General features: G+C 68.3%; 60 protein-coding genes, 1 tRNA gene and 1 pseudogene (1 of these 62 cut by a window edge). 29 read left to right on the top strand and 33 right to left on the bottom strand.

The genetic code is table 11. The features are described from left to right. The coding region (locus KBZ33_RS07415; RefSeq protein WP_254951854.1) for a DUF4912 domain-containing protein at positions 1–326 on the bottom strand (326 nt) is incomplete at its 3' end. Between the two features lie 446 nt (positions 327–772). Then, positions 773–1267: a cupin domain-containing protein gene (locus KBZ33_RS07420; protein WP_254951855.1), complete on the bottom strand. Its 495-nt coding sequence runs from the start codon at positions 1265–1267 to the stop codon at positions 773–775. A gap of 80 nt (positions 1268–1347) precedes the next feature. On the opposite strand from KBZ33_RS07420, the gene KBZ33_RS07425 reads away from it, so the two are divergent. Then, positions 1348–1836 (top strand): LexA family transcriptional regulator, encoded by a 489-nt coding sequence (locus tag KBZ33_RS07425; protein WP_254951857.1) that lies wholly within the window; start codon positions 1348–1350, stop codon positions 1834–1836. A 6-nt stretch (positions 1837–1842) separates the two neighbouring features. On the opposite strand, the gene KBZ33_RS07430 is transcribed toward KBZ33_RS07425, so the two are convergent. Beyond that, positions 1843–2046: a hypothetical protein gene (locus KBZ33_RS07430; protein WP_254951858.1), complete on the bottom strand. Its 204-nt coding sequence runs from the start codon at positions 2044–2046 to the stop codon at positions 1843–1845. A 138-nt stretch (positions 2047–2184) separates the two neighbouring features. Here KBZ33_RS07430 and KBZ33_RS07435 point away from each other — a divergent pair, with 138 nt between their 5' ends. Continuing rightward, positions 2185–2463 carry a hypothetical protein gene (locus tag KBZ33_RS07435; protein WP_254951859.1) on the top strand — a complete coding sequence of 93 codons (279 nt, stop codon included), beginning with the start codon at positions 2185–2187 and terminating at the stop codon, positions 2461–2463. 14 nt (positions 2464–2477) lie between these two features. Here KBZ33_RS07435 and folP read toward each other — a convergent pair whose 3' ends face one another. The 3 genes from folP to KBZ33_RS07450 form a co-directional block, all read right to left on the bottom strand. Further along, positions 2478–3278, bottom strand: a complete 801-nt coding sequence (gene folP, locus KBZ33_RS07440; protein WP_254952065.1) for a dihydropteroate synthase — start codon at positions 3276–3278, stop codon at positions 2478–2480. Between the two features lie 88 nt (positions 3279–3366). Further along, positions 3367–4128, bottom strand: a complete 762-nt coding sequence (gene tpiA / locus KBZ33_RS07445) for a triose-phosphate isomerase (protein ID WP_254951860.1) — start codon at positions 4126–4128, stop codon at positions 3367–3369. 10 nt (positions 4129–4138) lie between these two features. Then, on the bottom strand, positions 4139–4357 hold the full coding sequence (locus KBZ33_RS07450; protein WP_254951861.1) for an RNA-binding S4 domain-containing protein: 219 nt from the start codon (positions 4355–4357) through the stop codon (positions 4139–4141). 39 nt (positions 4358–4396) lie between these two features. Between KBZ33_RS07450 and KBZ33_RS07455 the strand changes: the two genes are divergently transcribed. Further along, positions 4397–6136: an ABC transporter ATP-binding protein gene (locus KBZ33_RS07455; RefSeq protein WP_254951863.1), complete on the top strand. Its 1740-nt coding sequence runs from the start codon at positions 4397–4399 to the stop codon at positions 6134–6136. 40 nt (positions 6137–6176) lie between these two features. After that, on the top strand, positions 6177–6398 hold the full coding sequence (locus KBZ33_RS07460) for a DUF6447 family protein (protein WP_254951865.1): 222 nt from the start codon (positions 6177–6179) through the stop codon (positions 6396–6398). A gap of 19 nt (positions 6399–6417) precedes the next feature. On the opposite strand, the gene KBZ33_RS21795 is transcribed toward KBZ33_RS07460, so the two are convergent. From KBZ33_RS21795 to carB, 4 genes and pseudogenes are all read right to left on the bottom strand, one after another. Continuing rightward, positions 6418–6609 carry an ABC transporter substrate binding protein gene (locus KBZ33_RS21795; protein WP_396108145.1) on the bottom strand — a complete coding sequence of 64 codons (192 nt, stop codon included), beginning with the start codon at positions 6607–6609 and terminating at the stop codon, positions 6418–6420. A gap of 212 nt (positions 6610–6821) precedes the next feature. Further along, a pseudogene (locus tag KBZ33_RS07465) lies at positions 6822–7769 on the bottom strand (hypothetical protein); the annotation flags it as partial. Between the two features lie 32 nt (positions 7770–7801). After that, positions 7802–8479 (bottom strand): DUF3386 domain-containing protein, encoded by a 678-nt coding sequence (locus KBZ33_RS07470; RefSeq protein ID WP_254951868.1) that lies wholly within the window; start codon positions 8477–8479, stop codon positions 7802–7804. Positions 8480–8501: 22 nt separating this feature from the next. Next, entirely contained in the window at positions 8502–11825 is a 3324-nt protein-coding gene (gene carB / locus KBZ33_RS07475; RefSeq protein WP_254951870.1) for a carbamoyl-phosphate synthase large subunit, read from the bottom strand. A gap of 122 nt (positions 11826–11947) precedes the next feature. Between carB and KBZ33_RS07480 the strand changes: the two genes are divergently transcribed. From KBZ33_RS07480 to KBZ33_RS07505, 6 genes are all read left to right on the top strand, one after another. Beyond that, the gene (locus KBZ33_RS07480) at positions 11948–12583 is read left to right on the top strand and encodes a DUF3318 domain-containing protein (protein WP_254951871.1); all 636 of its coding nucleotides are present in this window, start codon (positions 11948–11950) and stop codon (positions 12581–12583) included. Continuing rightward, the gene (gene rsfS / locus KBZ33_RS07485) at positions 12576–12962 is read left to right on the top strand and encodes a ribosome silencing factor (RefSeq protein WP_254951872.1); all 387 of its coding nucleotides are present in this window, start codon (positions 12576–12578) and stop codon (positions 12960–12962) included. Before KBZ33_RS07480 ends, rsfS begins: the two co-directional genes overlap by 8 nt. Positions 12963–12973: 11 nt before the next feature. After that, positions 12974–13492 carry a CGLD27 family protein gene (locus tag KBZ33_RS07490; RefSeq protein ID WP_254951874.1) on the top strand — a complete coding sequence of 173 codons (519 nt, stop codon included), beginning with the start codon at positions 12974–12976 and terminating at the stop codon, positions 13490–13492. 31 nt (positions 13493–13523) lie between these two features. After that, positions 13524–14507: an asparaginase gene (locus KBZ33_RS07495; protein WP_254951876.1), complete on the top strand. Its 984-nt coding sequence runs from the start codon at positions 13524–13526 to the stop codon at positions 14505–14507. A 65-nt stretch (positions 14508–14572) separates the two neighbouring features. Next, positions 14573–14649, top strand: a tRNA-Met gene (locus tag KBZ33_RS07500). A 182-nt stretch (positions 14650–14831) separates the two neighbouring features. Then, positions 14832–16502: a GMC oxidoreductase gene (locus tag KBZ33_RS07505; RefSeq protein ID WP_254952067.1), complete on the top strand. Its 1671-nt coding sequence runs from the start codon at positions 14832–14834 to the stop codon at positions 16500–16502. A gap of 156 nt (positions 16503–16658) precedes the next feature. On the opposite strand, the gene KBZ33_RS07510 is transcribed toward KBZ33_RS07505, so the two are convergent. Both KBZ33_RS07510 and KBZ33_RS07515 read right to left on the bottom strand, forming a co-directional pair. Further along, positions 16659–16892, bottom strand: a complete 234-nt coding sequence (locus KBZ33_RS07510) for a DUF2811 domain-containing protein (protein ID WP_254951878.1) — start codon at positions 16890–16892, stop codon at positions 16659–16661. Positions 16893–17282: 390 nt separating this feature from the next. Next, positions 17283–18398: a sirohydrochlorin chelatase gene (locus KBZ33_RS07515; RefSeq protein WP_254951880.1), complete on the bottom strand. Its 1116-nt coding sequence runs from the start codon at positions 18396–18398 to the stop codon at positions 17283–17285. An 84-nt stretch (positions 18399–18482) separates the two neighbouring features. Between KBZ33_RS07515 and KBZ33_RS07520 the strand changes: the two genes are divergently transcribed. Then, positions 18483–19133, top strand: a complete 651-nt coding sequence (locus KBZ33_RS07520) for a ParB-like protein (RefSeq protein WP_254951882.1) — start codon at positions 18483–18485, stop codon at positions 19131–19133. Positions 19134–19152: 19 nt separating this feature from the next. On the opposite strand, the gene KBZ33_RS07525 is transcribed toward KBZ33_RS07520, so the two are convergent. Next, the gene (locus tag KBZ33_RS07525) at positions 19153–20460 is read right to left on the bottom strand and encodes a Rieske 2Fe-2S domain-containing protein (protein WP_254951884.1); all 1308 of its coding nucleotides are present in this window, start codon (positions 20458–20460) and stop codon (positions 19153–19155) included. A 128-nt stretch (positions 20461–20588) separates the two neighbouring features. Between KBZ33_RS07525 and KBZ33_RS07530 the strand changes: the two genes are divergently transcribed. The 3 genes from KBZ33_RS07530 to KBZ33_RS07540 are packed head-to-tail and all read left to right on the top strand — an operon-like array spanning position 20589 to position 25993. After that, a complete protein-coding gene (locus tag KBZ33_RS07530; protein ID WP_254951885.1) occupies positions 20589–22670 on the top strand; it encodes a cation:proton antiporter in 2082 nt (693 codons plus the stop codon). Positions 22671–22724: 54 nt separating this feature from the next. Next, entirely contained in the window at positions 22725–23171 is a 447-nt protein-coding gene (locus KBZ33_RS07535; protein WP_254951886.1) for a universal stress protein, read from the top strand. Continuing rightward, complete coding sequence (locus KBZ33_RS07540; RefSeq protein ID WP_254951887.1) at positions 23168–25993, top strand: bifunctional acetate--CoA ligase family protein/GNAT family N-acetyltransferase; 2826 nt, start codon at positions 23168–23170, stop codon at positions 25991–25993. Before KBZ33_RS07535 ends, KBZ33_RS07540 begins: the two co-directional genes overlap by 4 nt. Here the strand turns inward: KBZ33_RS07540 and KBZ33_RS07545 are convergent. Continuing rightward, entirely contained in the window at positions 25941–26120 is a 180-nt protein-coding gene (locus KBZ33_RS07545) for a Nif11 family protein (protein ID WP_254951888.1), read from the bottom strand. The genes KBZ33_RS07540 and KBZ33_RS07545 overlap by 53 nt on opposite strands. A gap of 204 nt (positions 26121–26324) precedes the next feature. On the opposite strand from KBZ33_RS07545, the gene KBZ33_RS07550 reads away from it, so the two are divergent. Further along, positions 26325–26777, top strand: coding sequence for a hypothetical protein (locus KBZ33_RS07550; protein ID WP_254951890.1), 453 nt, complete (start codon positions 26325–26327; stop codon positions 26775–26777). A 9-nt stretch (positions 26778–26786) separates the two neighbouring features. Here KBZ33_RS07550 and KBZ33_RS07555 read toward each other — a convergent pair whose 3' ends face one another. Both KBZ33_RS07555 and KBZ33_RS07560 read right to left on the bottom strand, forming a co-directional pair. Next, positions 26787–27791: a hypothetical protein gene (locus KBZ33_RS07555; RefSeq protein ID WP_254951892.1), complete on the bottom strand. Its 1005-nt coding sequence runs from the start codon at positions 27789–27791 to the stop codon at positions 26787–26789. Next, positions 27788–28354: a hypothetical protein gene (locus KBZ33_RS07560; protein WP_254951894.1), complete on the bottom strand. Its 567-nt coding sequence runs from the start codon at positions 28352–28354 to the stop codon at positions 27788–27790. The genes KBZ33_RS07555 and KBZ33_RS07560 overlap by 4 nt, the downstream gene beginning before the upstream one ends. A gap of 219 nt (positions 28355–28573) precedes the next feature. Between KBZ33_RS07560 and KBZ33_RS07565 the strand changes: the two genes are divergently transcribed. Together KBZ33_RS07565 and KBZ33_RS07570 are read left to right on the top strand one after the other, a co-directional pair. Next, positions 28574–28948 carry a hypothetical protein gene (locus KBZ33_RS07565; RefSeq protein ID WP_254951895.1) on the top strand — a complete coding sequence of 125 codons (375 nt, stop codon included), beginning with the start codon at positions 28574–28576 and terminating at the stop codon, positions 28946–28948. Positions 28949–28951: 3 nt separating this feature from the next. Beyond that, positions 28952–29845 (top strand): transglutaminase family protein, encoded by an 894-nt coding sequence (locus KBZ33_RS07570; RefSeq protein ID WP_254951897.1) that lies wholly within the window; start codon positions 28952–28954, stop codon positions 29843–29845. Here the strand turns inward: KBZ33_RS07570 and KBZ33_RS07575 are convergent. From KBZ33_RS07575 to KBZ33_RS07605, 7 genes are all read right to left on the bottom strand, one after another. Beyond that, complete coding sequence (locus tag KBZ33_RS07575) at positions 29824–30036, bottom strand: hypothetical protein (RefSeq protein WP_216909839.1); 213 nt, start codon at positions 30034–30036, stop codon at positions 29824–29826. The genes KBZ33_RS07570 and KBZ33_RS07575 overlap by 22 nt on opposite strands. 177 nt (positions 30037–30213) lie before the next feature. Continuing rightward, positions 30214–30570 carry an RNA-binding protein gene (locus tag KBZ33_RS07580; RefSeq protein ID WP_254951901.1) on the bottom strand — a complete coding sequence of 119 codons (357 nt, stop codon included), beginning with the start codon at positions 30568–30570 and terminating at the stop codon, positions 30214–30216. 427 nt (positions 30571–30997) lie between these two features. Further along, on the bottom strand, positions 30998–31324 hold the full coding sequence (locus tag KBZ33_RS07585; protein ID WP_254951903.1) for a hypothetical protein: 327 nt from the start codon (positions 31322–31324) through the stop codon (positions 30998–31000). A gap of 25 nt (positions 31325–31349) precedes the next feature. After that, the gene (locus KBZ33_RS07590) at positions 31350–32084 is read right to left on the bottom strand and encodes a fatty acid desaturase (protein WP_254951905.1); all 735 of its coding nucleotides are present in this window, start codon (positions 32082–32084) and stop codon (positions 31350–31352) included. Between the two features lie 92 nt (positions 32085–32176). Beyond that, a complete protein-coding gene (locus KBZ33_RS07595) occupies positions 32177–33133 on the bottom strand; it encodes an orange carotenoid-binding protein (RefSeq protein ID WP_254951907.1) in 957 nt (318 codons plus the stop codon). A gap of 190 nt (positions 33134–33323) precedes the next feature. Further along, positions 33324–34091 carry a phycobilisome rod-core linker polypeptide gene (locus tag KBZ33_RS07600; RefSeq protein ID WP_254951909.1) on the bottom strand — a complete coding sequence of 256 codons (768 nt, stop codon included), beginning with the start codon at positions 34089–34091 and terminating at the stop codon, positions 33324–33326. A 608-nt stretch (positions 34092–34699) separates the two neighbouring features. Then, the gene (locus tag KBZ33_RS07605) at positions 34700–35527 is read right to left on the bottom strand and encodes a transglutaminase family protein (protein WP_254951912.1); all 828 of its coding nucleotides are present in this window, start codon (positions 35525–35527) and stop codon (positions 34700–34702) included. 158 nt (positions 35528–35685) lie between these two features. On the opposite strand from KBZ33_RS07605, the gene KBZ33_RS07610 reads away from it, so the two are divergent. From KBZ33_RS07610 to KBZ33_RS07630, 5 genes are read left to right on the top strand one after another with little or no spacing between them, the layout of a single operon-like run. Continuing rightward, positions 35686–35946, top strand: a complete 261-nt coding sequence (locus tag KBZ33_RS07610; RefSeq protein ID WP_254951914.1) for a galactose oxidase — start codon at positions 35686–35688, stop codon at positions 35944–35946. A gap of 55 nt (positions 35947–36001) precedes the next feature. Further along, positions 36002–36985 carry an ATP-binding cassette domain-containing protein gene (locus KBZ33_RS07615; RefSeq protein ID WP_261362318.1) on the top strand — a complete coding sequence of 328 codons (984 nt, stop codon included), beginning with the start codon at positions 36002–36004 and terminating at the stop codon, positions 36983–36985. Then, on the top strand, positions 36982–37794 hold the full coding sequence (locus tag KBZ33_RS07620) for an ABC-2 family transporter protein (RefSeq protein ID WP_254951916.1): 813 nt from the start codon (positions 36982–36984) through the stop codon (positions 37792–37794). Before KBZ33_RS07615 ends, KBZ33_RS07620 begins: the two co-directional genes overlap by 4 nt. Further along, positions 37794–38582, top strand: coding sequence for an ABC transporter permease (locus KBZ33_RS07625; protein WP_254951918.1), 789 nt, complete (start codon positions 37794–37796; stop codon positions 38580–38582). Before KBZ33_RS07620 ends, KBZ33_RS07625 begins: the two co-directional genes overlap by 1 nt. Beyond that, a complete protein-coding gene (locus KBZ33_RS07630) occupies positions 38583–39458 on the top strand; it encodes a PfkB family carbohydrate kinase (RefSeq protein WP_254951920.1) in 876 nt (291 codons plus the stop codon). Here the strand turns inward: KBZ33_RS07630 and KBZ33_RS07635 are convergent. Continuing rightward, on the bottom strand, positions 39445–39837 hold the full coding sequence (locus KBZ33_RS07635) for a VOC family protein (protein WP_254951922.1): 393 nt from the start codon (positions 39835–39837) through the stop codon (positions 39445–39447). The genes KBZ33_RS07630 and KBZ33_RS07635 overlap by 14 nt on opposite strands. 66 nt (positions 39838–39903) lie before the next feature. Here KBZ33_RS07635 and KBZ33_RS07640 point away from each other — a divergent pair, with 66 nt between their 5' ends. From KBZ33_RS07640 to KBZ33_RS07650, 3 genes are all read left to right on the top strand, one after another. Then, the gene (locus KBZ33_RS07640; protein WP_254951924.1) at positions 39904–40557 is read left to right on the top strand and encodes a class I SAM-dependent methyltransferase; all 654 of its coding nucleotides are present in this window, start codon (positions 39904–39906) and stop codon (positions 40555–40557) included. A 10-nt stretch (positions 40558–40567) separates the two neighbouring features. After that, the gene (locus KBZ33_RS07645) at positions 40568–41161 is read left to right on the top strand and encodes a pyridoxamine 5'-phosphate oxidase (RefSeq protein ID WP_254951926.1); all 594 of its coding nucleotides are present in this window, start codon (positions 40568–40570) and stop codon (positions 41159–41161) included. Positions 41162–41232: 71 nt separating this feature from the next. Beyond that, on the top strand, positions 41233–41445 hold the full coding sequence (locus tag KBZ33_RS07650; protein WP_254951928.1) for a hypothetical protein: 213 nt from the start codon (positions 41233–41235) through the stop codon (positions 41443–41445). 10 nt (positions 41446–41455) lie between these two features. Here KBZ33_RS07650 and KBZ33_RS07655 read toward each other — a convergent pair whose 3' ends face one another. From KBZ33_RS07655 to KBZ33_RS07665, 3 genes are all read right to left on the bottom strand, one after another. Next, positions 41456–42229, bottom strand: a complete 774-nt coding sequence (locus KBZ33_RS07655) for a hypothetical protein (protein WP_254951930.1) — start codon at positions 42227–42229, stop codon at positions 41456–41458. Positions 42230–42311: 82 nt separating this feature from the next. Further along, on the bottom strand, positions 42312–42455 hold the full coding sequence (locus KBZ33_RS07660; RefSeq protein WP_254951932.1) for a chlorophyll a/b-binding protein: 144 nt from the start codon (positions 42453–42455) through the stop codon (positions 42312–42314). A gap of 63 nt (positions 42456–42518) precedes the next feature. Then, positions 42519–42779 (bottom strand): hypothetical protein, encoded by a 261-nt coding sequence (locus tag KBZ33_RS07665; RefSeq protein WP_254951934.1) that lies wholly within the window; start codon positions 42777–42779, stop codon positions 42519–42521. A gap of 349 nt (positions 42780–43128) precedes the next feature. On the opposite strand from KBZ33_RS07665, the gene KBZ33_RS07670 reads away from it, so the two are divergent. From KBZ33_RS07670 to KBZ33_RS07680, 3 genes are read left to right on the top strand one after another with little or no spacing between them, the layout of a single operon-like run. Continuing rightward, positions 43129–44748: an FAD-binding domain-containing protein gene (locus tag KBZ33_RS07670; RefSeq protein ID WP_254951935.1), complete on the top strand. Its 1620-nt coding sequence runs from the start codon at positions 43129–43131 to the stop codon at positions 44746–44748. 32 nt (positions 44749–44780) lie between these two features. After that, on the top strand, positions 44781–45449 hold the full coding sequence (locus tag KBZ33_RS07675) for a DoxX family protein (protein WP_254951937.1): 669 nt from the start codon (positions 44781–44783) through the stop codon (positions 45447–45449). Between the two features lie 55 nt (positions 45450–45504). Then, positions 45505–46047 (top strand): hypothetical protein, encoded by a 543-nt coding sequence (locus tag KBZ33_RS07680; RefSeq protein ID WP_255011619.1) that lies wholly within the window; start codon positions 45505–45507, stop codon positions 46045–46047. Positions 46048–46057: 10 nt separating this feature from the next. Here the strand turns inward: KBZ33_RS07680 and KBZ33_RS07685 are convergent, their stop codons facing one another. From KBZ33_RS07685 to KBZ33_RS21800, 4 genes are all read right to left on the bottom strand, one after another. Next, on the bottom strand, positions 46058–46852 hold the full coding sequence (locus tag KBZ33_RS07685; protein ID WP_254951941.1) for a hypothetical protein: 795 nt from the start codon (positions 46850–46852) through the stop codon (positions 46058–46060). 427 nt (positions 46853–47279) lie between these two features. Then, positions 47280–47723: a cupredoxin domain-containing protein gene (locus tag KBZ33_RS07690; RefSeq protein WP_254951943.1), complete on the bottom strand. Its 444-nt coding sequence runs from the start codon at positions 47721–47723 to the stop codon at positions 47280–47282. Then, positions 47720–49822, bottom strand: coding sequence for a copper-translocating P-type ATPase (locus KBZ33_RS07695; RefSeq protein WP_254951944.1), 2103 nt, complete (start codon positions 49820–49822; stop codon positions 47720–47722). The genes KBZ33_RS07690 and KBZ33_RS07695 overlap by 4 nt, the downstream gene beginning before the upstream one ends. Before the next feature lie 97 nt (positions 49823–49919). Next, positions 49920–50222: a high light inducible protein gene (locus KBZ33_RS21800; RefSeq protein WP_396108160.1), complete on the bottom strand. Its 303-nt coding sequence runs from the start codon at positions 50220–50222 to the stop codon at positions 49920–49922. Between the two features lie 339 nt (positions 50223–50561). Here KBZ33_RS21800 and KBZ33_RS07705 point away from each other — a divergent pair, with 339 nt between their 5' ends. Beyond that, on the top strand, positions 50562–52763 hold the full coding sequence (locus tag KBZ33_RS07705) for a glycoside hydrolase family 3 C-terminal domain-containing protein (RefSeq protein ID WP_254951946.1): 2202 nt from the start codon (positions 50562–50564) through the stop codon (positions 52761–52763). Positions 52764–52779: 16 nt separating this feature from the next. Here KBZ33_RS07705 and KBZ33_RS07710 read toward each other — a convergent pair whose 3' ends face one another. After that, positions 52780–53295, bottom strand: a complete 516-nt coding sequence (locus tag KBZ33_RS07710) for a hypothetical protein (RefSeq protein WP_254951948.1) — start codon at positions 53293–53295, stop codon at positions 52780–52782. Next, positions 53265–53989: the 3' portion of a glycosyltransferase family 2 protein gene (locus KBZ33_RS07715; protein WP_254951950.1), read on the bottom strand. The gene runs 367 nt beyond the window's last position; 725 of the gene's 1092 nt are visible here — the last part of the coding sequence; its start codon lies off the right edge, out of view; its stop codon occupies positions 53265–53267. Before KBZ33_RS07715 ends, KBZ33_RS07710 begins: the two co-directional genes overlap by 31 nt.

Below are 53989 nucleotides of genomic sequence, written 5' to 3' on the forward strand. Positions count from 1 at the left end.
TGGAGGGCGCCTGTGCGGTCGTCCTCGGAGATGTCCCAGAAGACGTAGGCCCACTGGGGATCACGGGGCAGGAAGACGACGCGGGTCTCGGCGGCGGGCCGGGGGGCCGGGGCCATGTCGGCCTCGAGGGCCGCCACCGTCCTCCCCGCCTGTACTGGAGATTCGGCCGGGATTGCGCCCGCCTCGCCCGAGCGATCGGCGATGGACTCGACGAGGGCGTCCCTGTCCTGAGAGCTGTAGCGCTGAATGCCCAGGGTCCTGGCCAGCTCGCGCAACTGGCGCATGCTGAGGTCGGCCAGGTTCGCGAACGGATTGGTCCTGGCCATGGTAATTCAAAAATGTTACATCTTAATAATCGCTGAGAGGATCAGGGTGGGATCACTCCTGTCAGCAGATGCCGATAACCCCAAAGCGGCCATGATCGCCTGGCCGCAGCAGCACGGGGCCCCGCGTGAGGTCGGCCCCACGGCGCTGCGGCGGCCGGCTCGGGCGCTCCGGAACACTGGCCAGCAGGGCCGACACCGTCAGCAGGGACCCCAGCAGCAGCCAGAGGCCCCAGCGCCGTCGCGGGCCAGGGCGTTGCCACGCCCTGGCCCGCGACGGCGCGTGCCGCTGGCGACCCGACGGGCCCTGCCGATCCCCAGCGGTTCGCCACAGCGGGCGCAGACCATGCGACCCGCCAGGCTGCGGTCGGCGCGCACAGCCCAACTGCCGCACTTCGGACAGCCCATCCCTCTCCCGATCCATCACCCCTCCATGGTGGCGGAACGGCCTAGAGCCATGCCGGATCGGCGCCGGCCGGCCGCTCGGCCGGAGGGAGATCGGCCATCAGCCGGAAATCCTCGAACGCGAAACCCGGCCCCACGCAGCAGTGCAGCAGGCTCCATCGCCCCCGGCTGCGGGCCGCCTGCCACCAGCCCGCCGGCACGACCTGCAGGGGGCTCGGCTCCGGATCACCGGTCGCCTCAACGGCGAGGGGAGCAAGGAGCAGCCGTTCGGCTGCGCCTCCCTGCGGCGGCAGCCGCCAGAGGTCCAGGGGGTCACCACCGGCGTGGTGCCACACCTCATCGCCCCCCTCAACCCGATGCCAGCGGCTGCACTGCCCCTCCGTCAGCAGGAAGGCGATCACCGTGAGTCCGGCACGCTGCTTGCCGTCGTCACTGCGGCACACCTGGCTGGCGGAACGGTGCAGCTCCCGGTACCAGCCCCCCTCTGGATGGGGCTGCAGGGCGAAGCGGGCGATCAACGCCTCCGGACGGGAAGCCATGGCCTGACGGCAGGGGGTCGTTGCCGATGATCCCGCGGCAACGGCCACCCGGAGTAGAACATCCGTACTGCTGCGGGCCGATGCTTCCCCTCCCTCCCCAGGTACCACTGCCCCCGCGCCAGGGAGCCGCGGCGCTCCTGTGTCTCCTGGCCTCCGAAGCCGTCAGCGCCGGCTTCCCCAGCCCCGCCGACGACTACGTGGAGGCCCGCATCGATCTCAACGTGGAACTGATCCCCCGGCCGCTGTCCACCTTCTTCATGCGCGTCAGCGGCGATGCCATGCGGGGGGACGGCATCGTCGACGGCGACCTGCTGGTGATCGACCGCAGCGTCGATCCCCGTCCCGGCATGGTGGTGGTGGCGGTCCACGGCGGCGCCTTCCTGCTGCGCCGCCTGGCCCGCCGCGGCACCGGCCTGTGGCTGGTGGCCAGCGACGGCACCAGTCCGCCCCTGGTGCTGATCAGCGACGAAGGCAGCGATCGCGAAGGCCGTGGTGATGGCGCGGACCTCTGGGGCGTCGTGATCCACGCCGTGCATCACCTGGCGGGCGCCCCCTCCAGACGTCGCTGACCGGGCTCACGGATCGGCGCGGTGGGGCAGGGCGCGGGAATCGCTGGGAAGGGCGGGAGGCGACATCAGCAGACCGCGCCGGCGCAGCTCACGCCGGAATTCACCGGCCAATCCGTCCGCCATCCAGAGCTTGCGCAGATGGCCGAAGATCACCATGCAACGCAGGGCGATGGTGGCGCAGACAAGCACCTGCAGGCAGAGTTTCAGCACGGTGGAAGCAGCTGCAGCGCTGTGCTGAACCCAGCCTAGGGGCGTTGGCGGCGAGCGGCCGCAGCGGGACGGCGGCAAAACGCCGTCCAGGCGTCATGCTGGGGGCGATGAGCGGCAACGCCGCCCCAGCCTGCTTCGATGATCGAGCCTCTGCCGGAGCTGAGCACCGCCGAACTGGAGACCCTCCTGGCCGCCCTCGATCCGTTGCTGGATGGCTTCGGCGAAGGCGGCTCCTGCCTCGACGATGCCAGCGCCTTCCTGGAACGGCTGGGCATCAGCCAGAGCGATGGCGCGGAGACCACCTCGCCGCTGCTCCAGTGGCTGGAAAGCTGGCGGGCCGCCGGCGGCAACCGGGCTACCCTGCGGCTGATGGTGCAGACCATGCTGAGCGAGCGGCAGGAGGCTCTGCCGGACTGATCGGCCGGATGGGATCAGGGGCGGCAGAGGGCATCGGCCATGCGGGCCGTCTGCACGATCGGCCCGACATCATGCACCCGCAGCACATCGGCACCGGCGGCGATGGCCTGGCCGCAGACGGCCGCGGTGCCCCAGAGGCGGGCCCGGGGGCGGGGCTCAGCCAGCACCTCGCCGATGAACCGCTTGCGCGAGGGCCCCACCAGCAGGGGAAAACCCTCGGCCCGCAGCAGGGCCAGCCCCCGCAGCAGGGCGAGGTTGTGGGCGGTGGTCTTGGCGAAACCCAGCCCCGGATCCCAGAGGATCCGCTCCGGACGCACCCCCGCCGCCAGGGCCCGGTCGGTGGCGCGCAGCAGCTCATCACGTACCTCGGCGACCACGTCGCCATAGCGGGCCAGGGCGTCCATGGTGCCGCTGTCGCCGCGGCTGTGCATCAGCACACAGGGGCAGTCCGCGGCCGCCACCACCGTCAGCAGGGCGGGATCACGGCGGCCGGCGCTGACGTCATTGATCCAGTGGGCGCCGGCCGCCAGGGCTGCTTCGGCCACCGGGGCGAGGAAGGTGTCGATCGAGAGCAGGGGGCCGCCGGCCGCCGGGGGTGGCAGGGCCGCCAGGATTCGCCCCAGGCCGGGCAGCACCCGGGCGATCTCCACCTGGGCACCGACCTCGGGCGCCCCGGGCCGGGTGCTCTGCCCCCCCAGGTCGAGCAGGTCGGCCCCCTGGCGATGCAGCAGCCGGGCCCGCCGCACCGCCGCCTCGGGGGCCTCGAATCGGCCGCCGTCACTGAAGGAATCGGGCGTGAGGTTGAGGACCCCCATCACGAGGGTCCGATCCCCCCAGCGGAAACCGGGTGGTAGGGCGACAGACGGGACGACGCCCACGGCGTTCAGGGCAGGGGCAGGCGGCTCAGACGGGCACCGGCACCTGGTAGTTGGCGATGCGGGCGAAGCTGACCGGATCGAGGGAGGCGCCACCCACCAGCACGCCGTCGATGTCGCTCTGGGCCATCAGCATGTCGATGGTGGCGGGGTTGACCGAACCGCCGTACTGCACCACCACCTCGGGGTGGCCCACCCAGCCGCGGATCAGGCCGCAGATGCGGTTGGCCTCCTCGGCGGCGCAGGTCTTGCCGGTACCGATCGCCCAGATGGGCTCGTAGGCCACGATCAGGTGCAGGGGGTCGACGCCCTCCAGCCCCTGCTCCACCTGGCGGTGGATCACCCGCTCGGTTTCACGGGCTTCGCGCTGGTCGTCGCTCTCGCCCACACAAAGGATCGGAATCAGACCCGTCGCCTGGGCCGTGCGGGCCCGCAGGTTGATCTGCTCGTCGGTTTCGCTGAAGTACTTGCGCGGCTCGCTGTGGCCCACGATCGCGTGGGTCACCCCGTGCTCCAGGAGCATGGGGGCGGAGATCATGCCGGTGTAGGCACCGCTCTCCTCCCAGTGGACGTTCTGGCCGGCGATGGCGACACCGGCGCCGGCCAGGTGACGGCAAAGGGTGGGGATGGCCGTGAACGGAGGGGCCAGCACCACCTCCCTGTCATCGGACAGATCGGCGATCAGGGGCCGGAAGGTGGCCGCAAAAGCCCGCGCCTGGGCGCAGGTCATGTGCATCTTCCAGTTGCCTGCGATGACGGCCTTGCGCACGTGGTCTCCCGGCAGCGACATTCGAGGCAGGTTAAGGCGTGATGCCGCCATCGCCCCCACGACCCAGGCGCCTGGAGAGCATCAGCACCTCGCGGCCATCCATGGCCACCGCATCGCCAGGGGCCAGCTGGCGGCCGCGCCGGGTCTCGATCGTGCCGTTGACGGTCACGTCCCCACGCTGGATGCGCTGCTTGGCCTCACCGCCGGTGCCGACGAGTCCCTGCCATTTGAGGAATTGATCCAGCTTCACCGTCAGGGGACGCCCGGAGAGCGCTGATAGGGTTCGTCGATGCTTGCACCCTCGCCGGCCGGCTTCCGCAGGCTCTGGCCGCTGCTGAAGCCCCATCGGCGACCCCTGCTGCTCGGGGGGTTGTGCATGCTCGTGTTCGTGGCCTGCTGGCCCCTGCTGGCGTGGCTGGCGGGCCAGCTGATCCCGGCCATCGGCGCCGGCGATTTCACCAAGGTGCTGCGCAGCATCGCCGCGGCCCTGGCGGTGTTCCTGGTGCAGAAGATCGCCCAGTTCGGGCAGGACACCCTGCTGGCGGGACCAGCCTTGCGGGTGAGCCAGGAGCTGCGGCGGCAATTGTTCGCCCGGCTGCAGCGGCTCGATTTCGGGGCCCTCGAGAAACTGTCGGCCGGCGATCTCACCTACCGGCTCACCGAAGACGCTGACCGGGTGGGTGAGGTGATCTACAAGACGATCCAGGACACCACCCCCAGCGCCCTGCAGCTGGTGGTGGTACTGGGGTACATGGTCTGGCTCGACTGGCCCCTCGCCCTGGCCACCCTGCTGCTGGCCCCCCTGGTGGCGCTCATGGTGAGCGCCTTCGGGGCCCGGGTGATGACCGCCGCCGAGCGCAGCCAGAAGCAGGTCAGCGATCTGGCGGCCCTGCTGGCTGAAGCGATCGGCGGCCTGCCCCTGGTGCGGGCCTTCGCCGCGGAGCCCTGGCTGCAGCAGCGGTTCGACACCGAGATCGACCTGCACCGCCGCGCCCGCTACCGCACCCTGGAACTGTTGGCCCTGCAGCACCCGGTGGTGGGTTTCATCGAGGCGGCGGGCATCCTCTCGGTGCTGCTGATCGGGGCGGCACGGATCAAGGCGGGCGGCCTCGACAGCCAGGGATTCAGCAGCTATGTGGCTGCTTTGCTGATGCTGATCGATCCGATCTCCCACCTCACCACCAACTTCAACGAGTTCCAGCAGGGCCAGGCCTCGCTCAAGCGCCTGCGGGCGATCGAGAACGAGCCGGTGGAGCCGCCCGACCACCCCGACGCCAGGCCCCTGGGAACCGTGTCCGGAGAGCTGGTGCTGGACGGGGTGAGCTTTGGCTACCAGGGCGGCAGCCCGGTGCTGCGCCAGCTCGATCTCCACATCCATCCGGGGCAGGTGGTGGCCCTGGTGGGACCCTCCGGCGCCGGCAAGAGCACCCTGTTTTCCCTGCTGCTGCGCTTCAACACCGCCCAGAGCGGCCGGGTGCTGCTCGATGGCCAGAACCTGGCCGACCTGCGGGCCCGGGACCTGCGCCGCGCCGTGGCCCTGGTGCCCCAGCAGAGCAGCGTGTTTTCGGGCACGGTGGCCGAGGCCATCGCTTTCGGTCGCCCCGCCAGCGGTGAGCAGATCCGCCAGGCCGCCCGGCTGGCCAACGCGGCGGACTTCATCGAGAGCCTCCCCGGCGGCTACGACAGCCGCCTCGAGGAACGGGGCAGCAACTTCTCCGGCGGCCAGCTGCAGCGGCTGGCGATCGCCCGGGCCGTGCTGGGCAACCCGGCGGTGATGCTCCTCGACGAGGCCACCAGCGCCCTGGATGCGGAGGCCGAAGAGGCGGTGCAGCAGGGCCTGCAGCAGGCCATGGCCGGTCGCACCGTGCTGGTGATCGCCCACCGGCTCGCCACCGTGCAGGAGGCCGATCTGATCGTGGTGCTCGACGGCGGCCGCATCGTCCAACAGGGCAGCCACGACGAACTCATGGCCAGCGGCGGGCGCTACCGCGAACTCTGCGAACGCCAGTTCATCCGCCTGGAGGCCTGAGCCCGGCCACTTAGGCTGACGGCCAATTGCTCCTCCCCCCTTGGAAACACCCAGCCAGCAACCGCCCGTGCTGACCTTCGAGGGCCTCCGCTACGACCTCAACGGCCTGCCCGACGACGTCAAGGAACTGGTACGGGGAATGCAGGTGGCCGACGCCCAGCTGCGCATGCACGAAGACACCCTGAAGGTTCTGGCCGTGGGCCGGCAGGCGATGGCCAGCCAACTCAACGACAAGCTGAAGGACATCACGCCGCTGCCCTGAGCCATAGGGAAGCTGGACCTCAGCCCACCACCTCCTTGGCCTGCTTGAGCACGGCCTCCGGCAAGGTCACACCGATGGCGGCCGCCATGGCCCGGTTCACGAGCATCTCGGTTTTGGTGAGGGGCTCGAAGGCCCTCGTGGCGGGAGATTCGCCCTTGAGCACCCGCACTGCCAATTTGCCTGCGGCATAACCGTCGTCGAAGTAGGACAAGCCGACCGTGGCCAGGCAGCCGGGCAGGTTGCGATGTCGTCGGCATCCACCGAATACACGGGGATTTTCTTCTCGAGGCCCACCTTGGCAATCGAGCCGAACCCCTGGATGGTGGCGTAGTCCCCGATCTTCACGAAGGCGTCCACCTGCTTCTGGGCCGCCTCCTGCTTGAGCACCTTGGCTTCGTACTCCGAGTTGGGCTCACCGGGGTTGAAGATCAGGCCGACGGTCCTGAGCTCCGGGTCGATCTGGCGGGCCAGATCCAGTTCCTTGCCAACGGGGTTGGTGCCGATCGTGCCCACCACGTTGGGGCGGTGCTGACCGACGCCTCCGGGGGGTGTGCCGGCCCCCGCCCCCCAGGGGTTGGAGCAACAGCAGAAGATCACCGGGGTGGTCTGGGGCGCCACCTTCATGGCGGCCTGCAGCGGCGGCGTTCCCACCGCCAGCAAGGCCCAGGGCTCGGAGCGGGGCCGCAGCACTGAGTCACCGATGATCACCATGCCCAGGCCGAGGATCAGGGAGCCGATGCCCAAGGTCACATCGGCGAAACCCTGATACAGCGCCACCAGGGCGCCGGTCAGGGCCACCAGACCGTTGGCGGCGGCGATGCCCATGGTGAGTCCCCGGCGCTGGTTGATGCCGTTGGCGCGGGCCATGGCGGGGTTATCGCCCAGGGCCCGCAGGGCCAGGCCGACATCAGTGGCCAGCAGCAGGCTGATCACCAGGATCAGGCCCAACATCGCCAGGGTGAGGCCCACGGCCCAGCGGCCATCGAGACCCAGGCCCAGGTCGGGCAGGACCTGGATTCCCGCCGGGGTCTCCGGCAGGGGAATGCTGGAGCGCCCCATCAGGCGCAGGGTGATCGAGTACAGGCCCGTGGTGGTGAGGATGCCGGCAAACAGATCATTCACCCCCAGACGGGTGTGGATCAGGCCGGTCACCAGCCCCGCCAGGCAGCCGAACAAAACCGCCAGGCCCAGGGCCCAGGGCACCGGCGTGCCCCGGCTGATCAGCATCGCGGCCGTGCCGCCGCCAAGGGCGAAGGAACCGTCAACGGTGAGGTCGGGGAACTTGAGGACGCGCAGGGTCAGGTAGGTGCCCAGGGCCAGGCCGGCATAGGCCAGACCCTGGTCATAGGCGCCGAGCCAGAGGGAGAACATCGGCGCCTTGTGACCTTCGCCCGCTTCCGGGCCTAACCCAGGGGGGAGAGATCCTCGAACTGAAACACCTGGCGGCTGGCCGGCGTGTCGCCCTGGGCCTCCGTCTCCACCACCCGCTGGCTCAGCACCCAGGGACCCACGCCTGCCAGGGGCACGAAGGTGTCCGTGAAGCGGCTGGTGCCGCCGCGGGCCTCACCGGTGGCGGGATCGCTGTAACGGCTGGTGTAGCTGTGGCTCAGATAGCCGCTGCCGGTGTCGGTGGTGCTCTCGGTGAAGATCGTCACCACGGTGCCGTGGATGTGGCGGTGCACCATCGTCACCACGTTGTCCTTGATGCGGTAGCGGTCGCCCTCGGCCTTGCCCCCCATGATCACCTCGGTGCCCACCGCATCGGTGTCACCGGCCGTGAAGGTGTTGGCGCCGTGGGTCTGCTCGAAGGGGCGGCGCACCCGGTGGATCGCCACTTCCCAGAGCTGGGAGGCCACCGCCTTGTGCACCTCAGCGTCGCTGAGTCCCTCCACCACCGCCTTGAGGTCGGCACCGACCTGGAAGGTGCCCTCCAAGACCCGGTCGCCCTGCTCCCAGACGCAACGGCCGCCATAGCCGCCGAAGCCGGGCTCCCAGGTGTAGCGGTTCTCGTAGGCGGCACGGAAGGCCTCGCGCAGGTCGGTGCCGGGGGCGACGGGGTGGGCGGCCAGGGTGCTGGTCACGGGCGCAGGGACGATCGGGCGCTCACCCTACCCAGGGTGGGTGGATGTCCTGCAGGGCGGCCACCTCCACCTGCTGCTGCTGCTGCAGGGCGGCGATGGCCTCCACCGCCGCCCGCGCCGCCGCCATCGTCGTGACCGTTGGCACCGCGTAGTCGAGGGCCGCCAGGCGCAGGTAGCGATCGTCGTGGGCGGCCTGGCGCCCCACCGGCGTGTTCACGATCAGCTGCACCAGGCCCGAGCGGATCGCATCCTCGATGTTGGGACGGCCCTCATGCACCTTGAGCACCGTCTCCACCTCCAGGCCCGCCTTCGCCAGCATCGCCGCCGTGCCGGTGGTGGCGGTGAGGGCGAAGCCCGCTGCCAGCAGGTTCCGGGCCACCGGCACCAGGGCCGGTTTGTCGCGGTCGTGGGTGGAGAGGAACACGGTGCCGGCGGTCGGCAGGGGTTCACCGGCGGCGAGTTCGGCCTTGGCGTAGGCCAGGCCGAAGCTGGCGGCGATCCCCATCACCTCCCCGGTGGAGCGCATCTCCGGGCCCAGCAGGGTGTCGGCGCCAGGGAAGCGCTTGAAGGGCAGCACCGCCTCCTTCACGGTCTGGCGGGGTGGCTGGGGCTCGGCCAGCAGGCCCAGCTCCGCCAGGGTGCGACCGGCCATCAGCTGGCTGGCGATCTTGGCCAGGGGCACACCGGTGGCCTTGGCCACGAAGGGGACGGTGCGGGACGCCCGCGGGTTGGCCTCGATGATGAACACCGTCTCGTTGCCGGCGCCATCGTTCTGCACGGCGAACTGGAGGTTGATCAGGCCGCGCACCTCCAGGGCCAGGGCCAGGTCCGAGCTCCAGCGGCGGATCGTGGCCAGGGCCTCGGACCCCAGGGACACCGACGGCAGGGCGCAAGCGGAATCGCCCGAGTGGATCCCGGCCGGCTCGATGTGCTCCATCAGACCGCCGATCACCACCGTCCCCTCCCGATCGCAGAGGGCATCGACATCCACCTCGATGGCGTTCTCCAGGTACTGGTCGATCAGCACCGGATGGTCGGGCTCCACCTGCACCGCCTCCACCATGTAGCGGTTGAGCTCCTCCTCGTCGAAGACCACCTCCATGGCCCGGCCGCCGAGCACATAGCTGGGACGCACCACAACGGGATATCCCACCGTGGCCGCCACCGCCCGGGCTTCGGCGTCGTTGCGGGCGAGGCCGTTGCGGGGCTGGCGGATGTCCAGGCGGCGCAGGATCGCCTCGAACTGCTCCCGGTCCTCGGCCCGGTCGATCGATTCCGGTGAGGTGCCCCAGAGGCGGGTGCCGGTGGCCTTGCCCTCCTCGCTCGCCAGCCAGCGCAACAGGGGAAGCGCCAGCTTCAGGGGCGTCTGGCCGCCGAACTGGACGATCACCCCCTCCGGCTTCTCCGCCTCGATGACGTTGAGCACGTCCTCCAGGGTGAGGGGCTCGAAGTAGAGGCGGTCGCTGGTGTCGTAGTCGGTGGAGACGGTTTCCGGGTTGCTGTTGACCATCACGGTGGCGAAGCCCGCCGCCCGCAGCGCGAAGGAGGCGTGACAGCAGCAGTAGTCGAACTCGATGCCCTGGCCGATGCGGTTGGGCCCACCCCCCAGGATCATCACCTTGCGGCGGGTCTCGGGGCTGACCTCGTCCTCGGGGGCGAGCACGGCGAGGGAACCGTCGGCCTCGAGCCGCTCCAGGGGCCGCTCGTAGGTGGCGTAGTGGTACGGGGTGGAAGAGGCGAACTCGGCGGCACAGGTGTCGACCGTCTTGAAGACGGCCCGCACCCCCAGGGCCTGGCGACGGCGGCGCACCGTCAGTTCGTCGCTGGCGGTGGCCCAGGCGATCTGCCGATCGGAGAATCCGCTCTGCTTGAGCTCCAGGAAGTCGCCGGCCCCGATGGCCTCCAGAGAACGCCCCCGCAGCAGGGTGGTTTCGACCGTCAGGATCCGGCGCAGCTTGGCCAGGAACCAGGGATCGATGGCGCTGAGCCGGTGGATCTCCTCATCGCTGCGGCCGGCGAGCATGGCGGCACGCACCGCATGGATCCTGTCGGGGGAGGGGACACGCAGCTGGCGCTCCAGATCAACCGGATCCAGGGGCCGGTCGGGGCGGTCGCAACCCCAGCCGGCATGGCCCGTTTCGAGCGAACGCAGCGCCTTCTGGAAGGCTTCCTCGAAGCTGCGGCCGATGGCCATCGCTTCCCCCACCGACTTCATCGAGGTGGTGAGCACCGCCGGTGAACCGCGGAACTTCTCGAAGGCGAAGCGGGGGATCTTGGTGACGACGTAGTCGATCGTCGGCTCGAAGCAGGCTGGTGTGGCCCCGGTGATGTCGTTGACGATCTCATCGAGGGTGTAGCCCACCGCCAGCCGGGCGGCGATCTTGGCGATCGGGAAGCCGGTGGCCTTGCTGGCCAGGGCCGAGCTGCGGCTGACGCGGGGGTTCATCTCGATCACCACCACGTCACCGTTGGCGGGGTTGATGGCGAACTGGATGTTGCTGCCGCCGGTGTCCACCCCGATCTCGCGGATGATGGCGATCGACTGGTCGCGGAGGCGTTGGTACTCCCGGTCGGTGAGCGTCTGGGCGGGGGCGACGGTGATCGAATCGCCGGTGTGGACCCCCATCGGATCGAGGTTCTCGATCGAGCAGACGATCACCACGTTGTCGGCGCTGTCCCGCATCACCTCGAGCTCGAACTCCTTCCAGCCCAGCAGTGACTTCTCGATCAGGATCTGGGAGACGGGGCTGGCCTCCAGGCCGCTTTTGCAGAAAGCCTGGAATTCCTCGGGGTTGTAAGCGATGCCGCCGCCGGATCCCCCCAGGGTGAAGGCGGGGCGGATGATGCGCGGATAGGTGCCGATGTCCTCGCCGACGCGAATGGCTTCCTCGAGGTCGTTGGCGATCCCCGACGGGCAGACGGCCACGCCGATGCGGGCCATCGCCTGCTTGAACAGCAGCCGGTCTTCCGCCTTGCGGATCGCCGCGAGGTCGGCGCCGATCAGTTCGACGCCATAGGCGGCCAGGGTGCCGTTCTCGGCCAGGGCGACGGCCAGGTTGAGGGCGGTCTGGCCCCCCATGGTGGGCAGCAGGGCATCGGGCCGTTCCACCGCGATCACCCGGGCCACCACCTCGGGGGTCAGGGGCTCGATGTAGGTGCGATCCGCCAGGTCCGGATCGGTCATGATCGAGGCCGGGTTTGAGTTCACCAGCACCACCTCGTAGCCCTCGGCCCGCAGGGCCTTGCACGCCTGGGTGCCGGAATAGTCGAACTCGCAGGCCTGGCCGATCACGATCGGTCCCGACCCCAGCAGCAGGATGCGCCTCAGATCCGTGCGGCGGGGCATAGGGCGTGGACGGGCAAACGCGCCCAGCCTCTCACGGTCGCCGTCCCGACCGGCCTCTCCGGCGCGCTGGCACTGCACGCAATCGCTAATCTGACGGGATACCTTCGCCCGAGACGCCGCCGATGAGCGAACTCCAGCGCCTGAAGGGGTTGCTGCCCCCTGAGATGCAGAGCTGGGTGTTCGTGGAAGCGGCCGCCTCCGTCGATCCCCCCTTGGTGACGATCGAGGAGATCGGCCGTGACGAAGTGGAGATCCAGGTGGATCTCGAGAAGTGGGATGGGCTGGCCCTCGATCACCGCAACCTGCTCTTCTGGCACGAGGTGGGCCGCGTCCAGAACGACGCGATCCCCAGGGATGGCTGGGAGATGGCGGCCCTGGCCATCGGTCTGGGCGGCGCCATCGGCGAACTCTGGGTGCAGGACGGTCTGCTGCTGGTGATGGCCCTCGGTCTGTCGGGCTTCGCCGGCTACCGCCTCTATCTCAAGAACAACTCCGAGAAGCGTCTGCAGGACGCCATCCTGGCCGACGAACGCGCCATCGACCTGGCCTGTCGTTTCGGCTACAGCCTTCCCAACGCCTACAAGAGCCTCGGGGGTGCCCTCAAGGAGCTGGTGGAGCAGACCCGCAAGAAGCGGCGCCGCACCTTCTACGAGGATCGCCTTGAGGCCCTGCGCAAGAGTGCCGGCAAGGCCCGTGCCGAAATGGCCCAGCAACAGGGCTCCCGCCAATCGGTCACCAGTGAGAACGTCTATGGATAGTCGCGATTTCGCCCTGCTCGCCGCCGAGGCCTGTGATGACCGCAAGGCCGTCGACATCCGCTTGATCCGGGTGGATGAGGTGTCGTCCTTGGCCGACTTCTTCGTGATCTGCAGCGGCCTCAGCGACGTGCAGGTGCGAGCCATCGCCCGCTCGGTGGAAGACCGGCTCGAAACCGACGCCGCTCGCCTGCCCCTGCGGCGCGAGGGCCAGAGCGAGGGCCGCTGGGTGCTGCTCGACTACGGCGAACTCATTGTCCACGTGTTGACCCCCCAGGAACGCAGCTACTACGACCTCGAAGCCTTCTGGGGCCATGGGGAGCAGGAGCGCTTCGTCGGCTCCCCGGTCGAGGTGAGCGGCACCAGCCAGGTCGGCGGCTGAGGGAAGGTCAGATGGCCGCCGGCACACCCAGCCTGCCCAGCCAGGACACCCCCTGTCCGGTGCCCCCGGCCCAGCGTCCTCTGCAGGAATACGACCAGCTCAGCCACTCCTGGTTCTTTCGCTGGCCTGCCGCTGGCCCAAGGGGCCTCTGGCGCCCCCTCGGTCTCACCTGGCTGCTGTCCTTCCCCCTGGCGCTGCTGGTGGCGGGGGGCAGCATCCCCCTGCGCCACGATCCGCCCCGGCTGGTGGTCGCTGCGGCTGCCACCGCCGTGCTGCTGCCGATGTTCCTGCTGCTGCGCCAGTGGCTCGGCTGGACCTACGTCCAGAAGCGGCTGGTCTCGGAAAAGGTCGCGTACGAGGAATCGGGCTGGTACGACGGCCAGGTGTGGGAGAAGCCGATCACCTGGCGCCAGCAGGACCTGCTGGTGGCCCGCCACCAGGTGCAACCGGTGCTGGCCCGCCTGCGCCAGGCCATTGCCGTGGCCATCGCCCTGATGTTGCTCGGGACGGGGCTCTGCCAGGCTCTCTGAACCCGGCCTCCATGGACTTTCTCGCACCGCCATGACCCTGTCCTCCAGCTTCGCCGGCCCGGCCCGTCCCGGCATTCCCCCCCTGGAGGTCCGCCTGCTGCGCAACGGCATCGTCGAATCGCGGCACCGGGTGCATGCGGTGGTCTGCGACCAGCGGGGACGGGTGCTGATGCGCGCCGGTGACCCCCAGCAACTGAGCTTCGTGCGCTCGGCCCTCAAGCCCTTCCAGGCCACCGTCTTCGTGGGCAGCGGTGCCGCCGATCGGATGGGGGCCGGGGAGCGGGGCCTGGCGATCGCCTGTGCCTCCCATGCCGGCACCGCCCAGCAGGCCCGGGAAGCGTTCAAGCTGCTCTGGGGGGCCGAGCTCGACACCGAGGACCTCCAGTGCCCGACCCCGGCCGGGGGCAGCAGTCCGCTGCAGCACAACTGTTCCGGCAAGCACGCGGCCTTCCTGGCTGCGTGCCGGCAGATGCACTGGCCCCTCGAGAGCTATCTGCAGGCCGACCATCCCCTGCAGCAGGCGGTGGTCAAGCGGGTCGGGGAACTGCTGGGGTTGCCGGGCGCCGAACTGATCAGCGCCCGGGACGACTGCGGCGCCCCGACCCTGCAGCTGCAGCTGGCCCAGATGGCCCTGCTGTTCGCCCATCTCGGTGGCGGTGAGCAGGCCGACCTGGAGCGGCTCAGCCGGGCGATGCTCGCCCACCCCGATCTGATCGCCGGCGAAGGGGCGTTCGACACCGAAGTGATGCGCCTGGGCCATGGCCAGGTGCTGAGCAAGGGCGGGGCGGAGGGCATCCAGTGCCTGAGCCGGGTGGGCGAAGGGATGGGGGTGGCCATCAAGGTCGACGACGGGGCCCGGCGGGCCAAGCAGGCCGTGGCCCTGCACCTGCTGGAACAACTCGAATGGCTCACGCCGACCACCCTGGCGGAACTGCGACAGCGCTATCTCGCGCCCGCCGACCACCTGCGCCTGGAGGTGATCGGCGAGCTCCGTTTCGACGGCGCCCGCTCCTGAGGCGCCCTTCCCCCATCAGCCGATCCGGGGGCGGGCGCATCGGCTGATACGATCTGTTGGTGCGACGCGGGGTAGAGCAGTCTGGTAGCTCGTCGGGCTCATAACCCGAAGGTCAGGAGTTCAAATCTCCTCCCCGCCACCAACTCCAGAACCCCTCAAAGGGTTTGCATCCATCAACCCTCCAGCTTTGGCTGGGGGGTTGATGTTTTATGGGCACGAAAACCACCCCGATCCAGGCCCTGCTTCCCGTACAGGCTCAGATTCCGGATCAGGCGGCCGGCCAGCCGCCACTCCTGCATGATGCCGAGACCGGTTCGCCTGCCGATGATCGCCGCCCCATCCCTCTCCACCGGCAGCGAGACCCCCTTGGACGCTGTGGTGGTGGGGGCGGGTGCCAACGGATCGGTGGCCGCCATGGTGCTGGCCGAAGCAGGTCTGCGAGTTCTGGTCCTTGAGGCGGGGCCGGAGCTCTCCGCCCGGCGGGCCCTAGGCAGCGAGCCACTCAACAGCCTGCGCCGCCTCGCCCACCTCAGCAGCGGCCGCCAGCGCCTGCAACGGCACCATCCGGGGTTCTGGAAGCACAATCCGGAGCTGTTCGTCGACGAGCGCCAGAACCCCTACAGCACGCCCCCGGAGGCTCCCTTCCTATGGACAAGGGGGCGCCAAGTGGGCGGCAAAAGCCTCACCTGGGGGGGGATCACCCTGCGGCTGTCGGAGGCGGAATTCCAGGCGGCCCTGCGGGACGGGCACGGCCCCGCCTGGCCGATCGGCAGCACCGAACTGGAGCCCTTCTACGACCGGCTGGAAACGCTGCTGGGGGTCCATGGCCAGAGGGATGGCCTGAGCCAGCTTCCTGACGGTCAGTTCCTGCCGCCGCTGCCGTTCACGCCGGGGGAGCGGCATCTGCAGGGGGCGATCGCCAGGGACCTGGGCCTGCCGCTGATCCACTCCCGCGGCTTTCGCCTGCACAGGCCCACCCCGGCGGCCCCCTGGCCCCCCTCCAGCGCCCAGGGCCTCAGCCTGGCCCGGGCCCTGGCCACCGGTCGGGTGCAGCTGCGCAGCGGCGCGGTGGTGAGCCATCTGGAGATGGGGGCGGGGGGGCGCCGCGCCGAAGCGGTGGTGCTGGTGGAGGCGAGCAGCGGCCGGCGGGAGCGGATCGCCGCCCCCCTGATCGTGCTCTGCGCCTCGACGATCGAAACCGTGCGTCTGCTGCTGCATTCCAGCGACGCCATCCGCAGCGGTGGCCTCAGCGATCCCTCCGGCAGCCTGGGCCGCTTCCTGATGGACCACATCTCCACCAGCCGGTTCTTCTCGATCCCCGCCATCCCTGCCCCAGCCGAACCCGCCGAGCTCTCCGGTGCCGGCAGTTGCTTCATCCCCAACACGGTCAATCTCGACGCGAACAGCCAGGAGAACTTCCTGCGGGGCTACGGGATCTGGGCGGCCCTGCAGCGCTTCGATCCCCCTGCGCTCCTCAGGCGCCGCCCCGGGGAGGCGGTGGGGTTCCTGATCGGCCATGGGGAAGTGCTGGCCCGGGCAGAGAACCATGTGAGCCTCGATGGCGGCCGCACCGATGCCTGGGACCTGCCCATCCCCCACATCGACTGCCGCTGGGGCACAAACGAGCAGGCCATGGTGGCCCACATGCAGGCGCGCATGGAGGCTGTGGTGGCCTGCGCGGGAGGCCGCATCCGGCCGATCGAGGAGCTGTTCATGCTGCCCCTGCTGGAGCCCCTGATCCGCACCAGCCTGGCGGTGCGCCCCGAGGCGCCGCCGCCCGGGTACTACATCCACGAGCTGGGCGGGGCGCGCATGGCCAGCACCCCGGAGGCGGGCGTCGTCGACGCCTGGAACCGTTGCTGGGCGGCCCCCAACGTGCTGGTGACGGATGGCGCCTGCTGGCCCAGCGCCGGCTGGCAGAGCCCCACCCTGACCGAGATGGCGATCACCTGGCGCGCCTGCGCCGCCGCCGCGGACCGGATGCGGCGAAGCTGACCACGTCGGTCAGGGAGCCGTCACAGGAGGCGGAAGGTGGTGTCAATCACCACAGTCTTCCTCGCGCAGCGTGCGCACAATGGCGGGGCGACCTCCAAAGGGTCGGGCAAGGGAGAAAACCATCAGCGGGGGTTGGCACCCTCGCTTTTTTTTGTCTCAGGGTTTCAGAAAGAGTCCGTCGAGGTAGTGCTGGGAAACGACGGGCTCCTGGCAGCCGTTCTGGAACAGGAATCCAGCCAAAGCCGAGGTGATGACGCTGTATTGATCCCAGTGCGGATGGGTGTCGATGAAATCGCGCATGCCTTCGTAGAGCACCTCCGGTACCTCGGCTTCAAGACTGACGCTCGCCTCGTCGCCGACGCACCCCGGGCACTCTGGATCGATGGCCATGCTGGTCCGGGTCGGCTGGGGTCGCCCCAAGTACGCCACAGGCAAGGCCCAGCGTCAAAAACGCCTTCAGGGGCGAAACCATGGGGCCGGGTTGATGAGACTCGTTGCCCCAACTGGGCTATGGCCGAGGTGTCCCGCAACATGCCCGCCGCCGATGGCTGCTGGCGAAGGCTGTCAAGGCTGTTCCGAGCAATCACTCACTTTCCCCAGCCCCCGCGTCCCAGGCCAGCCGGAACAGCCCTGTCTGTGGAAAAAGCCCCGTGAAACGGGGGAAAACGGCATCCCTGTGGGGGAAAACCCCGAACCATCGGAAACATTGATCAGATAAGAGTCTCTCCAGACTCATCGCTGGTTGAGACCGGCGAGGCCAGCGGACCCTGACGTGGACAATCAGTCGGTCGTGCGCCGCAGGGTGAGGGGACCCAGGGGATGGTCGGCGTGGGGATAGATCGGATGGTGGTGATGGCCCCCCTTGGCCTGGTCATGCTCTGGGGCCGAGCCACCGACCGGCAGGGGCACCCCATCGGGCTGGCAGGCGCCGGTGCACTCCCGCTCGCAGAGGGTGCAGCTCTCCACCAGACCTTCGACGTGGTGATGGTGGCTGTGCTGGGGCGCCCCCACTTCACGCTCGAAGCCCAGGACCTGGGCGCGGTACTTGCACAGGGAGCAGTTCATGTTGGCGTCTCCCCCCAGCACTTCAGCGACCCGCTCCCGGAAGGTGTCGAGCACCAGCGGATGGTCACCGAGGTAGCCGGCCTGGACCATCTCCAGCTCGGGATGGTCGGCGGCGACCCGTTCGCTGTGCTGCCGGATCCGGCTCACCAGCACCCCGGAGAAGAGGAAATAGGGGAAAACGACGATGCGCCGGTAGCCGAGCTTGACCGCCTGGCGCAGGCCCGGCTCCACCAGGGGGAAGGTGACACCGGAATACAGCGTTTCCCCCCAGCCGAAGCCAAAGCCTTCCACCAGCATCCGGGTCACCTTGGCCACGTTGGAGTTGGCATCCGGGTCGGAGGAGCCGCGGCCTACCACCGCCAGCAGGGTCTCGTGCAGCGGAACGGGGCTGCGACCCTCCGCGAGGGCCGCGGCATCGGCGGCCTCGAGGCTGGCGCGAATGCGGGCGGCGGCGGCCTGGATCATCTTGAGATCCACCCCCAGCTCGCGGCCGTAGTCGATGCGCAGCCCCGTCTCGGCGGCATAGGTGTTGAGCACCGAGGGGATGTCGTTCTTGGCATGGCCGGCGGCGAACAGCATCGCCGGCACCGCCAGCACATGGCGCACGCCTCGCCGGCGCAGGGCGTCCAGGCCGTCGCGCAGGATCGGCCGGGCGAACTCCAGGTAGCCGTGGTCGACGGGCACCGGATCGAGGTGGTGCTGCAGCTGGTGGGCCAGGGAGGCGAATTCGGCCACCGCCAGACGGTTGCGACTGCCATGGCCGCAGACCAGCACACCGATCGGGCCATGGGGTCCCGCCAGGGCGCCGTCTCGCTCAGGGGCGGTGATCATGAACATCTGCACGTGGATTGACCCTATTCCCGCGGCTGGGACAAAGCGGGAAGCCGTCAGGATGGGGGCCAGCCACCGGCACCCATGAGCCTGCACCTTCCCCCCTACCGGCCTTTGCCCCCACCGGGCCCCAGGGCGGAGCTGCTCACCGTGGCCATCGCCGACCTCCAGCCCACCCAGATGTGCGTCGGCCTGGCGGAGGTGCGCAGTCGCCAGCAGGACTTCTCCCAGGAAACGGCCGAGCAACGGTTGCGCTACCTGCGCGGCAAGCCCGTGCCCCTGGTGCGCGGTGGGGCTGGCGAGCTCTGGATGGTCGACCGTCACCATCGCCTGCGGGGCCTGATCGAAATCGATCCGGCCGCCCTGGCCTATGGCTATCTGGTGCTGGACTTGCCTGGACACCCACCCAAGGCAGTGCTGGCCGAACTGCAGGAGCGGGGATGGCTGTACCTCTATGACGGCCGCGGCCATGGCCCCCTGGCGCCGGCGGCCCTGCCGCAGCGGCTGCCGGATCTCCAGGACGATCCCTACCGCTCCCTGGTGTGGCGACTCAAGAAGGAGGGAATGATCGATCCGGCCCCCCTGATCCCCTTCCACGAGTTCCGCTGGGGAGCCTGGCTGCGCAGCCGGCCCCTGCCCCCCTTCAGCTCCAGCAATCTGGCCCCGGCCCTGGCCGCCGCCCGTTCCCTGGTGCGCTCCGGATCCGCCTCCCACCTGGCCGGCTGGAAGGGCTGAACCCCCTTCTGAGCAGGCCTCAGTCGGGCCTGTTGCGGGGCGGTTCGCCATCGCCCGCCAGCAGCAGCCGTTCCCAGCGATCGAAGCGCTGGGCCAGAAGCAAAGCAGCTCCGGCCAGCAGCAGCCCCACGACCAGCGCCTGGGGGGTCTGCCACCAGGCGATCGCCAGCAGGGCCAGCCAGGGAATCGCCTGCAGCAGCGGCCGCCAGCGGCGCAACCCCCGCCGGGCGCCACGGCAGGCGGCGCAGTGCTCCCCGTGGCTAACCCAGCGGTCCATCAGCGCCGTCTGGTCGAGGCGGGGTGGCAGGGGCTGGCCGGGGAACGGGTCGCCATTGTGGCCGTTGACCCAGTCGTGCAGGGCCTTGACGTAGACGTCGGCGCTGCTGGCCAGGAAGAACGCCCGCTCGGCCCCATCGCTGCGGCCCCGCTGCTCCAGCACCCGCTCCTGCCAGTGCAGGAACACCTGGTCGTCCTCCAGCACGGTGTGGTTGGCGATGTGCTGCAGCCACAGGGGGCGTAGCCCCAGCAGCAGGGGGGGCAGCTTGGATTCGAACTGAAACGGGAAACGGGCGAACAGGCGACATTCGCCACGGCGGATCGGCGTGGCGTAGACCACCGTGAGGATGCGGGCGAAGCCCGGCGCCGTCAGCTCGTGCCACATCAGGCCGGGGGCAGCGAAGGTGGTGGACTGGCTGCCGAGCGTGCCCTTGCGGGGCCCTTCCTGCCACAGGGCCGTGAAACCCTCCGGACCGGCACTGGTGAGGCAGGCCACCACCGGGGCAGCGTTCTCCCGCTTGCCCACGGTGCGGTGGTGGGTGAAGGGCACATGGCTCACATCAAGCACGTTCTCCAGCAGGGTGAGGGCATCCATGGGCAGATCCCGGAACGTGTCCTGCACGAACCAGCCCGGCTCCTCCAGCACCGGCACCAGGGGCAGGGGCACCGCTGCGGCTGCGGCCGCCTCACCGACAAACACGAACAGCAGGCCCTGGCCCTCGGCGGTGGCATAGGCCCGGCAGCTGGATCGCACGGCGCTGGGGGTGGCCCCCGCCTCGACCTGGGGGATGGCGGTGCAGTGGCCATCGCCGGCGAACGTCCAACCGTGGTAAGGGCACTCCAGCTCGCCGGCCCCATTGAGGCGCCCCTGGCTGAGGGGGACCAGGCGGTGGGGGCAGACATCGGCAAAGGCACGCCAGCTCTGGCCCGCGTGATCCCACCAGAGCACGAGGTCCTGCTCCAGGAGCGTGAAGGCGGTGGGCCTGCTGCGGTCGAGGTCCCGCAGATAGGCCACCGGATACCAGTGCTGGTGCCAGGCGGTGCTCGTCATGGGTCCGATTCTGCTGGGGGGCTGGCACGGATGCGGGCCCGTTACAAGACGCCGCCAGGGCCGCTGCCAGCGGCGGCGGCGCTCCTAGGACGTCTTGGAAGACACTCCTGCCACCCCTTCCCAAACCCGTGGGCACCTTCCTGGCCGGCAATCCCCTGGCGATCTTCGCCCTGCTGCTGGTGCTCAGCGTGGTGGTGCCGCCCCTGGTGCGGCCCCTGCGGCTGCCGGACCTGGTGGGACTGCTGCTGGCCGGGGTGGCGATCGGTCCCCATGGCCTCGCCTGGCTCGTCTCCAGCAACGAGACGGTGCGGCTGCTTTCGGACGTGGGGGTGATCTATCTGCTGTTCATCGCCGGGCTGGAGATCGACCTGGGGGAGTTCCAGCGGATCCGGGCCCGTTCCTTCCGCTTTGGCCTGCTCACCTTCACCCTGCCGATGCTGGCGGGAACGGTGCTGGGATTCGCCTACGGCTACCCAGTCGTCAGCGCTGTTCTGATCGGCTCGATCCTCGCCTCCCACACCCCCCTGGGGTACCCGATCGTGCGCAGCTTCGGCGCCATGCGGGAGGAGTGCGTCACGGTGGCGATCGGCGGCACGATCTTCACCGACATCGCCGCCCTGGTGCTGCTGGCCCTCTGCGTCAGCCTGGGGCAGGGCCAGCTGAGCGCACCGGGGGTGGTCACCCTGCTGCTCAAGGTGGCCCTCTACGCCGCCGCTGTGATGCTGCTGATCCGGCAGCTGGGCCGCGGCCTGATCCGCCGCAGCGTTGATGGCGACAGCCGGTTGTTCGTGGCGGTGCTGCTGGCCCTGTTCCTGGCGGCGGTGGGGGCGGAGCTGGCCGGCGTGGAGAAGATCGTCGGCGCCTTCCTGGCCGGCTTGGCCGTGAACGGGGTGTTGCCGGAGGGCCGGGTCAAGGAGCAGGTGGTGGTCGTGGGGGCGAGCCTGTTCATCCCGCTGTTCTTCATCGACCTCGGTCTGCTGCTTGACGTGCCGGTGTTCCTCAGCACAATGACGGGCTCGGTTTTCGCCATCGCCCTGATCCTGACGCTGATCACCAGCAAGGGGTTGGCCTCCTGGTGGTCGGGTCTGCTCTACCGCTACGACGGGCCCCAGATGCTGACCCTGTGGTCGCTCTCGCTCCCCCAGGTGGCGGCCACCCTGGCGGCCACCTATGTGGGCTTCCGCCAGGGCTTGCTGGATGAGCGGATGCTCAACAGCGTCCTGGCCCTGATGGTGGTGACCGCCACCCTGGGGCCGATCCTCACCTCGGTGGCGATGACCCGCATGGCCAACCGCCGGTCGCGGGACCTCAGCCTGCAGGAGAGTGGTCAGCTGGCCCTGGTGCGACGGGCCCTGCGGGTGCTGGTGCCGATCAGCGAGGCCCGCAGCGAGGAACCCCTGCTCGTGCTGGCCGGGCGGCTGATCGACGGGGACGCAGGCCGCCAAGGCACGGTGCTGCCCCTCTCGGTGGTGTCGCCGCGCCAGGCCGAAGCCGGCCGCGGCGCCCAGGCGGTGGTGCACCGGGCCCTGGCCGAGGGGCGCCAGCTGCTGGAGCGTGCTGATGCCTTCACCGCGGCGGCGGGGGTGCCCAGCCGCTCGCTGCTGCGGGTCGACAACGACATCCCCGGCGGCATCGCCCGCACCGCCCTTGAACAGGGGGCCGATCTGGTCCTCGTGGGCGTGGCGGCAGCACCGCGCCTTGGGCGCTGGCTGTTCGGGGATCTGGTGGCCGCCATCTGCCGTCAGGCCCACTGCCCGGTGGTGATGGCCCGGCTGCGGGACGACCCGGCCAGCTTCCGCCGGCTGCTCGTCCCCGTGAAGGACCTCTCCGCCGGCGCCCTGGAGCAGTACCAGCTGGCGGAGCGGCTGCTCAGCGCCTGCCCCCCCGGGGAGGGTGCCGCCATCACCCTGCTGCACATCCACGAGCCCTGGCTGCCCCAGGCGGAACGCCTGCAGCTGGCCCGCCAGCTGCAGGCGTGGGTTCCCTCCCCCTCCAGGGGCGGTGGGGGCGTGCCGGTCACGGTGGAGCTTCTGGCCCACCAGAACGTGGCCGAGGCGATCGAGCGCAGCAGCGAAAGCCACGATCTTGTGATCCTGCGCTCCCTGCGGCGCCTAGTGGAGGGTCTGCCGATTCCCGCCAGTGACCAGGCCACCAGCCTGCTGCGGCGCCTGCGCTGCTCGGCCCTGGTGATCAGTGATCCACTCCACTGATCCACTGCGCTGATCCAGGGCCTTGACTAGACAGAGGGGAGACCCGCAGCTCCCATGTCCTACAGCCATCTTCTGGTGCCCAGCGACGGCTCCGAGCTCTCACTGGCGGCTGTGCGCCACGCCGTGGCCCTGGCAGCCGCCCTCGGGGCCCAGATCACGTTCTTCCATGCCCAGGCCAGTGTGCCGGTGCAGGTGGTGGGACTCGGCGAGATGCTCGACGCCACCACCATGGAGGCCCTGATGAACGCCAGCCGCAAGGATGGGGATCGGATCCTGGAGGAGTCGCTGGTGCTGGCGAAGCAGGCCGGCGTCAACGCCACGGCCGAGCGTGTGCTGAGCGACCTGCCCCACCAGGCCATCGTCGAGGCCGCCACCCGGCTGGGGTGTGACCTGATCCTGATGGCCTCCCACGGCCGCCGCGGCCTGGTGGGCATGCTGATCGGCAGCGAAACCCAGCGGGTGCTGGTCCAGTCCCCCTGTCCGGTCCTGGTGATTCGATGACGGCGTACCCCTCCGGCGGGGGCGGTACCGCCACGGATCGGGCCTACGACATCCTGCGCTCCCAGCACCAGCCGCTGGCGGCCCTGTTCTCCCCCCGCAGCGTGGCCGTGATCGGGGCCTCCGACCGGCCGGGCAGCGTCGGGCACGGGGTGCTCTGGAACCTGATCAGCCATCCCTTCGGGGGCACCGTCTACCCCGTCAACCCCAAACGCCGCAGTGTGCTGGGAATCCGCGCCCACGCCTCGGTGGCAGAGGTGCCCGAGCCCGTGGACCTGGCCGTGATCGCCACCCCCGCCGCCACGGTGCCGGCACTGATCGAGGCGTGCGCAGCGGCCGGGGTGAAGGGCGTGATCGTGCTGTCAGCAGGCTTCCGGGAGATCGGCGCCGCCGGCATCGCCCTCGAGGCCCGCATCCGCGATGGCCTGCGCCGCACCGGCATGCGGCTGGTGGGCCCCAATTGCCTGGGGCTGATGAATCCCCGCACCGGCCTCAACGCCACCTTCGCCGGCGCCATGGCCCGCCCCGGCCATGTGGGCTTCCTGAGCCAGTCGGGGGCGATCTGCACCGCCGTCCTCGACTGGAGCCTGCAGGAGAACGTGGGCTTCAGCGCCTTCGTCTCGATGGGCTCGATGCTGGATGTCGACTGGGGGGATCTGATCACCTACCTGGGGGACGACCCGGAGACCCACAGCATCGTCATCTACATGGAATCGATCGGGGATCCCCGCTCGTTCCTCTCGGCGGCGCGGGAGGTGGCCCTCACCAAGCCGATCGTGGTGATCAAGGCCGGCCGCACGGCCGAGGCGGCCCAGGCGGCGGCCTCCCACACCGGGGCCCTGGCCGGCAGTGACGCCGTCCTGGATGCCGCCTTCCGGCGCTGTGGCGTGCTGCGGGTGGACAGCATCGTCGACCTCTTCAACCTGGCCGAGGTGCTGGCCAAGCAACGCCGCCGGCCCCTGGGGCCGCGGCTGACGATCCTCACCAACGCCGGAGGGCCGGGCGTGATCGCCACCGATGCCCTGGTGCGCCACGGCGGCCAGCTGGCCACCCTCCCGGCGGCCACCCTGGCGGACCTCGAGGCCGTGCTGCCGCAGCACTGGAGTCGGGCCAACCCCATCGACATCCTGGGGGACGCGGATCCGGACCGCTACGAGCGGGCCATCCGCCTGGCCCTTGCCAACCCCGACAGTGACGGGCTGTTGGTGGTGCTCACCCCCCAGGCCATGACCGACCCCACCAGCACCGCCGAACGGCTGGTGGCCCTGGCGGCGACCACCACCAAGCCGCTGCTGGCCAGCTGGATGGGCGGCCAGGACGTGGAGGATGGGGAACGCCTGCTGAATGCCGCCGGCATCGCCACCAACCGCTACCCGGATGCGGCGGTGCAGTTGTTCGATGTCCTGTGGCGCTACAGCGACAACCTGCGCGCCCTCTACGAAACCCCGGCCCTGGTGCCCGAGACCGAAGCGACCGGAGCCGGCGAGCCCCACGCCGATCGCCAACGGGTGGAAGCGCTGCTGGAAGGGGTGCTGGCCCAGGGACGCACCCTGCTGAACGAATGGGAAGCCAAACAGGTGCTGGAGGCCTATGGCATTCCCACGGTCCCCACCCACATGGCCACCAGTGCCGAGGCGGCGGCGGCGGCGGCCGACGCCATGGGCTACCCGGTGGTGATCAAGCTGCTCTCCGCCGAGCTCACCCACAAGAGCGACGTCGGTGGCGTGCAACTGAACCTGCGCGACGGCGCCGGGGTGGCCCAGGCCTTCGACGCCATGCAGGAGTCCATCGTGGCGCTGCATGGGGAGAGCGCCTTCGGCGGGGTGACCGTGCAGCCGATGCTGGAGCTGACGGGGGCCTACGAGCTGATCGTCGGCAGCAGCATCGACCCCCAGTTCGGCCCGGTGATCCTGTTCGGCACCGGGGGCCTGCTGGTGGAGGTGTTCCGCGACAGCGCCGTGGCCCTGCCGCCGCTTAACACCACCCTGGCCCGGCGGCTGATGGAGCGCACCCGCATCTATGCGGCACTGCAGGGGGTGCGTGGCCGGCCACCGGTGGATCTGGCGGCACTCGAGCGACTGCTGGTGCGTCTCAGCCGGCTGGTGCTGGAGCACCCGGCCATCCTCGAACTGGACATCAACCCCCTAAGGGTGGCACCTGGGATCGGCAAGGGATCCATGGTGGCCCTGGATGCCCGGGTGCTGCTGCAGCCATCCTCCGGGGCCACCTGCTTCACCCCCAGGCCTGCGATCCGGCCCTATCCGAGCGAGTACGTGCGCCCCTGGCACCTGCCCGACGGATCACCGGTGACGCTGCGGCCGATCCGGCCGGAGGACGAACCCCTGCTGGTGGCCTTCCACCGCACCCTCTCGGAGCAGAGCGTCTACTTCCGCTATTTCCATCTGATGACCCTGGGCCACCGCATCGCCCACGAACGGCTGACTCGGATCTGCTTCACCGACTACGACAGGGAGATGGCCCTGGTGGTGGAACGCCCGGGGCTGAACGGCGCCGCGGCTGAGGTGCTGGGGGTGGGCCGGCTCAGCCGGATCCACGACGACAACGCCGCCGAATTCGCCATGCTGATCGCCGATCCCTGGCAACGGCAGGGGTTGGGCACCGCCTTGCTGGGACTGCTGATCGCGATTGGGCGCGCCGAGGGGCTTGAGCGCATCTGCGCCGAGATCCTGCACGAGAACAGGGGCATGCAGCACGTCTGCCAGAAGCTGGGCTTCCGGCTCAGGCCCACGGCCGAGTGCGTGCGTGCTGAGATCAGCCTGCTTGATCCTGCAGCTGCCAGGCCCGCAGCAGATCCACCTGGGTGACGCGGAAGCCCAGCCGGCGGGCGGCCAGCACCAGTTCCGCTCTGGAGCGGCAATGGCGCAGGCTGCGGCAGATCACCTGGTCCGCTTCAGCCTCATCAACAAGGCGCTCCAGTTCACTCCAGCTCATCGGGTCCTCCCACCCTCTTCTCCACGCTGCCAAGGGCAGGGCGTTCTGACCAGGGGCCGACAACAAGCGATGCAGAGGGCGGGGCTCCAGGCGAGTCGCATCTTGTCGGACATCGCCGGGGACCCGTTCATGGATCGGTCACATGACTTCGCTTGATTGATGTCATCCCCACCTCAGGGGTCGCTCCTCACAACGCGAACCACCATGAACACCATCCTTCGTCAGGGTTCCCGCCGCCTCGCGGGCCTGCTGGGCACCACCGGCGCCCTGGCCCTGCTCGCCACCCCGCTGGAGGCCTTGGCCGGTCCCTGGGGCCAGGCCGGCGTTCCCCGCCAGGTCGACAGCCGCCGTGTTCCCTACCCCGTGCCCACCCTGCCCAGCCCCTCCTCCTATGGGGATGGCTACGGCGGCGGCTACCGGGCCGACTACGACCTCGACCGCTACCGGGCCAACCTGCCGGTGGCCCCCGACTTCGTCCAGGCCCAGACGGCCCAGCGCTGCAACGTGGGCCGGCTGGTGGGCGGCATCATCGGCGGCGGCCTGGGCTACGCCGCCTCCCGCCAGGACGGCCGCACCTGGGCCGTGCCGCTCGGGGCCCTGCTGGGCCAGCAGATGGGTTGCAGCATCGGCGCCCAGCGTGCTCCCCTGCCCTGGTGAACCCCCGGCTCAGGAAGCGGTCCCGAAGGCCACCTGACAGGCGGCATTGAGGAGCTCCGCTTCCTGGGCGCTGCCAGGCGGCTGGCTGTTCAACAATCCCGACTGACAGTCGGCCGAGAGTTGATACACGCTGCCGTTGGCACTGACATCAAAGGCCACCGTGGCGGTGCCGGTCGGCTGAACGGTGCCGAACAGCAGCTGGTACTGGGTGTTGGGCACCACGATCACCGTCTGGCTGCTGGCCACCGCCGCATCCACCGCACTGTTGATGATCGCGGCCGTTGCCAGGGCGCCCACCCCCCAGGCGGCGGCGCTGGCCCCCCACCATCCCCAGGACGGGGTGGCCCAGCCGCCGTACCAGCCGTGGTTCCAAGGCCTGGCGACGCCCCAGCCCGGACGGGCCCAGCCCGGCCTGACACCGAAGGCATTGACGTTGGCGGTCCGGTTCCAGTTGCGGTTGACGTTGACGTTCCGCGTGAGATTGGCGTTGACGTTTCGATTGAGACTGGCGTTGCGGTTGATGGTTCCGGCCCCGCCGACCCCACCGGGACGGTTCAGTCCTGGGGTTCCCACCCCACCAGGACGGTTGAATCCGGGTGTTCCAACGCCGCCGGTACGGTTGGCGCCGATGGAGCCAGCCCCGCCGGGTCGGGCAACGGGTCGCGCCATGGAGGGACGACCCATCCCACCGACGGCACCGCCGCTCCAGCCACCACTGGGCCTCGCCGCGCCACGGTTGAGGCCTCCGGCACCACCGGATCCCTGGAAACCACTGTGGGCCCTGGCGCCACCACCGGCCCGCGCCCCGCCACCAGCAGCCCTGCCGGCGCCGCCGCTTCGACCAGCACCACCGGCTCTGGCACCGCCACCACCGCCTCCCCGTCCACCACCGCCGCCGCGAGCGATCAGCTGCGGGGTGAGCGAGGAAGAAGACGTCTCCAGGGCCAGGGCAGCCCCGACCGGGGAGGCGATCACACCGGCCATCAACAGAGCGATTCCAGGGAATGTTTTCATTTCAGGAGCAGCGCGCAGGCGTCGTCGTAGCAACTGGCATCCACCCGGCCGTCCTGGCCGAAATGGACCATCACCAGATCGCGCCCCTGAAGGCGGGTATTGGAGCGATCCTCCCTGACGCTGTTGAGATAGTTGGGGTTGACCACACACAGGTCCTTGCCGTTGAAGCAGACCGTGTTGGTGGAGAAGCGGGCCGAGGCACCGCGCAGGGGCTGCCAGTTCCTGGTGTCGTGGGCCCAGATCGCCATCGTCACCGGTTCGGCGGTGATGCGGACCGTTTCGACGCTGTTGCCGATGCGGTGGCGATAGAGGGTGGCCGCGCCCGTATCCACAGCTTCCACGCTGCAGGGCACAGGAGCCGCGCCCTGCAAGGCGCACTGGGTGGAAAGGCGATAGATCACCCTGGCGTTGGGATCCTGCTGGGCCGCGCTCGCCTCCGCAGGGGCCAGCAGAGGGCTAACGATCAGGGCAGCCAGCAGGCCTCCCCCCAGGGAAATCAGGCGCTGAGGCCATCGGCCTGTGGTGTGTCCACTGGGGAGCAGGGGATTCCGGCGCAGGAGCATGGGACGACAGGGCAGCGGGGGCCACCGAGGGGTAGGTAGCAATGAAAACATCGTGGCCATGACCCAGCTGCGCTGGCAACATCCGGATAGTGCAAGTTTTCTGCTCCGTCCCACGGCGGCGCCGGCCTGGAGGGCAGCGATGGCCTCCACCGACAGGGTTCCCGCGTGCTCCCCAGGAGGGGCCTGGTTAGATTGCAGATCGCTACAAACACATCATCGATGGCCGTTCTCAACCGCTGCGCCATCGCGGTGGCGCCCCGGCAGCCGATGGTGGACTGGACCCGGCCCTTCTGGACCCGCGAGGACATGGAAGGACTAGGAGAAGACCACAGCCTCTATCTGATCCCCACCTACGACAGCGACGTGGAAGCCCAGGACCGGCTGCTGGACAGCTATGGCCAGATTTTCGCTTCCGAACTCGAACTCTGGTGCCGCGACCGCAGCCGTTGGCCCCACCCCCGCAGCCTTGAACTGTTCGAGGCCTGGTTCTCGGTCCGCTTCTACCCCCTCGTCGAGGACCTGGACGGCGAGCCGCTGCACACGTACGTCATTGATGACGACTTGCAGGACGCCCTGCGCGAGGCCCTGGGCTGAATCATGTTCTTCCGCATTCACCACCGGCTCAGCTACACCTACGCACGGCCCGTTTTCCTGGAGCCCATGACCCTGCGGCTGACCCCCCGTCAGGACGGCAGCCAGAGGATCCTGGAGCACCATCTGCGGCTGGTGGATCCCGCCGCTGGCCTCACGCGTGTGCTGGAGCCGGATGGCACCGACGCCATGGTGGCCTGGTTCCAGCAGGAGCGGGACCAGCTGACAATCGAGGTGGACATGCTGCTGGAGACCCTGCGCAGCAATCCCTACGACTGGATCATTACCCACAAGGAGGCCCAACACCTGCCGGTGGACTACCCGGAGGCGGAGGCCTGCTCCCTGGCGGGCTGCCGGCATGGCCAGATCGATCCGGCCGTCCGTGCCTGGGCCCAGGCCATCGCCGACAAGGTCGAGGGATCGGCCACCGCGTTCCTCGGTGCCCTTGCCGATGAGATCCACCATGGCTTCCACCATGTGGGCCGGCTGGACGGGGAGCCCATCGCAGCGGCGGACACCCTCGCGACGCTCACCGGAGCCTGCCGGGACACGGCCGTGCTGTACATCGCGGCCTGTCGCAGCCAGGGCCTGGCGGCGCGGTTCGTCAGCGGCTACTCGATGCACCATCCCCCTGAGGTGAGCGAGCATGAGCTGCACGCCTGGGCGGAGGTATATCTGCCAGGGGGGGGCTGGAGGGGCTTCGATCCCAGCCTGGGTCTGGCGGTGGCCGATGGCCATGTGGTCCTGGCCGCAGCACCGGATCACCATCTGGCGGCGCCGGTCAGCGGACGTTATCGGGGAACCGGCGTGGGCTCCAGCCTGGCCTACCTGATCCGGCTGCAGGCCGCCTCCAGCCGCGAGGAACTGGAGGGAACGGCTCAGCCGATGGTCTCGAGCTGAAGCCAGCACCCCGCCGGGGCCAGCTTCTCAACGATCACCGGTGCCTGGTGCGTCAGGGCCAGGTTCTGGGCATAGCGTTCGGCCTCGTCACGGTGGTCGAAGAGGGGGCCGTGAACCTCGTTGGGAACGGTGGTCTCGTTCTGGTCGGCGGGTCGGACCCGGTAGCGGCCACGAGGGCTGGGTTCACTCATGGCACCAATCTGCCCCCCACGTTGCGCAAGTCGCCCCAGCAGCAGAGTGTCTTCCAATCCGTGGCCAACTCCCCACAGGACAGGAACACCCGAACCACGATCGGCCATAAAAAAAACCGCCCCGGAACATCCGGGGCGGTTGGAGAGGAGAAGGGACCTCTGGGGAGAGCCGGCGACTCAGTAACGGCTGCGGCCGCCACCACCGCCGCCATAGCCGCCGCCGCCACCGCCACCGCCGTAGCCGCCACCGCCGCCGGAGCGACCACCGCCGCCACCGCCACCACCACCGCCGGTGCGGGGCTCGGCCTTGTTGACGCGGATGCTGCGACCCATCCACTCCACATCCTGGAGGTCGTCGATGGCCTTGGTCTCGTCGGCGTCGTTCGTCATTTCAACGAAAGCGAAACCCCTCTTGCGGCCGGTGTCGCGATCAAGAGGAAGGGTGCATTGGCGAAGTTCGCCGTACTGGGCGAACAGATTTTTGACATCTTCCACTTCGGCGTCGAAGGAAAGATTTCCGATGTAAATGGTCATGAACCTGAAAAAACTATGAACCGATCCTTCGACAGCCCTTTTAGAAAGTGATGAGCTCGCTTGAGAGAAATCTTAGAATCTCTCCCACCTTACAGCCTCCATGGGCCCAGTTCGGCCGGTCGCCAGGTAAGGATGACCGACCGGGGAACTGCAGCAGCAACGCAGCTCATCCGCAGGCCTCATGAAGGGCGAAGCTCGCTGGAGGCTATGGCCCCGTGCCAGCGTCAATCACCAAGCGGAGCATGACGAGACGGCCCTTCGAGGGTTTCGGAAAAGGCAACGAAACCGAAACGGGAGCCGGAAGTGAACATGACCATTTGGGCATGACTTCACCGGTCTTCACAGTGACCCTGCCGATCACTCGACTCGACTTCTCAAGGGCAAAGCTCCAAAACGGGTGGCCTTGCAGCCCCCATCTCGGCTCCACTCACATGCGAGACATGGCCACGATCTTGCTGAGCTTGTCCTTGTCGAGTCCCTCAAGTTCGTCCACTTGGAGCAATCCGTCCTTCACCAGACTGGCGAACACGAACAAGAGTCCGGCAAGACGAAAGTCAAAGCGACCTTCGATTTCATGGCGTTGAATACTGAGGAAATCATGAAGTTTCCAGCATTCCTCCACGCAGTCCATGCGACTGGCATGGGCCTGGGCGGCCCGGATGATACCGAGGGCCGCTCGGGAATGGGCCTTGTCAAAAGCGCAACGCGCCACTTCCTGTTCCTGTTCTGTCCACTGCAAAACCGCTGTCACCATGGATCCCGACGTCTGTTTTTTGACCTTAACGCGCGAGCCTGAGCTGCCGCGAGCCATTCCCCTGCCCGTGATCAAGGGAAACGCGGCGCCTCAACTCCGGCAGGCGAAACCATGGCACAGCCGGGTAGGCATGATGCTCCCAGTGGTAACCGAAGTGATAACAAGCCAGTAAGGAGAGAAAGTGGGAGTAACCCAGACTTTGCACGGCATGGCTGCTGACAGGGAGCGCTGCTTGGCTGCGGTGGGGAAGGTACGTGCCGAAGAGAAACAGCTGCAACGAGCTGAGCACCAGCGGCACCATCCAGAACGCGACCACATTCACCGCCCGCGGGGGGTCCAGCAGCACCAACAGGGCTGCTGCACTGATCCAGGTGACCAGGAGCAGGCCCAGCTGGTTCCAGGAGAGATAGTTCCCCATGAAACGCACATACCAGCGCAGGGCGCCATCACCGCTGTCCAGCCGGAAATCGGGATCCCTGGCGCTGCCAGGGGAACGGTGGTGGCGTAAGTGGTGGCGACGGCAGCGGCCAAAGGGCAGGCCGGCGTAGAGCAGCAGGGCCAGACGGCCCAGACCGTCGTTGAGGGCTGGACGCCCGGGGACCAGGGTGCGGTGCATGGCATCGTGACCCAGGATGAACAGGCCCGTCTGCAGAAACGTGCGCACCGCGATAGCCAGCAGAATGGCCGCTGGGGACCAGGGGGCCGAATGGGCCAGCAGCAAACCGATGAGGCTGGCCAACCAGCCCCAGAAGATCACCATGCCAAGCCAAAACCCCCGGCCCTTTTGGGCAGGGGGAACGGAGGAGACCATGGCCTCCACCGTGGCGGGATCAGGATGAATTGGAAGGCTCTTCAGCGTGCGAATTTGAGCAGTTCGGCCGGGGAAGCCAGCAGATCGATCGCCACGAAGTAGATCTTGTTGTCGGGATCCAGCAGGAAGCGCCAGGCCACATTCATGCCAACGCCAGCACCGAACCAGGGGGTCTGGACTTTCCCGGTGACCTTGATCTGGGTGAAGCCGCCATCAGAAGGCTCGCTCACGCCACTTTCGGGGAGAAGTTTGAGATTCTGGCAATCTTCGCGGAAGAAGCGCAGCACGGCATCGGTACCGACGATCGGTCGTTGGAACGGGGGCTGCAGGGCGCCATCGGCAAGGAACAGCTTGATCAGCTGGTCGAAATCGTTGGCATTGAGCAGATCCATGTAGGACTGGATCGTGGGGTTGTCGATTCCAGCGATCGACACCCTGGTGCGTTGCTCGGGAGCCGTGGGCAGAACGATCGGCTCAGCAATGCGATCGACAGCGTCCACCTTGCTGGGGTCGAAGCCCATGTCAACGACGAAGTTGCGCAGAACGGTGATCTGCTGACCGGCATCGACTCCCTTGAGCGAGGACAGCACCGAGGCGGCGTTGGCCGACAGCTGATAGCCCTCAGGGATGGGGGCAACGAGTCCTTCCTCCATCCACTCGCCGAGGCGATACCAGAAGCCAAGTTTGATGTTGACCGACCAGATGGCGTAGGTGCGGCAGATGTCGGTGTCGGCCCTGTTGGCCAGATCCACCATCACCTGGCTCTGCTCGGCGAAGGTCATGGCCTTGATCCGGCTGAGCACCGGCTCGGCGAACTGCATCCGGGCGGCGCCGGGGGCTGCGATGGTGATGGTCTTGCCCATCTCGAGATAGGCGAACCAGATCAGCGCCAGCTGGTCCTCCGCGTTCAGCAGAGCAAAGCGGGCGGTGAGGGCGGGCACCACGTCGGCGGAAAGGGTGTCCGGAAAGATCTGGGACGCCTTTTCGAGCGTGAACATGACAGGAAAGCTCCGGAGGTCAATAAATCTTTACAAATCCTAATACACGGTGGTCCTGTGTTGCCGCTGGGACCACCTGACACCAAGGAAAGCACGATTCCGTGTCCACCATCACAGCGAGCAACAAGCGGATAACCCTGCAGGGATTCGGGAAAGGTCCCTGGAGGTGGAGGCCCCCAGGGACCCTCGATCACTGCGCTGCGGTACTCAGCATCAAGGCCGCGGTCCACAGCACTAGGCCGGTGAGGGCAAAGCCACCAGCGGTGACTAGCCCTTGCCAGATCTTGCGCGCCAGGGGCGAGGGCTGCTCGCCGAGCCAGGCGGGACGAGGGGTGCCCGGCGACCAGGGGCTGGCACCACGGGGCGCCCTGCTGGCGATCACGTCGCGCCAGCGGCAATCATAGCGGGGAGCTTGTTGGTTGAAGGGACGCTCTCCCTGGGCCCGGCCTGGCAACACCCTGGAGCGCTGGTAGGGCACCGTGTCGTAACCGAAAGCCTCGAGATACTCAGCCGAGTCCAGCAAGGCATCCACCAGGGTGACGAGACCATACTGGGCGATCAGGATCGAATAGCTGATGCGTTCCTGATCGCCATAGACAGGACGCCCCAGAACCCTGCCAACCAGTTGCTCCACCAGACGATAGTTGCTGTTGCAGTCATAGAAACCCTCACGGAATCGCCTGGAAAGCAGCAGCCCGCGGATGAACTCCCTCATGGTGATCTGTCCGCTGCGGAGCTGGGATTCCAGCACCACTTCGCGATCCACTTTGAAGGCATGAAAGAAGATCTGGCGGTAGGCCTGCTCGATCTGGATGTCCAAGCCGAGCCGATCCCCGGCGGCTTTGCCGGTCTCCAAGCTGGCAACGGCCTGGCGGGGTGATTCCTCGCTGGCGATCGCGTAACTCGGAACCCTGGCGTTGAGGCTTGAGGGTCGGGCGGCGAGCAGGGGAAGGGCCATGAAGGACTTCAGGGGAGAATGACCAGGAAAGATACCGAAGATCAAAAGTGGGCTTGGACCGGCGGCCCGTTCCCTCACACAGCTTCACTTTTCTGGCCTGCCCCTGCTGCCCCCTGCGGAGCCCGGGGCAGCAGGGGAGCAGGAAGCTCGGAGGTCTCACACTCCATTCTGAGCACCCGCTCGAGGGTCTGATTGCGGTAAGTCCGCAGACAGTACTTACACCCCCCGGTGGTCTGGAGATGGCGCTCGGGTGTGATCACCACCTCCCTGACAGGATGCTCGACACAACGAATCTTGATCGGCGTGCGATAACTTTTGTAGGTCATCTGGGAATAGTCGTATCTGGCGCCGAATCGAGATATGGCTCGCTCAAGAAACGTGGCTTCGTCAATCCGTAACCCCATTGTTCACTCCGCGCGATTCCATTGGTAGAGCCCCCGGACGGTGCCTCAGTCGACTGTCATCAAGAACCGATCGACGCATTTGACCGTTCCAGTACTCAGGGGATTCTGCCCCCTGAGCCGGGTGGACCGCCGCAGCGCAGGATTTCTCCACACTTCAGCTCCGCCGCCGCCCAACGCCGAGGGGGTAGGGGATCCATCAAGAGCTCAGTGGTGGGGGCTTTTGGAGGTCTCCATCTCCTCGGTAATGACGTGGAATCCTGTGAGCTGGTGATCGCCGAAAGAGCGCAGGAAGGGCACATCCGCCGCGTCCCGACCCCGGGCGATCAGCACCCGGCCGATGCGTGGGGTGTTGTGGCGGGCATCAAAGACATACCAGCGGTCCTCGAGGAAGGCCTCAAACCAGGCCGAATAGTCGATCGGATCCGGCAGGGCCTCCACGCCCGAGTAACCCAGGTAGCCGGTGCAATAACGCGCCGGGATGTTGAGGCAACGGCAGAGGCTGATGGCCAGGTGGGCGAAATCCCTGCAGACACCGCGCCCCTCCCGTAGAGCGTCGTGGGCGGTCTTGTCGCTGCGGGCGGCGCCGTAGTCGAAGCGAAGCTGTTCATGCACCCAGTCACAGATGGCCTGCACCCGCGCCCAGCCGGGCCGGACCCCACCGAAGCGCCCCCAGGCGACCTGGGCCAGGCGATCGGTGTCGCAATAGCGGCTGGGGTTGAGATAGGGGTAGGTGACGATCGGCAGCGCCCCCACCGGGCACTCGCCCACATCCGCTGCCACCGGATCGGGATGGCCGTCATCGGCTACCACCACCTCAAACCCCAGGGTGGTGTTGCCGGCAGAGGCCATGAAGCGGCAGGCACGGTTGCCGTCGGCATCGGTGAGCACCTCGGCGATACGATCCGGGCTCAACCACAACCGCTCCGGGCCGCGCCGATCCTCCAGGCGGCTGCCATGGGGATGGACCAGGGCCAGCACCGGTGTCGGGGCCCAGCAGGAAAGAGTCAGTTCGCAACCGAGCCGGATCAGCATGGAGAAGGCAAGAGAAACGGCGCGCTACCCCGATGGTCGATTGTGCTCCCCCGACAGGGGATCCGTGGTGGAACTGGTGGGATGTCAGGGGGACCGGAAACGGCACCGTTGCGACCTGAGCCAGAAGACGCTAGTAGGGATGTACTTGCCGTCCGGTCATGTCCTCTCCCCCGCCATGCGCCCCGGCCCTCGCCTCCTGGCCCTATCTGGGGCCGGAGCAGCTGCTGCCCAGCCGCAGCCGGCGCGTCTGCCTCACCTGCCACTGGTTCCGCCACCACGCCGGCGCCGACGGCCTGCCCCTGCTCAGCTGCCAGTGGCATCAGGCCCTGATCTGCCACGGTGACCACCCCACCCAGCGCTGCCCCTGCTGGATCGAGCCACGGCATGTCGGCGGAGGCTGGTGCCCGGAAGCCGCCTGACGCCCTCCGGCAAGCAAGGCCCCATAGGGTGGGTTTCGCCTCCAAGCCCGTCCGCATGGCCATCGTCCGCGCGCAGGGCCTCGGCAAGACCTACCGGGTCGCCGACAAGCAACCCGGACTGGCCGGCACCCTGCGTCACTTCGTGAACCGCCGCGAGCGCCTGATCGCGGCCGTGCAGGACGTGAGCTTCTCGATCGAGCCGGGGGAGTTCGTCGGCTTTCTTGGGGCCAACGGTGCCGGCAAGACCACCACTCTCAAGATGCTCACGGGGCTGATCCACCCCACCAGCGGCACGGTGGAGGTGGCCGGTTGCCAGCCCCAGCGCCGCGAGGCGGACTTCCTGGGTCAGATCACCCTGGTGATGGGCCAGAAGCAGCAGCTGATCTGGGATCTGCCGCCGCTGGATTCCCTGCGGGTCAACGCCGCCGTCTACGGCATCCCCCCTGAGGAGAGCCGGCGTCGCATCGCCGAGCTGGCGGAGATGCTCGAGCTGGGGGACGAGCTGCGCCGGCCGGTGCGCAAGCTCTCCCTCGGCCAGCGGATGAAGGCGGAACTGCTGGCGGCCCTGCTGCACCGACCGGCGGTGCTGTTCCTCGATGAACCCACCCTGGGGCTGGATGTGAACGCCCAGGCCCGGGTGCGCAGTTTCCTGGCCGACTACAACCGCCGCTTCGGGGCCACCGTGCTGCTCACCAGCCACTACATGGCCGACATCACCGCCCTCTGCCCGCGGGTGCTGCTGATCCACGAGGGCCGCCTCTTCTACGACGGCGGCCTGGAGACGCTCACCCAGCGGCTGGCCCCCTGCCGCGAGGTGCGCCTGGAGCTGCGCGAGCCCCTGGGGGCCGAGGCCTTCGCCCGCTACGGCGAGGTGGAGGCCATCGAGGGCCGGGAGGTGCGGCTGCTGATCCCGCGGGAGCGGCTCACCGAGCAGGTGGGACGGCTGCTGGCCGATCTCGCCGTGGTCGATCTGTCGGTGTCCGACCCGCCGATCGAGGACATCATCGGCCGGCTGTTCCACGAAGGGGCCGTGGCATGAGGCCTCCTCTCGCTCAGCGGCTGGCCCACGCCCGCCGCCTCGCGGCCGTGCTGCTCTCCAGCCAGTACGCCTACATGCTCGAGTACCGGGCCGAGATCGTGCTCTGGGCCCTCTCGGGGGTGCTGCCCTTCATCATGCTGGGCCTGTGGAGCGCCGTCGATGCGGGTGGCGGGCTGGGCATGAGCTCCCTGCAGCTGGCCCGCTACTTCCTGGCGGCGTTTGTGGTGCGGCAGTTCACGATCGTCTGGGTGATGTACACCTTCGAGGAGGACAACCTCACCGGCCGCCTGTCGCCCTACCTGCTGCAGCCCCTGCCCCTGGTGTGGCGCTACGTGGCCGCCCACCTGTCGGAGCAGGCCACCCGCCTGCCGTTCGTGGCCCTGCTGGTGGGGCTGTTCTTTCTGCTGTATCCCGCCGCCTTCTGGTGGCCCTCGCTGTCGTCGCTGCTGCTGGCGATGCTGGCCACCCTGGCCGCCTTCGCCCTGCGCTTCCTGATGCAGTTCACCCTGACGATGGTGTGTTTCTGGAGCGAGAAGGCCAGCGCCCTGGAACGGCTCCTCTACCTCCCCTACCTCTATCTCTCCGGGTTGGTGGCCCCCCTGGCGCTCTATCCCGAGGCGGTGCGCAACTTCGCCTTCTGGACCCCCTTCCCCTACATGGTCGATGTGCCCGCCAGGATCCTGGCCGGTGAGCCAGTGGCGGTGGGCCAAAGCTTCGCGGCCATGGCCGCCTGGGCCGCCCTGCTGCTGCCGATCAACCTGCTGCTGTGGCGCCGGGGGCTGCGCCACTATTCGGCCATGGGGGCCTGATGGGCAGGTATCTCTCCACCCTGCGCATCTTCTGGATCGCCTCGCTGACGGCCGAACTGGAATACAAGGCCAACTTCGTGATTGAGCTGGTGGCCACGGCCGGCAATCTGGTCGGCAGCATCTTCGTGCTGTCGCTCTTCTACGGGCGCGGCCAGTCGCTGGGGGGCTGGAGCTGGGAGGGGGCCCTGGTGGTGCTGGGGGTCTACACCCTGCTGGAGGGGGTCACCAGCACGCTGCTGCAACCCAACCTCAGCACGATCGTGGCCCACGTGCGCACCGGCAGCCTCGATTTCGTCCTGCTCAAGCCGATCGACAGCCAGTTCTGGCTGTCGGCCCGCACCTTCTCCCCCTGGGGTCTGCCCGGCATCGCCCTGGGGGCCGGGCTGATCGGCTACGCCGCCTGGAAGGCCGGCGCCACACCATCGCCCCTCACCCTGCTGGCGGCGGCCCTGATGCTGGTCGCCAGCCTGCTGATCCTCTACAGCCTCTGGTTCGTGCTGGCGGCCAGCAGCATCTGGTTCGTGAAGATCTGGAACGCCACCGAGGTGTTGCGCAGCGTGCTGGTGGCGGGCCGTTTTCCGGTGAGCGCCTTCCCGGCGGGACTGCGCGCTTTCTTCACCTTCGTCGTCCCGGTGGCCTTCCTCACCACGGTGCCCGCCGAGGCGATCCTGGGGCGGGCCTCCGGCCCCTGGCTGCTGGCCGGCGGCGTCGTGGCTGCCGGCTCCCTGGCACTGAGCCGCTGGTTCTGGCAGTTCGCCCTGCGCTTCTACACCTCCGCCTCCAGCTGAGTGGAACCGCTCCTCCCCCTTCCCCTGGACGCTCTGCCGCCCCTGCCACCCCTGGCCCTGGCGGTGGTGGGCCATGTGGAGATGGTCAGCTTCATCGGCGTGGCGCAACTGCCAGTAGCTGGGGAGATCCTCCACGCCGACGATTTCTGTGAACTTCCCGCTGGCGGCGGTGCCGTGGTGGCGGTTCAGATGGCCCGTCTCACAGGGCAGCGCCTTCCCTTCTTCACCGCCCTGGGCAACGACGCGATCGGGCGCCGGGCTGCCGAAGAGCTCGAGGGCCTGGGGCTGGAGCTGCACATCGCCTGGCGGGAAGCCCCGACCCGGCGGGGAATCACCTTCATCGACGCCGGCGGCGAGCGCACCATCACGGTGATCGGCGAGCGGCTGAGGCCCAACGGCGCCGATGGGCTGCCGTGGCAGCGGCTGGCCGGGGCCGACGGCGTGTTCGTCACCGCCACCGATGCCGACGGCCTGCGCCTGGCGCGGCGGGCCCGGGTACTGGCCGCCACCCCGCGGGTGCGCCTGCCCACCTTGAACGCGGCGGGCGTGAGCCTCGATGCCCTGATCGGCAGCGCCACCGATCCCGGTGAGACCTATTCGCCAGGGGATCTGGATCCGGCGCCCCGGCTCCGTATCGGCACCGAGGCCGAAAGGGGTGGGGTGCTGGATCCCGGTGGCCGCTATGCCGCCGTGCCGCGCCAGGGCCCGGTACTGGATGCCTATGGGGCCGGCGACAGTTTCGCTGCTGGCGTCACCACGGCCCTGGCCGCCGGCTGGGGCCTGCAACAGGCCATCAGCCTGGGCGCCCATTGCGGCGTGGCCTGCCTGGATGGCCGCGGCCCCTATGCCAGTCAGCTCAGGCTCAGGCGGCGCTGACCAACAGCAGCAAGCGGTTTCCCTCCGGATCAGCCAGCCAGGCCTCGGCGCCGAAGGGTTCCTGCCGCGGTGGCTCCACCGGGATGGCCCCGAGGGCCAGCATGGCGGTGTGCCAGTCGCGGAGCACCTGCAGGGGTGGGGCCTCCCCCGCCGGACGGGAGAAGCAGAGGGCCAGCCGGCCCTCGCCGCGGGGGCGGGGACGCTGGCGCGACGGGGCATAGATCTCCAGCCGCCCCTCGCCCGGCCCCAGCAAGCGCCAGTGGCGGGCGCTTGCTCCCGCCAGGGGGGGGGTCTGGAGCAGGGCGCCGTAGAAAACGGCCAGGCGCTCGGGGTCGTCGGCGGCCAGCACCAGGAAAGGGGGCGGAACGGCAGGGGTCATGGCAGAAAGCGCCGCCTCGGGCGCTGCGATTCGCCACCATGGCAGCAGAACACATCCCCGAGAGCCATGGCGGTGCTGGTGCTGAACGAAGCGGAGCGGCGCAAGCTGGACGGCTCCGACGATGGCCTCTTCTATGCCGAGCCGCGCTTCGTGCAGCACCTTGACGGCGCCTTCCGGCGCCGGCTGACGGCGCTCTATCGCGAGCGGATCCCCCCCTGTGCGGTGCTGCTGGATCTGATGAGCAGCTGGGTGAGTCACCTGCCGGAGGACATTCGCTACGAAGAGGTGATCGGCCACGGCCTCAACGACGCCGAGCTGGCGGCGAACCCCCGCCTGGACCGGCACTGGCTGCAGAACCTCAACCAGGACCAGCAGCTTCCCCTGGCGGACGCCAGCGTGGATGCGGTGCTGATGGTGGCCGGCTGGCAGTACCTGCAGCGCCCCGAACCGGTGGCGGCCGAACTGCTGCGGGTGGTGCGTCCCGCCGGCCAGGTGATCGTGGCCTTCTCCAACCGGATGTTCTTCCAGAAGGCGCCCCAGGTCTGGACCGACGGCAGCGACAGGGATCACCTCGCCTACATCAGCCGAGTGCTGCAGGCCCAGGGCTGGCCGGCCCCGCAGCTGATCGCCGAGTCGACCCGGGCCGAGGGGCCCCAAGGCTGGCTGGGGGGCCAGGGGGATCCGTTCTTCGCCGTGGTGGCCGAAAAGCCCGCGCCGTAGGCCACACCCGATGCCGGTTCCCATCCCTACGCCAACCCTGGACGAGCCCCTTCCCCCCTGGCGCCCGCTGCTGCGTGGGGCGCTGGAGCGACAGGGACGCTCCCCCCAGGCCCGCTGGCTGCAGCTGGCCAGCTTGGCCCAGGACGGCACACCTCGGGTGCGCACCCTGGTGTTCCGCTGCTGGTCTGGAGCGACGGGCCTTGATCTGCTCACCGACCGCCGCAGCGCCAAAAGCGGCGAACTGAAAGGGATGGCACCACTGGAACTCTGCTGGGTGCTCCCGAGGGCCCGCTGCCAGTTTCGCCTCAGGGGCCACCGGCTCCAGCTCTCAAGCGACGAGGAACGGCAGGCCCTGGAACGCCACTGGCAGGCCCTCACCCCCAGGGGCCGCGCCCTCTGGGGCTGGCCGGCGCCGGGGGAACCCCTGCAGCCAGACGCGCCGTTCCCGCGTGAACTCCAAGACGGCACGCCGAAGCCGGAACATTTCGAACTGCTGCGGGTGCAGCTGCAGCGGGTGGAGCTGCTGGAGCTGCTGGGTCACCCGCACAGGCGGCGCAGCTGGCGAGCCGACACGGGCTGGCAGGAGGAATGGCTCAATCCATGAGGGCATGAGTCCGGAGCTTCAGCCACGTTTAACAGATCTTTACAATAGAATCGACTGAACGTGAGTAACCCATGCTGGAAGCCCTGTTCCCCATTGTTTATATGGTCAGTTTTGCGGTGATCGCCGGCGGTGCCTTTGCCCTGATGACCCAGAACCTGCGCAGCGCTTCCGCCATGCCGGCCAAGCGGGCATCCCATCCTGAAGCTCCCGCCCCGGGGGAAGAGGTTCTCTATGTGGACCTCAGCCGCGAACGGCTCGAGCAGCTCTACGAACAGGCCAGCTGAAGGGCTCGATTCAGCTGGGAAAGACGGTGATGCTGGACATCTCACGGTAGTTGTCATCCGCCATGCTGTCGACCCGGAAGGAGGTCCAGGTGGCGAATGGTTCCGGATCCGCAGCGACCACGGGCCATTCGATTCTTCGCCTCTGATAGGTGAGCCCGACACAGGTCAGGGCCTGGTCATCGGCCATCAAGGACCAAAGCAGCCTCAGATCACTGCGTTCGTAGGGAATCTTGCCCTGCTGAATGCAGGGATCGGCTGGATATCCAGGTGAAAGACCAAGGGATCGTTGGTTCTCCCAGCAGAGATAGTCACCGTTTTCGGTGGGATAGAACCAGCAGGTTTCGTTGTCGGCCTCCCTCAGGGAGAACTGATCGAGGCACCGAATCGTCTCGATGCCAAGGCGCTCAACCGGATGGCCGGTGTCTTGCAACTCGGGGCCGCGGAGTTCGTAGGCCCCGAGCCAGAGGGATCGGGGTTCCAGATGGGGAACCAAGGCGTCACAGATCAGCCTGCGGACGGATCCAACCTCAGCGGATGGGGAGGGGTCGTCCTGGCAGGGGTCGCTGCGGAGGGGCTCAAACGGGTCGGCACCACTGACGTTGGCCTGACCCGAGGCGACCAGGTCGTCAAGGTTTTGATCGGGTGGCGTGGCGGCGCGGAACATGCGCAGGGCGACGCCGCTGCCGACGCCTAGGCGCTGGGCGGCCAGGAGATCGGCCCAGGCCACGCCATCACCGGGCAGGGCACCTTCTGGGGCCAGTACGAAGACAAGAGCGTGCGCCATGGGGGATCGGGGTGAACGCTGCAGACATCAAAGCCCGGATGGCAGAGCCATCCGGGCAGGAGCTGGCGAACCTTTCGGTTGATCAGCCGAGGCCGATTTGGGCGAGGATGCCTTGGCCGGTGAGGATCTCGGTGCCGAGGCCGATCACGAAACCGAGCATGGCGAGACGGCCGTTCCAGGTTTCAGCGAAGGCGACGAAGCCGAAGCGGGAGGCGGAGTCGGTCATGGAAGGAGTTTGTTTGCGAAACTTGAACACAGTGTAAACGATCGTGAAGCGTTGTGACTGTCGTCAGCGATGCCGTTGGCGACCCAGTGGCTCGATCCATTCCTCCAGGACGCCTGGGGTGGACGTCTTGGGCCTAAGGGTGCCGGCAGACCCCAGACGACAGCCCAGCTGGATGTCGCCCTGATCGAGCAGGCGACCGAGCCTCAGGGCGGTGGCTTCCTCCAGGCGGGAGAAGCGGTCCTGGCCATGGGCGAGCCAGGAGAGTTCGGTGGGGGTGATGATCCCGGTAGAGAGGGATTCGAAATAGAGCTCGCCGACCGTCATGGCTGATGTAACGGAACGTAAAGATCCTGGCGCGCGGCCGGAGCCATCGTGACGGCGGGCCTCGCGGGGCCGGCCTGAAGCGACCACGTGTCCAAAGGGGGGCGTGCCTTTACAATTCTTAAGACGTTCTTCGGGGACGGGTTCGCTGACCCGTCTTTTTTTTGCCCGTCTCCCCTGTCCAGATGCAGGATGTAGACGCAGTCGGCGGGGAAACGGATGGAGACGGAAACGGTGCTGCCCCTCGCCGGGGCGGCGGTGCTGATCGTGATGGTGGTGGTGGGGGTCGTCGTGGTGGTGCTGCGGCCCAGCGATCTGCCGAAGCGCTGAGAGGGATTCCTAACCTGAGGCGATGGCGCTTCAGGTGGTCTGGTTCAAGCGCGATCTGCGCATCCACGACCACCGCCCCTTGGTGGAGGCGGCCCAGCGGGGCCCGGTGCTGCCGTTGTTTGTGGCAGAGCCGGAGCTGTGGCAGCGCCCTGACAGCTCGGCCCGCCAGTGGAGCTTCTGCCAGGAGGCACTGCTGGAGTTGCGCGACGCCCTGGCCGGCCTGGGCCAACCCCTGGTGGTTCGTATGGGTGAGGTGGTGGCCGTGCTCGAGGCCGCCCATCGCCGCCATGGCATCGAGTGTCTCTGGAGCCACCAGGAGACCGGCAACCTCTGGACCTACGACCGGGACCGCCAAGTGGCCGCCTGGGCCCAGGAGCGGGGGATCCCCTGGCGAGAATGTGCCAGCTTCGGCGTTATCCGGGGGCTGAACGATCGCCGTGGCTGGGCGCGGGCCTGGGAGCAGCGCATGGCCGAACCCCTGCTGGCCCCTCCCGCCGCCCTGGTTCCCCTGGCCGGGATCGCCCACCGCACCGTGCCCAGCGCCGGCGATCTGGGCCTGACGGCGGACCTCTGCCCCCAGCGACAACAGGGCGGTCGCCTCGCCGGCCGGGAGCTGCTGGAGGGGTTTCTGGGGCAACGGGGACGCGGCTACCACCGCCGCCTCTCCAGTCCCCTGACCGCCTTCGAGGCCTGTTCGCGGCTCTCGCCCCACCTGGCCTGGGGCACTCTCTCGATGGGGGAGGTGGTGCAGGAGGCCCGCGCCCGCCGGCAGGCCCTGGCGGCGCTGCCAGCCAACGCCAGTGCCGGCTGGCTCCGGGCGCTGGACGCTTTCATCTCGCGTCTGCACTGGCACTGCCACTTCATCCAGAAGCTGGAGCGCCAGCCCTCGATTGAGATCCGGGAGCTCCATCCCGCCACCCGGGGACTGCGCCGCACCGATCCCGAACGGCTGGCGGCCTGGAGCGAAGGGCGCACCGGGGTGCCGTTCGTGGACGCCTGCATGCGCGCTCTGCGCGATAGCGGCTGGATCAACTTCCGCATGCGGGCGATGCTGCTGTCCTTCGCCAGCCATCACCTCTGGATTGACTGGCGCGACAGCGGCCGTCACCTGGCCCGCCAGTTCGTGGACTACGAGCCCGGCATCCACTGGAGCCAGTGCCAGATGCAGAGCGGCACCACCGGGATCAACACGATCCGGATCTACAACCCGATCAAGCAGGGCCTCGACCACGATCCGGATGGCCTGTTTCTGGGGCGCTGGCTGCCGGAACTGGCGGCGGTGCCAGCCGTCTGGCGGCATGAGCCCTGGCGGATGGATGCGGCCACCCAGGCGGCCAGCGGCTGCCGCATCGGCCGCGACTACCCCGCCCCGATCGTGGATGTGGCCGCCGCCGCCCGGGAGGCCCGGGAACGGCTCTGGGGCCTGCGACGCCAACCCGGCTTCGGCGCTGCCGCCGACGCCATCCAGGAGCGGCATGGATCCAGGCGTTCGGGACTGCCCCCCTCCGGCAAGGGCGGTGGCCGCCGGCGGCGGCGCGTCGCCGCCGGCCAGCTCTGCCTGGACCTGGGCCTGGACCTGGGCCTGGACCTGGGCCTGGAACCGGGGCCAGAGGCGGACCGCGCTTCACGTTCCGTTACCTAAGGCGCCAGAATCTTCATAATTCTCCCGCCGACATGACCACCACCCTCCTGCTTGAGATCTTCGCGGGGTTTTTCACTGCCTTCATTGCGCTGTGGATGCTGGCGCTCAACCGTCCGGCGGCCAGCGCTGCAGCGTTCATCAACGTGGAAGAGAGCGCCGCTGCCGCAGACAGCGCCATGGCGTCAAGGTTGCGCCAGGCCCTGTCGTCCTATGTCCTGCGGGAAGGCCGCCTGGCCAACACAGGCCTGCTGATCCTGCGCCTGGCGATCGGCGCGATGATGATCCACCACGGCCAGGACAAATTGGCCGATCCACAGGCGTTTGCAACCAACTACGTGGTGCCCCTGCACCTCCCCTTTCCCCTGTTCCTCGCCCAGGTGGCGGGTTACTCCGAAATCCTGGGCAGCTGGCTGCTGATCCTCGGTCTGCTGTCGCCCCTTGGGGCCCTGGCCCTTACCGGCACCATGGGAGTGGCCGCCTACCACCACATCCTCACCAGCGGTCTCAACATCTACGTGCTTGAGCTGGTGGTGCTGTATCTCGGCGGCAGTCTTGCCCTGCTCCTTGTCGGTCCGGGCCGCTACTCGTTTGATGCCGGCATCGTTGAAGGGCTGCTGGCCGATTCCAGCGCCAGCGAGCCGATGGCTTCAGGCACTGGCGCCACGCCAACCGCCTATGACCTGCTGCCGGAAGTCGGCTGAGCCAACCCGAAGTGACGTTGGGTTCAGACCTTCCTGCTTAACCATGGCAGGGTGGATGTCTGTCTTCTTGAGGGCCATGACCCGCGAGCACGACCCCTTCCGCATCCCCCGCGCCGGCTGGGAGGCCGCGCCCCTGGCCGGCCTGGCCTCGGTGGATCTGAACCACAACGGTGGTGCCGTCAGTGGTGGAGAGTTTTTCTCCGAGTCCACCGTCGGTGGGGTGGTGCTTTACGCCACCTATCAGGATCTGCTGAGCGCCCTGCGCACCGAGGCCCTGCGCAAACGGGGCGAAATTGATCGCCTCACCCAGGTGCGGCTGGTTCTGAGCACGAGCCTGGAATCTGCCAAAGCCGGTGTGGCCGTGGGTGCCCTGCTCTCGGTGGTGGTGTTGGTCTTCCCCTGGCTGGCGGCCCCCATGGTGGTGATGGGCGTGCTGGGCAGCGCCAAGGCCTCATTGGATCTCTTCCATGCCTTTTGGAATGGGCTTGACGCCGATCAGAAGCTGCAGGTCAGCGTTGCGGCCCACGAAGCGGGCGTGAACCTGCGCCAGTTCTTCCGTAACGATTCCTATGGCGTGGGCACCGTGGCGGCGGGTTGACTGACGGCCCTCACTGGCCGCCGAACAACTGCTGCAACAACCCACCCAGGGCCTGCCCCAACCCTTCAGAGTCGCCTCCCTGTAGCACCTGTCCGTAGGCGTCCACCGGCTGCAGGGCTTGATTCAGCTGGGCGGTGGTCGCCTGGGTGGTGCTTCGGAAGCCCAGGTTGAACACGTTGCTCCAGACCAACTGGATGTTAGTGCTGTACTGGTTGGCGTTGACGTTGGACTGAAGGGCGGCGGTGGATCCGTTCGGCAACTGGATGTTCCAGGGGTTGTTGCCCTGGGCCGTGAAGCGGATCGTGCGCAGCTGGTTCGCCACCGGCAACCTGTCGAAGGTGAAGGCCAGGGTCTTGGAACCATTGACATTGTTCTGGACAATCTCGTAACGGCAGGTGCCGTTGTAGATGGAGACACCCCCGTTCGTCCAATTGCAGGTCCCGCCCTGGCGGGTGCGCGTGTAGGCGGGGCGGAAGCTGTTGTTGGGTTGCTGGCCGGGATTGAGGCCGCTGCCCGGCCCCCAGGTGGATCCGGAGCCGCCGATCACCGTGCCCTGGCCGGCCTGGTTGACACCCGCGGGATTGGAGCCGAACACCCAGGGGTTCAGCCGTGGGTCGAAGGTGGTGCGCTGGCTGTTGGTCCAGCAACCGCGCAGGTTGAAGTTGCAATAGCGGCCATCGGCGAAGGTGACGTCGACAATGGGATTGTTGACCAGATTGTTCTCCAGATTGCGGCGCGCACGACGACCAAATTGCCGCTCTGTTTCGTCCAGGGCGGCACCGGTGGCATTGAAACAGACGCTCACGGAGCTGTCACAGATCACCCCCTGCCTGGGGAAAGAAACGGATCTGTCGTTCGGCTGACCGTAGCCTGGGGACAAGGATCCGCCACCGCCGCCCCATGGAGAAATCTGCGGCTGTTGCTGCTGCGTAGGAGGACCCCAGGGATTGCCCTGGGCGCGTGCCTCAGAAGATATTGAAACAATGGGCAGGACGGCGAACAGAATGGACGAACGACCAAAGAACCTCGCGAGAGGGCGAGAATGAGCGTGCTTAAACAACCCGTTGGAGAGACTTTTCATCATGCCTTGATCACTGGAATCAAGAATACCAGACAGGCCTTTTCCTTCACAGTTTACTGGCAATCTGCAGCATCAAAACAGAAGAAATGTCAACGGATTGGATCGTGCGCCGCGACAAGTCTCCCAGGACCTGAACGGCCTGGCTGCCACCTCACTCAGCTTCAATGCTGCCGCGCACCATGTTCATGCCGCAGTGGAACGGGTAGGGGCCCGGTCGAGTGGGCAGCAGCTCGATGCTGGTGGTGGCACCAAGGGGCAGGTCGAGGGTGCGCTGAAAGTCAGGAAAGATCACCTGGGCCACACAGCCGCTGGGATCGGTGCGGTGAAACCGGAGCAGCACGGGCCGGCCGGCCTTCACCCTGATCTGGGACGGGGAGTAGCCGCCATCCACGGTGATGGTGATCTCCTGCAGCCCCTGTTCCCCTTCGCTGGCCACCACGCCACCACCGTGGCGGCCCAGAAACCACCAAAGCTCCGCGGCGATCAGGGCCAGCCCAATCGCCGCCACCAGCACCTGCAGGGGCAGCGGCTGGGGAATCGTGCGCCACTGGGGCGTTGAGACAAAGAGGGGCGTTGCGACAAAGAGGGGTGTCATGCCAAGGCCCCCGCCGGGCGATGGGTGGGCCGGAAGCGGCGCAGCCGCAGGGCATTGGTCACCACCGACACCGAGCTGAAGGCCATGGCGGCCCCCGCCAACATCGGGTTCAGCATCCAACCCGTGAACGGGAACAACAGACCGGCTGCGATCGGGATCCCCGCCACGTTGTAAGCAAAGGCGAAGAAGAGGTTCTGGCGAATGGTGGCCATGGTGCGGCGGCTGAGTTCGATCGCCGCTGTTACACCACCCAGATGGCCTGAGAGCACGGTGATGTCGCTGGCGGCGATCGCCACATCGGTGCCCGTGCCCATGGCGATGCCCACCTCCGCCCGGGCCAGGGCCGGAGCGTCGTTGAGGCCGTCGCCCACCATCGCCACCGGTCCCTGCCCCTGCTCCTGCAACCGCTGCACCACCGCTGCCTTGTCGCCGGGAAGCACCTCGGCGATGACCCGCACGATGCCGACATCGGCGGCTACCACCTCACTGGTGCGGCGGGCATCGCCGCTGAGCAGCACCACCTCCAGTCCAAGCTTGCGCAGGGCGGCCACGGCGGCACGGGCTTCCGGCTTGATCGGGTCGGCGATGCCGAAGCAGGCCTCGATCCGCCCGTCCACCGCCACGGCGGCCACGCTGCGGGCGGCCCGCTCGAGGCGCGCCACCACCGGATCAAGGGGGGCGGTGTCCAGGCCCGAGGCTTCCAGCCAGCGGGGGCTGCCCACCCGAACCTCCTTGCCAGCCACGGTGGCCAGGACGCCAAGTCCGGTCACGGCCTCAAAAGCCTCCACATCCGGAGGCTCTTCATCACCCCGGCGGTCCGTGGCATAGGCCACGATGGCTTCGGCCAGGGGATGTTCCGAGCGCGACTCCACCGCGGTTACCAGAGCCAGGAGCGTCTGGACCGGCATCTGCCCCCCCTGGAGGCGTTCGAAATCAGTCACCTCGGGCTGGCCTGCGGTGAGGGTGCCGGTCTTGTCGAGCACGATGGTGCGCAGCCCGCCGGCTGTTTCCAGCGCTTCGGCACTGCGAAAGATCAGTCCGTTCTCAGCCCCTTTGCCGGAGGCCACCATGATCGCCGTGGGGGTGGCCAGGCCCAGGGCGCAGGGGCAGGCGATCACCAGCACGCTGACCAGGAACAGCGTCGCGAGGACAACGTTGCCGCTGACCAGAAACCACAGCACGAAGGTGGCGATGGCGATGGCGATGACCACCGGCACGAACCAACCCACCACCTGATCCGCCAGGCGCTGCACCTGGGTGTGGGAGCTCTGGGCCTGGCGCACCAGCTCCACAATGCGGGCCAGCATGGTGTCGGCGCCCACCCGGGTGACGCGGAACGTGAAACTGCCGCTGCGATTCATTGAAGCGCCGATCACCCCATCCCCGGGACCCTTGGCCACCGGCGTCGGCTCGCCGGTGAGCATCGACTCCTCCACCCAGGAGCTGCCCTCCACCACCACCCCATCAAGGGGCAGCTTCTCCCCGGGACGCACCTGCACGAGATCACCCGCCACCACCTTCGCCACGGGAATTTCGCTGGCGATCCCATCACGCAACACCCGTGCCGTGGCGGGCTGGAGCTGCAGCAAGCGGCGGATCGCTTCAGAGGTCTGGCCCCGGGCCCGGGCTTCCAGCAGCCGGCCCAGCAGCACCAGGGTGAGGATCACCGCGGCGGTTTCGTAATAGACGTTTGCCGGCAAGCCCTCGGCGGTGAGGAGGCCCGGAAACAGCGTGGCCACCAGCGAGGCCAGCCAGGCGATCCCGGTGCCGGCGGCCACCAGGGTGTTCATGTCGGCGCTGTGGCGGCGCAGGGCCGACCAGGCCCCCGTGAAAAACTCACGGCCGCACCAGAAGAGCACCGGGGAACTCAGCACCAGCTGGGTCCAGGGGCTGGTGAACCAGCACGGCAGCCAGCCGATGTGGATGCCGAGCATGTGGGGCAGGGTGGCCACCATCACCAGCAGGGTCAGCACCACCGACACCGACAGCTTGCGACGCAGCAGGGTGAGCTCATGGGCCAGCTCCCGCTCCATCCCCGCCGTGGCGCTGGCGACCGGTTCGGCGTGACAGCAGGGAGAGCCCATGGTGGCGTTGCTCATCAGGGACTGGCCAGGGCCGAAGCCAGAAGGTTCACCCTATGGGCTCCCCTCCACTGGAGAGTCAAGCCCTGGCTGACCGTCCGGCCTCGTCGCCGGCTCAGCCTTGGGCCAGCAGGGCCCCCAGGCCCATCTGCTGCAGGATCCCCGAACCGGTGAGGGCCTCCAGCGCGAGACCGATGCCGAGCATCGCCAAACGGCCGTTCAGCAACTCGGCGCGGTGGTGGAAGCCCCAGCCGCTGTCGCTGCCAGGACTGGCCATAGACATACGCGCCTCGATGACTTTTGGGTCAAGAAGCTTGGATCCATCGGTGCCCCACATGCCGCCTTCCGATTCGGCGAAATGGGTGACATGGAGCTTTTTTTGAGTCTTTACAGGAGTTTTCATAATGATGGCTTGCATTGAAACTGTTGAATGCTGGGAAGGTCAAATGCTTGATGGCATCCACCACGACATCCCGTTCATTGGGGACCCCGGCAGGTTGTCAGCGATCTCGAGTCCGTAGCCGAACTGTGATGTTCAGAGGCCTTCTTCCTGCCCACAGCCTAAGGAGAGAATCCAACAACAAATCAATCGCAGCAGATTGATCTGGACTTCTATCGGATGACCCATCCTTCAGATCAGCGGAACGCAGCGCACGGGAGCCGCTCAGGGTGAAACCCGTATGCCTCCAGGGGTGTGCGGCGATCCACATAAGGTGAGGGGAAAGGCGCTGCGAGACGCCCCACCTAGGCTGCATTTGTGCCTACCTCTCACGACTGGAATCTCCTGGAGGCGCAGGCCCGGACCCTGCGGGATCGGCTCAGCCTGGGCGAAAAACTCGGCCTGCTCGACGGTGACACCCCGTTCTGGGGGGGCTTGGCGGAGATCGCCCTGCACGATGCCTCCCACCGCCGCCCCTGGCCAGCCGGGGTGGTGAGCCGCCTGGGCATCGGCGGGTTGCACTTCGTCGATGGCCCGCGCGGGGTGGTGCTTGAAGGCGGCGCCACCACCTTCCCGGCGCCCATCGGACGCGGTGCCAGCTGGGACATTGATCTGGAGGAAAGGATCGGCGTGGCCATGGCCAAGGAGGCCCGATCCTTCGGCGCCAATCTGTTCGGCAGCATCTGCGTCAACCTGCTGCGCCACCCCGGCTGGGGCCGGGCCCAGGAGACCTACGGCGAGGACCCGCTGCATGTGGGCGCCATGGGGGCCGCCGCCAGCCGCGGCGTGCAGCGCCATGCCATCGCCTGCATCAAGCATTTCGCCCTCAACTCGATCGACAGCGCCCGCTTCCGCGTTGATGTAAGGGCCAGCGAACGGGTCTTGCAGGAGCTCTACCTGCCCCAGTTCCGGGACTGCATCGAGGCCGGGGCCCTGGCGGTGATGAGCGCCTACAACAGTGTCAACGGGGCCTGGTGCGGCCAGCATCCCCATCTGCTCCAGGACATCCTCAAGGGGCGCTGGGGCTTTCGCGGCTTCGTGCTCACCGACTTCATCTTCGGAATCCGCGATGGAGAGGCCGCCATCGCGGCCGGCCAGGACCTGGAGATGCCGTTTCGGATGATCTTCCAAGCCACGCTTCCGGCGGCGGTGGCCGCTGGACGGGTGCCGATGGCGCGGATCGATGACGCCGTGCTGCGGCTGCTGCTGGCCCAGGGAACGGTGCCCGGGGGCACCTATCCCGTGAGCCTGCGGGGCTGCCGCGACCACCGTGACCTGGCGCGGCAAGCGGCCACCAGCTCGATCGTGCTGCTCCGAAATGTCGGCCCCGTGCTGCCCCTCAGCGGGATCGGCTCCCTGGCGGTGATCGGTCCCCTGGCCGACACCGCCAACCTGGGGGACCGGGGCTCCTCCGACACCCGGCCCACGCCGGGGTCGGTGGTGACGCCCCTGGCCGGCCTGCGGGCGGCGGCGCCGGAGATCAAGCTGCATCACGCCGATGGCAGCGATCTGGCCATGGCCTCGGCTCTGGCGGCCCGCAGCGATGCGGCGCTGGTGGTGGTGGGTCTGGACTGGCGCCACGAGGGCGAGCACATCCACCCCGGCGACCTCGCTCCGATCCTGAGCCAGGCCCCCCCTCCCGCTGGACTGCTGCGCCTGGTGGGCCGCCGCCGCTTGCTGCCGTTGTGGTCGCGTCTGACGGCCGCGGTCGCCCAGGTGACACGCCTGGGTTCGGCCCGTGTCGGCGGCGCCTTCGCCTCGGGTGATCGCACCATGCTCCAGCTTCCTGCTGAGCAGGAGGCTCTGATCCTGGCCGTCGCCGCCGCCAACCCCCGCACGGTGGTGGTGCTGATGGGGGGCGGAGCGATTCTCTGCGAAGCCTGGCGCCGGCGGGTACCGGCCCTGCTGCTGCTCTGGTACCCCGGCCAGCAGGGCGGGGAAGCCCTCGCCGACGTCCTCCTTGGACGGGTGTCACCCTCGGGGCGGATGCCCTACGCCGTGCCCACCGATCCCAGCCATCTGCCGCCGTTCGATCCCCGGGCCCGGCAGATCACCTACGACCTGTGGCACGGCTACCGGCGGCTGGCACGCCTCGGCCAGCCGCCGGCCTTCCCGTTCGGCTTCGGCTTGTCTTACAGCCACTTCAGCCACAGTGATCCGGTGGCCCAGTGGCTCCCCACCCCATCAGGAGCCGAAGGGGCCCTGGAGCTCAGCGTCACGGTGGCGAACACCGGGCCAATGGACGCCGCGGAGGTGGTTCAGATCTACGCCGAGCCTCCCGGCCGAGCCGTGGAGCGTCCGCGACGCACCCTGGTGGGCTTCCGCCGGCTGAACCTTGAGCCAGGCCAGAGCGAGCGGGTGGCGATCCCGATTCCGCTGCGGCGTCTCGCCTGGTTTGATGCATCCCGCGACGCCTTCGTGCTCGAAGCTGGTCGCCACCGGCTGCTGGTCGCACGCCATGCCGAGGACGAAGGGATCGGCGTGGACCTAACCCTCGAGGCCGGGGTGGTGGGCCCCTGAAGGATCCGCTGGGGAATCAGGGGGCCGGGGATGGGGAGATCGTGGCGCGGCTGTCCAGACGCTGCAGCGTGCCCTTGACCCGCAGGTGGTTGTACCGCTGCAGCCAGATGAAGGGCAGGTTGAACAGGGTCGCGAAGATGAGGTTGATCAGCACACCCACCGGCGGTACCCAGAGGGCGGTCACGAGCCAGAAGGGCCAGAGCGCCAAATGCACCAGCTCGGCCCGGCGTGTCTCCTCCAGCAGGCGCTGCAGGATGGCGCGATCCCGGCCCACCAGGCTGTTTTTGGCCACGCCGCCTGGGAAGGCCGTACCGGCGTCGGGCAGCAGGGATTTCCAGCGGTGAATGCCGAGCCGTTGCTCAAAGCCCTCCTGACTCTCCGGCCAGGGGCGCCGACCGGTGAGCCAGGTGTCGCGGGCCAGGGCCGACTGGGGCAGTCGCTGGGCCAGCCAGCCGATCAGCAACGACCACAGCAGCCAACCCAGGCCGCAAGCCAGGACCGCTAGCGCGTCGGAAATCGTCTGCCTTTCCATTCGATTGTTCCGCGCTCAAGATTCAGGATCGCCAGAACGAACACCCCCAGAAAGAACAGCACGGGAATCGGAAAGATCAGGCAGATCCAACCGAAGTCGCCGATCCGGCGGGTGACCACCAGCAGCTGCACGGCAAAGGCGACGTAGAGGAGCAGGCTGTACAGCACGGAAGCGTCCCCCAGCATCGGCCAGCCCAGCAGGGAGGCCGGCAGGCACCAGGCCGACCAGAACAGACCGGAGATCCAGAGAACCACCCCGAGCATCCAGAGCCAGCGCACCTCCCCGGCGGCGGTGGCGAAGTTCTTGGCGAAGCCCACCACCATGTCCTGGAGGCCGCCGGGATACATGCGGTAATCGAGCAGCCCCTGGCCGATGTAAGCGCTCACCCGCAGGCCTGCCTGCTCGTAAAGATGGCCCAGGAACCAGTCCTCTACGACCTTGCCGGCAACCGCCGCATGGCCACCGATGTGGTCGTAATCGGCCCGGCTGGTGACCATGGCGGGACCGAAGGCCACGCCGCACCCCTTCCCCATCGGCACCGCCATCAGCCCCACCAGGTTGAACAGCACCGAGAGCTGCTCGTAGGGCTTCTCGGTGCGGTGGAAGGGCTGCACCGACACCAGACCACCCAGCTCCTGCTGGGCCGACACGAGACGTCGCAGGAACTCCGGGTGGGGCTCGGTGTCGGCGTCAA

The sequence above is a fragment of the Cyanobium sp. Cruz-8D1 genome, assembly GCF_024345975.1.
In the GTDB taxonomy this organism is placed as follows: domain Bacteria; phylum Cyanobacteriota; class Cyanobacteriia; order PCC-6307; family Cyanobiaceae; genus Cyanobium.

Excerpts from the sequence above, each read along its gene's own strand:
- KBZ33_RS07580 (WP_254951901.1), bottom strand. The coding sequence starts at position 30,570 with ATGACCATTTACATCGGAAATCTTTCCTTCGACGCCGAAGTGGAAGAT.
- KBZ33_RS07680 (WP_255011619.1), top strand. The coding sequence starts at position 45,505 with ATGTCTGTCTTCTTGAGGGCCATGACCCGCGAGCACGACCCCTTCCGC.
- KBZ33_RS07490 (WP_254951874.1), top strand. The coding sequence starts at position 12,974 with ATGGCCGCCGGCACACCCAGCCTGCCCAGCCAGGACACCCCCTGTCCG.
- KBZ33_RS07555 (WP_254951892.1), bottom strand. The coding sequence starts at position 27,791 with ATGAAAACATTCCCTGGAATCGCTCTGTTGATGGCCGGTGTGATCGCC.
- KBZ33_RS07540 (WP_254951887.1), top strand. The coding sequence starts at position 23,168 with ATGACGGCGTACCCCTCCGGCGGGGGCGGTACCGCCACGGATCGGGCC.
- KBZ33_RS07455 (WP_254951863.1), top strand. The coding sequence starts at position 4,397 with ATGCTTGCACCCTCGCCGGCCGGCTTCCGCAGGCTCTGGCCGCTGCTG.
- KBZ33_RS07610 (WP_254951914.1), top strand. The coding sequence starts at position 35,686 with ATGTCCTCTCCCCCGCCATGCGCCCCGGCCCTCGCCTCCTGGCCCTAT.
- KBZ33_RS07495 (WP_254951876.1), top strand. The coding sequence starts at position 13,524 with ATGACCCTGTCCTCCAGCTTCGCCGGCCCGGCCCGTCCCGGCATTCCC.
- KBZ33_RS07505 (WP_254952067.1), top strand. The coding sequence starts at position 14,832 with ATGATCGCCGCCCCATCCCTCTCCACCGGCAGCGAGACCCCCTTGGAC.
- KBZ33_RS07690 (WP_254951943.1), bottom strand. The coding sequence starts at position 47,723 with ATGACACCCCTCTTTGTCGCAACGCCCCTCTTTGTCTCAACGCCCCAG.
- KBZ33_RS07520 (WP_254951882.1), top strand. The coding sequence starts at position 18,483 with ATGAGCCTGCACCTTCCCCCCTACCGGCCTTTGCCCCCACCGGGCCCC.
- folP (WP_254952065.1), bottom strand. The coding sequence starts at position 3,278 with ATGGGGGTCCTCAACCTCACGCCCGATTCCTTCAGTGACGGCGGCCGA.
- KBZ33_RS07510 (WP_254951878.1), bottom strand. The coding sequence starts at position 16,892 with ATGGCCATCGATCCAGAGTGCCCGGGGTGCGTCGGCGACGAGGCGAGC.
- KBZ33_RS07420 (WP_254951855.1), bottom strand. The coding sequence starts at position 1,267 with ATGGCTTCCCGTCCGGAGGCGTTGATCGCCCGCTTCGCCCTGCAGCCC.
- KBZ33_RS07435 (WP_254951859.1), top strand. The coding sequence starts at position 2,185 with ATGATCGAGCCTCTGCCGGAGCTGAGCACCGCCGAACTGGAGACCCTC.
- KBZ33_RS07595 (WP_254951907.1), bottom strand. The coding sequence starts at position 33,133 with ATGTTCACGCTCGAAAAGGCGTCCCAGATCTTTCCGGACACCCTTTCC.
- KBZ33_RS07660 (WP_254951932.1), bottom strand. The coding sequence starts at position 42,455 with ATGACCGACTCCGCCTCCCGCTTCGGCTTCGTCGCCTTCGCTGAAACC.
- KBZ33_RS07590 (WP_254951905.1), bottom strand. The coding sequence starts at position 32,084 with ATGGTGATCTTCTGGGGCTGGTTGGCCAGCCTCATCGGTTTGCTGCTG.
- KBZ33_RS07655 (WP_254951930.1), bottom strand. The coding sequence starts at position 42,229 with ATGGCGCACGCTCTTGTCTTCGTACTGGCCCCAGAAGGTGCCCTGCCC.
- KBZ33_RS07645 (WP_254951926.1), top strand. The coding sequence starts at position 40,568 with ATGCCGGTTCCCATCCCTACGCCAACCCTGGACGAGCCCCTTCCCCCC.
- KBZ33_RS07615 (WP_261362318.1), top strand. The coding sequence starts at position 36,002 with ATGGCCATCGTCCGCGCGCAGGGCCTCGGCAAGACCTACCGGGTCGCC.
- carB (WP_254951870.1), bottom strand. The coding sequence starts at position 11,825 with ATGCCCCGCCGCACGGATCTGAGGCGCATCCTGCTGCTGGGGTCGGGA.
- KBZ33_RS07625 (WP_254951918.1), top strand. The coding sequence starts at position 37,794 with ATGGGCAGGTATCTCTCCACCCTGCGCATCTTCTGGATCGCCTCGCTG.
- KBZ33_RS07535 (WP_254951886.1), top strand. The coding sequence starts at position 22,725 with ATGTCCTACAGCCATCTTCTGGTGCCCAGCGACGGCTCCGAGCTCTCA.
- KBZ33_RS21800 (WP_396108160.1), bottom strand. The coding sequence starts at position 50,222 with ATGCAAGCCATCATTATGAAAACTCCTGTAAAGACTCAAAAAAAGCTC.
- KBZ33_RS07575 (WP_216909839.1), bottom strand. The coding sequence starts at position 30,036 with ATGAGTGAACCCAGCCCTCGTGGCCGCTACCGGGTCCGACCCGCCGAC.
- KBZ33_RS07560 (WP_254951894.1), bottom strand. The coding sequence starts at position 28,354 with ATGCTCCTGCGCCGGAATCCCCTGCTCCCCAGTGGACACACCACAGGC.
- KBZ33_RS07675 (WP_254951937.1), top strand. The coding sequence starts at position 44,781 with ATGACCACCACCCTCCTGCTTGAGATCTTCGCGGGGTTTTTCACTGCC.
- KBZ33_RS07425 (WP_254951857.1), top strand. The coding sequence starts at position 1,348 with ATGCTTCCCCTCCCTCCCCAGGTACCACTGCCCCCGCGCCAGGGAGCC.
- KBZ33_RS07695 (WP_254951944.1), bottom strand. The coding sequence starts at position 49,822 with ATGAGCAACGCCACCATGGGCTCTCCCTGCTGTCACGCCGAACCGGTC.
- KBZ33_RS07635 (WP_254951922.1), bottom strand. The coding sequence starts at position 39,837 with ATGACCCCTGCCGTTCCGCCCCCTTTCCTGGTGCTGGCCGCCGACGAC.
- KBZ33_RS07710 (WP_254951948.1), bottom strand. The coding sequence starts at position 53,295 with ATGGAAAGGCAGACGATTTCCGACGCGCTAGCGGTCCTGGCTTGCGGC.
- KBZ33_RS07665 (WP_254951934.1), bottom strand. The coding sequence starts at position 42,779 with ATGACGGTCGGCGAGCTCTATTTCGAATCCCTCTCTACCGGGATCATC.
- KBZ33_RS07565 (WP_254951895.1), top strand. The coding sequence starts at position 28,574 with ATGGCCGTTCTCAACCGCTGCGCCATCGCGGTGGCGCCCCGGCAGCCG.
- KBZ33_RS07550 (WP_254951890.1), top strand. The coding sequence starts at position 26,325 with ATGAACACCATCCTTCGTCAGGGTTCCCGCCGCCTCGCGGGCCTGCTG.
- tpiA (WP_254951860.1), bottom strand. The coding sequence starts at position 4,128 with ATGTCGCTGCCGGGAGACCACGTGCGCAAGGCCGTCATCGCAGGCAAC.
- KBZ33_RS07585 (WP_254951903.1), bottom strand. The coding sequence starts at position 31,324 with ATGGTGACAGCGGTTTTGCAGTGGACAGAACAGGAACAGGAAGTGGCG.
- rsfS (WP_254951872.1), top strand. The coding sequence starts at position 12,576 with ATGGATAGTCGCGATTTCGCCCTGCTCGCCGCCGAGGCCTGTGATGAC.
- KBZ33_RS07515 (WP_254951880.1), bottom strand. The coding sequence starts at position 18,398 with ATGATCACCGCCCCTGAGCGAGACGGCGCCCTGGCGGGACCCCATGGC.
- KBZ33_RS07620 (WP_254951916.1), top strand. The coding sequence starts at position 36,982 with ATGAGGCCTCCTCTCGCTCAGCGGCTGGCCCACGCCCGCCGCCTCGCG.
- KBZ33_RS07605 (WP_254951912.1), bottom strand. The coding sequence starts at position 35,527 with ATGCTGATCCGGCTCGGTTGCGAACTGACTCTTTCCTGCTGGGCCCCG.
- KBZ33_RS07650 (WP_254951928.1), top strand. The coding sequence starts at position 41,233 with ATGCTGGAAGCCCTGTTCCCCATTGTTTATATGGTCAGTTTTGCGGTG.
- KBZ33_RS07640 (WP_254951924.1), top strand. The coding sequence starts at position 39,904 with ATGGCGGTGCTGGTGCTGAACGAAGCGGAGCGGCGCAAGCTGGACGGC.
- KBZ33_RS07600 (WP_254951909.1), bottom strand. The coding sequence starts at position 34,091 with ATGGCCCTTCCCCTGCTCGCCGCCCGACCCTCAAGCCTCAACGCCAGG.
- KBZ33_RS07570 (WP_254951897.1), top strand. The coding sequence starts at position 28,952 with ATGTTCTTCCGCATTCACCACCGGCTCAGCTACACCTACGCACGGCCC.
- KBZ33_RS07670 (WP_254951935.1), top strand. The coding sequence starts at position 43,129 with ATGGCGCTTCAGGTGGTCTGGTTCAAGCGCGATCTGCGCATCCACGAC.
- KBZ33_RS07480 (WP_254951871.1), top strand. The coding sequence starts at position 11,948 with ATGAGCGAACTCCAGCGCCTGAAGGGGTTGCTGCCCCCTGAGATGCAG.
- KBZ33_RS07525 (WP_254951884.1), bottom strand. The coding sequence starts at position 20,460 with ATGACGAGCACCGCCTGGCACCAGCACTGGTATCCGGTGGCCTATCTG.
- KBZ33_RS07545 (WP_254951888.1), bottom strand. The coding sequence starts at position 26,120 with ATGAGCTGGAGTGAACTGGAGCGCCTTGTTGATGAGGCTGAAGCGGAC.